Source organism: Phytobacter sp. RSE-02 (assembly GCF_040578655.1).
Taxonomy (GTDB): domain Bacteria; phylum Pseudomonadota; class Gammaproteobacteria; order Enterobacterales; family Enterobacteriaceae; genus Phytobacter; species Phytobacter diazotrophicus.
Map to the genome: position 1 here is coordinate 1 of NZ_JBEULY010000021.1, position 48,295 is coordinate 48,295.

Consider the following 48,295-nt stretch of genomic DNA (forward strand, 5'->3'; position numbering starts at 1 on the left):
AACAAACGGTGTGGCCGTCACGGTTCCCGGCCAGAAGTCGCTGGCAAAAAAAGGGGCTAACTCAGATATCACTTCTCTGAACGGGCTGACAACACCGCTCAGCCAGGGGCAGGGCGGGACGGGATTAGCAAGCCCGTTTGGCACCGTCACCGGGTCGTTTTGCCAGGGCAATGATACGCGCCTGAGCACAATAGACGGGAAGTCGGGCGGTATAGTAAATGGTTCCGTGAAAGCGTCTGCCGTTTCTCCCGCTACAACACCGGCGAACGGGACAGCGACTAACGCGGAGCTAATCGGTTCAAGATTCCGCACTGGTGTCTATGCCGGGATTGATTTTTCGCTGTATGCGCAGGTTGTCCAGGGTAATGGCTCATACGGGATATTGCAACTGGCCTATGGCGGCAGCCCTGCTTACTGGTCATTCGCACAGTCTGGCGTGGCAACCGGCGTTTCATGGACTCCGACATGTGACGAACGACTGAAAGACCTGGACGGCCCCATCCCTGACCCGCTGGGAAAAATGGCTCTTATGCGAGGGCAATCCTGGCACTGGAAAACCAACGGCAGTTACGGAATAGGCCTGACAGCACAGGATGTGCAGCGCGCGTTCCCGGATGCTGTTGTAGAGACTCATGATGTGACACTGCCGGACGGTAGCGTGGTGAAGAATGTATTGTCTCCGGACTCCTACGGCGTGGCAGCAGCGCTGCATCATGAGGCCATTCTGGCGCTAATGGCGCAGATTGATGCATTGACCGCGCGCGTTGCTGAACTGGAGACAAAAAAATCCGAGGTACCAGCGGCAGAATAATCAACGCGTTATTCAGGTGAAAAAACGCCCGCTCGTCGCGGGCAAAAAAATCGGTTCTCGAGGAAATTCGCGACAAAAGTCATCGCAAGAGTGAGACTAACACAATAACGGAACAAAAAAAGCCCGCCAGAATCACATATGGCGGGCCTGGTCAAAAAGTTACCCAAACATCAGAAGAGCGCAATACTACGTGCAGCGGTTAAATCATAATACAGCTTCAATGAGGGCCTGTGGTTTAAATAGTTACTTAAGAAAACAGTCATTCGCCGCTTCCCGTGTATACTGCAAGTAGATTTCAATAAGAATGATTATCATCTTACCTGAATTAGTTAGATATAAAGTGTGCATTTACTGACTGTGGTGCTGTGTCGGTGACAGAAATTGAATGTCATATCATTAATATCTGCAGAGCCTCGTTGCTCTCGGTCATCTCTTGTGCTAACAAATCGTAGACAGGGTGAGAGCGTCGCCAGACGCCATTTTAAGTAAATCAACATGTGAATTAATTCATATGTTCGAAAGAGAATCGTTATGAGTAAGGTCGGTAAACCAGTGTTCGCGGGACTCAGTGAGCAGCAACTTCATACTTTACTGGAATTGATTAGTGATGGTGTGTGGGACTGGAATGCGAATACTGGATACGTCTATCGCAATCCCGGCTGGTACAACATGCTCGGGTATCCATGTCACTCGCTTGCGAATAATGTTCACACTTGGGAAAACGTTATACATCCGGATGACTATTCGCGCGTAATGGCTCACTTTGAAGACTGTCTTAATCAGAAATGTGAGATTTACCAGATTGAATATCGTTGCCGCTGCCAGGATGGTAGTTATATATGGGTAGAGGATAGAGCTCAAATCATTGTTCGTAATGAAGATGGAACAGTGGCGAGAATGCTTGGTGCACATCGTAATATAGATGCAAACAGGCGCTTGACGTCAGAATTAAAAAAGGAAAAACAGACAATTGAAATGATTGTTGATGAGCGTACTTATGCGTTGTCTGAGCTTAATAAGCAATTAAGGCAGCAGGTGTATGAAAATCAGGAAATGGCGGAACGTGATGCATTGACCAAAGCAGCCAATCGATACCGTCTGGAAAAGACACTGCATGAGGAATTTAAAAGAGCACAACGGTTTTTTCATTCCCTTTCTTTAATTGTATTGGATATAGATGATTTTAAATTAATTAATGACGTTTATGGGCATGCTCAAGGCGATAATGTATTAGTAATGATTGTATCTCATATCCGAAACTACCTTCGTCCACACGATTTACTGGCTCGGTGGGGCGGTGACGAGTTCATCATTGTTATGCCTCATACCACCAAGGAAGAGGCTGTTGGTGTCGCAATGAATATCCAGCTAGCACTGGCTCATATTCATATAGAACCTGGTGACATAAAAAAACTGACAATAAGCTATGGAGTGGTTGAGTTAGAAAAAGGGGAAGAGCCAGATGATTTGTTAAAGCGAGGCGATCAGGTACTTTATCAAGCAAAAAGATCTGGTAAGAATACAATACTAACAAAATGACGCTTCTTTCTACTACAACCAGGGAAGACCCATCCATATTCAGTTTCGTCATATGATGACTATGCCCCGCCGAACGATGTTCTTGTCGCGTTCCGTGAAGCCGTTCAGCTTAACCCGAAGGGGTACATGTGTCTGAGGATTGCGGATTTTATCAGTAAATTACGGGCCTACAACCATCACTTAACAGAGCAAGACGTTAACTGGTGGATCGAACTGAACAACCCCAGCTTCGTCGATAAAACGCCAGATTTCAGCGAAAACCGTCTCTGGTTACTTCGCAATATGGGGATTGTCCGCTAGTGCAAACACTTGATGCGATTTGCGGCGTAAACGCCACCACGGGGCTGCTGCCTACAGCAACCGGCTATGCCGTCGTCGAGGCTAATCCTGGCAAACTGGAGCGGGGATGTACTGTCGTTCTGTCTCTGTATGGTCGTCAGCAGTTTGCGAAACTGATGGGGCAGGCGTTTATTACAGAAGACGGGGAAGCGATTGAAGGCGAAGCACTGGAGGCGTGATCGTCATTGGTCGAGTAACGTATTTTGTTAACCGGGCAGGGGAGAATGAACAACGTGATCGTGTTAAATCACCTGAATATAACTTTGTACTACTGTGTTGATTAATTTGGACTACTCCTTTTTATTTCTAAGGAAAATATGTCTTGCTTTCCATGCAGAATACTCTTTTAAAAGCCACCTGGAACTTCTTCCAAATTTAATTGGCGGCGGGAATTCATTCTTTTTTATTAATAAATAGAAATATCTATCAGAAAAGCCTGAATCGTTAGTGATATAAAGCATATCGATCAAAGATTCATCGGTCAGATTTGAGCGCATCTTCTGCATGGTTGTTCATTTTATGGGAGGTTTGTGTAAGGATGGATATAAATTACAAAAATAGCGAGGCAGATTAATGGAAAAGATTACCTTAACCAGAAAAGAGGCTGCAGAGTTGCTTGGAATTTCAACCGGCACTGTCACCCAATGGGTTGCCGAAGGAAGGCTTAAAGCTTATCGAATGAGTGACAAGCCGCAATCACCATACCTCTTCACCCGCGAGGATTGTATGGCCGCTCTTGTTGCTGTTCCAGTTGAGTCACGTACTGCGCGATATATTCCCAAGGTCGACTGGGTGCCTGAACCTACACCTATTCGATTAAAACGTGTTAACAAAGAGCTGGATGAGATATTGAAACCGAGAAAAAGAAAGAAAAACGTGTAGCCAAAAAGTCTCTTAGCTGACTGGTTGAGTGCGCTGGAAGACCTCAAAATGTGAATGAATAGACTATGTGGAGTGCTTACACTTGTGCCAAAGGGTCATCATGGAACATGTGATTGGCTCATCATTAGTTCCATTTCTTTAGCATAATGATTTTATAATTCAGATGGTTACGGTAGATGGAACAATCGGAACAACTGGAACATCACATTCTATGTATATAAGTGCTTTTTAATTGATTTCTGTATTCAGATAACATCTTACATTTATGAGCAAGCTGGGAGAGCTATCCTGTTAAGATAAGAGCTTGGTATGCCTTGAAATCTGGATAAAACAACCCCGAAAGAGTCGGGGTCGTTAGGGGGATACTGTTCAGTCTTTCGAAATAACCAGCCTCATAACTCTACAGAGTATTTTATTATTTCTTGTAAACTCTACTTTTCGCCATTTTTTGCCCTTCAATCCACTTGTCAATTTCTTCAATATTGTAGAAGCATGGACTGTTGTCCCACGGCTCGCCATCAAAAGAGACATGCTTGTACTCACGCCCCTCCATGAAAGAATATTCACGCGCCTTTTTCAGCGTTCCTTTTTTAATACCTTTCAAATCCATCAATTGTTGTTCGCCAACCCACCTTCCAGGATTGATTATTAAATTGATGTTAAGTTCTTTCTTTTCGGTATCCATAGTATTCTCCAGTTTGTTTTTTCATGTATTGAGGCTGGTATATTAGGCAATTGCAAGCTGCCAAATTCGTCACGAAAAAGTGATCTAACATCCGGGTGAAAAACAAAATGGGGGTACATTTGGGGGTATCTATAACTTATGGATCAGTATTTATGATTAAAAATCAATAAATTATAAGTTTATATCGAATCCTGTAGGGTCCATTTTCAAGTAAACTGACGTCAACTGACGTCAACTGACGTCTTTTTTTATGCCTAAAATTCAAGGTATTGGCTGAATTTAGCGCGTCGTTATTCTACCGAGCTCTACTCGTATCAACGTACATCAAGTAGTATTTGTTGGTATATGTGATGGTGGCCCTGGCCCAAAGGGCTCATGAATGCACGTCAGGTCTAAACTGCGGGGCAGGAGATAAAGCCCACAAGTTCGCTGACGAATCAGGGCTCTATCCCATGGCCAATACTCACGTTTAAAAGGACTCGCTTTGTGTGCATAGCACGATTATGCGAGATACTTACTACGGAATGGCTTATTTTATTCGATCAATAATATAATCATTTAATGACTGTGCAATAATCTTTGGCTGACTATCTGGCGATGTTTGATAAATAACACCGTGAGAATCTTGCCAAATGATAATACCATCGACACCTGTATTCTCAACGACGTACATGTTATGAGGTACATGAGTGTTCAATGCCCATTCTTGTTTCGTAACAGGAACAACATTTCGGTGTTCTGATTTAGCTATCCCGGTTAATTCAATACCATCAGCCATAATTGCTCCAAATGTTGATAAGTACAACCGGTACTCCTCAGCAAAGTTGACTCTCAATTGAAGCTCGGCATCTGTTATTTCAGTTTTTGATGCTGCCTTTAATGGTAGTAAGTTAGGTAATGTCTGGATTGTGTTTACGATTGCGTTCATTATTTATTACCTTCTTCTAAAAGGTTATCTGATCGGGATGACCAATGTTCTTTTCTCTCCTGAGACCAGGAGTTTCCCTCACCATGCACCTCTGTTTCAAGGGTATTATCATGCCAAAGGCTTTGATTTTTCTTTCCATTTTCATATTCACCCGTTCGATGCTCTTCTGCCGTTAATTCTACGAGCGGTGAATCCGCTTTCTGACCAAGATGGTGCAATTCAAGTGGCTTCCCCGTCTTACTATCCAGGGGAGCCAGTCCACGAGCGATACGGTCACGGTTAGAAATCCCATCACTATCCGTATAATCAAGGTCAATATTTTCCTTGATAAGGCATATCCGCCCATTAATTGTAACTTCGATCAATCCCGCATTCTTGAGAACTTCGTATTGCTTCATATTCTGGATGTTATCGATGATCACATCTGACCAACCCGTTTCCTCTTTGATAACGGCCTTTTCATCATCAGTTAATCCTTTATTTTCAGCAGAATCAGACTCTCCCTCTGCCTCTCCAGTGTCATGATGAGGCTCGACAAGCGTGAAGCCATGCCGCTCGATCAACGCAGCGCGAGTTGTTCTTTCAATAAATGCGATATCAGGCTTTTCAATCCCACCACTGATATTATATTCCCGTGACTCGGTCAGGTCGTGAATCACAGGGAGATCCTTCCCTTCCGGCAGATGAGGTGGCAAATCTTTATTGTCTTTAAGAATAAACTCGATCCCGCTGTTCATAAGATGCTACTTCCTTTTACCGCTGCCATTATCTCATTCATTGTACCAGAGGTGGTCTGCGTAAAATACTCGCGAATTGAAGCGCTTATATCTGTATCTTGTCTCAGAGAACGCTTAACCAGATACGTGATATTTTGCTTTGCATACGTTGCAATATTCCGGTTATAAAGTTTCAACAAACTTTCTTTTATCCCCTGGAATTTATCAACTGTAGGTAAAGAAAAGGTATCCTGTAATTTTTCGAAAAATGAATCATTTGGCAAAGCATCAGTACAATAAACGCCTCTGACAATCATTGTCAGTAAAACATCTGCAATGTAACCCGATATAACTTGCGAAGGATCCCGACATAGCACAAAAGAAACGCCCCTTTGAACCAGTAGGCTATTTATTTTTTTGAGAGTAAGACTGTACGATGTAAAGCTAATGTTAGCTGATTCGATAAAAAGAGTATTCATGAATGCGAAGACAATGCGTTTGGCTGTATCATCGTTATCAAGGGCAACACGCGCCAGGTTATTATTGATTTTTGAAAAACGACTGCTATTTTTATAGTACAAAGATTCATCGCTAACATAAACATCTAATTCCTGCTCGAACTCTTTCTCATTCTTAACTTTATTTGAAACTTTAATCAAGGTTGGTAATGACATTCCTTCTTTATGACAAAATGCATAGCCAGACTCGAGTGTCCCTAACTGTAATGCGTCATTCTCGGTTATACCGATGGTATTGGCAATTACCTTTTGATCATCCATAGAAACGATACGCTGAACAATTTTTGTCGACGAGTTTTTAATGATATCAGGGGCTAACTTGGTCGGGATCTGTTCAGCTACAATAACCCCTTGTCCATAAGATCGCATCTCTGCGATCATATTTGTAAAATGCTCGACGGCTTTGCCCTTAGGGTTACCAGATGCCTCTGTAGTGCGCTCCGTATCAACGTTCTTCAACAACCGATGTGCTTCTTCAATTACCAGTAGATGTTTTAACTCGGTCTTCTGATTACCGCTGATTTCTTTAGCAATTTGTCTGTATTCGTTTATGAATATAACCAATAAACCTACACTAAATGCTTTATCCGAATCATCAGCCAATCCTTCTAACTCAACAACCACATTTTTTTCAAGTAGTGTCGCAAAATCAAGATATTCATTCGTGTTAAAAGTAAAGCCTTTTGCGCCACCACATAAATTTTCCAAACGTACCTTAATTGCAGTCTTAACATTTCCTGCAACTTCACCATCGTACTTTAATTCCTCTTCTACATAACGCGCTATCTCATCCTTTAATTCTTGCATTGTCGGGAAAAGGTACTTGTGACTCTTAAGTGAGTATTTGTTTCTTGTATATTCAATATTGAAGAAGTCTGTTTCGCGCTGGCTATTCGTTAACATAGGATGGTATCCAAGGGTCAGATTCCAGCCTTTGTTTTCATATACTGTATGTAAGCATTTTTCCAGAATATAAGGCATTGGTCCGTAAAAAGAGAATGACGCATTGAATAGATCCTTTAAATAATCGATATGCGTCTGTGGACTCACTCCTGGTAATATATAAAAAGGATTGATTTGAGGGCAGTTCAGTTCAGGTTTGCCAAGTGTGTATACGGTAGTATCTACAGAAATATTACGATATTCTTTTTTTGCAGACTCAATAACTAAAAAAGGTTTTTTAGCCTCGATCAATATTTTCTTTACAGTAGTGGTTTTTCCGCTGCCAGTTATACCACAGATAAATGTATGCTTATTCAAATCAAGGGAGCTGAGCGCGAAAGGCATATTCTGGATGGGCTTTTTACCATCGGCCACAAAACCAATATTTATCGAATCTGAACCATTAATCGTTCGGAATAGCGGATAGCTTTTTTCAATACGTAATTCAAAATCGGGTACGGTTTCAGTCGGTAATGTACACATGAGCGCCAGCTCAGCTGAATTCATATATGAGCACAACGGATTTCGCTTTTCATGTGCTAAAAAATCAGGAATGCGTAGTACGTCTTCGGAGGATGGACTTAACTCGAATTCACGTAAAGGTAACTTATCCACATCTGGCCTGGACAACTCACCAAGAAGACAGGCTTTAATAATATTTTTTGATGTGTATGAATCAGCTGAGTACGAAATTGCGGTCTGCCATATACCATTATTTTGGCCGATTTTTAACCGTTCTATCGCTTTGTCTGCATAGTTAATAAGTTCCAGGGCAAAGCCATTTTGGATATCTCCAGCGATAGTTCCGCCATTTGTTATAGCTTCTGATACCGAATCGCTATATCCTTCTGAGTGCGTTTTTCCTCCCCCGATCACATTCCCAATCAACGTGCCAAGGCTACCGCCAACCACGGCTCCGATGCCAGTTCCGATCATGGGGATAAAGGATCCCGCTACCGCACCGACAGAGGCACCAGTAGCCGCACCGATTTGACCTGCCGTACTACTTTTTCCATCATTTACATTATCTGTATGTGAATGTGTTATGGAATAATTATTTGACCGTGCGATATTCCGTTTACTCACGGCAAAAGCCTGGTCTCTTATCGAAATAAGTTTAGAGATATCCGCAGAAACGTCGCTCACATTTACCGGCTTTGCAATAAATAGTACCGTATAATCATTACCATTCAAGCTGCGCATAATAGAAGATAAACTAAAGGATTGTTTTTTTTCTTGAATATAAAGCGAGGGAATGCCGGAAAGCACACCAGAAATCATTTGTGGATTCTTCCTTGCAGAGAAGTTAGGTGTATAACTGACCAACTCAATCCCTGAAAGCATTCCTTCTGTTATACGTTTAACACTTTCTACATCACGATTTGAATAAATGCCAAGAACGATATTAGTAATACCGTTGTGACTAACAAGTCCATATCCTACTGTAACATTTATAGAATGTAATGCAGTAAAGAGCTTTTCAATTTTTGAGTTTATTTCCTCAAAAGCATTATCCACTGATTCCGCGGTACAGCTACGGATACGAAAATAGGTCATCCCGTCAAGCTGAAGCGTACTGTGCTTATCCAGCATCTGTTCTATATTTTGGTTTTCAACGAGATATGAAGGATAGATCTGCTGCAAAAATGCTTCGGTTTGTTCACCAATCGTATTCGAATCAATGTCAAAGGTATTGCCATCAAACATATTATCAAGGCCGCGTATCTCATTGTTCATTTTACATTCCCTGGATTGTTTCTTTAATCTGCGCAACACGCATGTTGTAATAATCTTCTACACTATCAAACCAGTTAAGATATTGCTCTTTAGCCTCGTTGAGATATTTATCTACAGCAGAAGAAAAACGTTTTTTGCTTTTTTTGGGTTCAATGAAGAGGTAATCCATCATCGCTGCACCTATCGCAGCAGCAAAAAGCGCACTAACAGGAATAGGAACTAAACTTGATAACTCAAGTCCAGAGGAAACTATGACGCCGAGGCCCAGTACACCACCAAAAATAAGAACGCCACTACCGATTTTAAAAGCATGTATAATTCTGGATGCTTCCTGATAATTGACTGTGGCGGTTGTGGTGAACTGATGTTTATTTGTGATTTCCTTTCGTAAACCCAATGATGAGTATTCATTTTTTCTGGAAATATTATCAGCGAAAAATGGCGTGTTAAACAACGCGCGGTCTAACTCAAATAGCATATCACCAAGCATTAATTCGCTACGCGATGTGGTTTCTGAAATGACGCGCTGATAAATGTTATTTATAGCGTCGTTTAATGAACCCGTTTCATAAACTACTTCTTGTATATCTATCCGAAGATCGTTAAACATTTTATCAATTTTAGGGGCAATCATTTCACTGTACATTTTTAACGATACCTCCCTTTATCTTTTCAGCATCTGATTGCTCACTGGTAACATTTGCAAGTAAAATGGTCAGACCGTTGATTATTTCTTTTATCTGCTCGGCTGTTATTTTTGCTTCAATGATAATATCCAGTTCTTTCTTCTTAGTTCTGGCATTTTCCTTCAGTTCTGAAATATATCTGTCACTCACATTATCAACAAATGCAATAAGATTTTTAATCAAATCGCCCTTTATGTTTTGGAGGCGTGACAGAATGTTCGTTTTAATAAGATTGTAATGTTTCCCTCTGGAGTATATTGATCGCGTATGCGTCTCTTTAAATGTAACTCCCTCTTCATAGGATTGCCTTTCTGTTGCTTTAGATTCTGTTGATGCCTGGATTTCAGCAAAGGTACTTTGTGTGAAATTTGGACGTAGCCCCTCAAAAGAGATCGTATTATTATCACTTAACGAAACGAGTTCTTTATCAAATTCTGTAATAATATTTTCTTGTAATTCTTTCGCTAATATTTTGAACCCATCAATCTTTTTTATTGATTCTCTCTCCAGTTCGCTAAAAGCATCAGAGGAGTGTTCATCAATTAGTGATATTTGCTTTTTAAAGTCGGAAACTGCTTTTTCAGCCGAGCTACGAATTAATCCATCATCACTTCGAAAATGTTGCCTTACTTTATCAACGCCACTACGCATTTTATCTTCAAGAATATCTAACTCTTTTTTAGTTGTGGCTATCTTTATTGACAACTCAGTCGGATCTTCTGCTTTTTGTTGAAATATATCCATTTGAAAATTTAAATCACTATAAAGAGCTCTATAGAGATCACAAATGGAATCCAGCAATGATACCAACAAAATATAATGAGCCTTACGCCCGAAAGTCTCCATGGCATTATAGACTTGCTCGAAGCGAGATTTCTCGGAAAGGACCTTAATAAAATCGTTTTTGTCCCCATTGCCAAAAAGACCACTAACGTCATTGTACGCTTTCACAACAAAATCATCGAGAGTGCCAGCCTGATTTAACCGCCGAAGTTCGGCTTCAATTTCATCAATATTGGCGAGTTTCTTGGCATATAATTCAGCTTTGCTATCGACAAATAGAATATTACTTCGGTCAATATTGTTAAACTGTTGATAAGCTTCACCTTCTAATCTACGAAGATCTTCTGGCGTTACGTTCGTTGTGCGTGTAAGAATGAGAAACAGTGCATTTTTATTTCTCGCCACGCTTGCGTTTTTTATGAATTGATTAAACTGCGTTGATTCCAATGCCTGGCCGGATACTGGCTTTAAAAATATAATTGCATCGGCGTTTTCAATATACTGTGATGTAATTTCAGCAACCCCACCTCGGGCACAAACCCCCGGGCTGTCAATAATTTCTATACCACGCATTTCTTCACCGAAAGGAAAAACGACTTCGATTTTGGTGACAATGGTCTGCCAGCTATTTTTCCTTTCTTCGATGTATTTTTTTATTTTGCGGTTGTAGTCCTGCGCCGGGATGTTATGGATGTTAGCTTCCTGAACCTCTGGTGCGTTCAGAAAATCTTCCATCTCAGCTTTTAAAATATTGATCGAAGCCCCTTTATTTGCTGATCGTATTCCGGACTTAACAATAATTTCACTATTAATTGTAGGGACGGGTATATCCCGATACTCATCATCTAACGCCGCATTTTTTCTTAAAAATTCTCTGGCCTCAGCATCTCCGCGGATCTCCTTTTTGTTGCCATTCGCGTAAGTTGCCCTAACATAAAACTCTTCACCATTTTTGATTTCAATGATAGCACTGGTACATTGTTTTACATCCATGGGAAGAAGTTCAACGCCTAAATAAGCATTGATAAAAGTTGATTTTCCGCTTTTAGACTCACCCGCGATCATCAGGCTGAATCGGTCATTGCGAATTTTTTCTACTTTACTGCGGATATCAGTTAACAGTGGTTCTAAACGCTCCAGGGGACTTGGAACCCCTATGCGTTGAGCATTTTTTGTTATCTCTGCGACCAGATCTTCAACCTTTTGATGGGAACCCAGCACCTCATTTTTTCGCGATTTGTAGTCTGTGATCATTACTTTATCCTTAAGCGATCCAAAATATATTAATATAAAAGTTATTAGCTTGCCTTGATGCTACCAGCCACTAGTGACAGGATATGTCAGTAGTGGCTGAACTATCGAAACTTCTATATCGGCAAATCACAGCCCTTCCTTAAGGAAAATATTACTTATGTCGGGCTTAGATTTCTGAATAGAGCTGACTTTTGCGTCAGAATGAATAAAAACCAGGGAAACATTCGCAGGATGATGTGTTTTCCTGGTGATGGAGCAGAGGCAGTAAAGTGTTATAGAAATATGTGAGGGGCTGACCTGCTACAGTGTTTGGCGACTGGTGCGCCACTATAACTGCTTGCATCACTGTCCTGACACTGGAACCCCATCGTTTCGGTTATCATTGTGTGTTAACCGTTCTGCCGACTGGCAAGACAGGCGCTGTAATTTTGGGGTTCTTTTGTCGGAGAGCAGGCTTGTGGATCTGCTGATGAAAAACGGGTCACCATATTTAATTTACCCATGACGCATAATGGGACAACTTGATAAACAAGTCATATCGATTCGTAACCTACCCACCATGAAGTAATGAGTGATTCCGGATTGCCAACGCCCTTACCAATGGAGCAAAAAATATTGTGGCCCTTCTTGCCGACTCCGGCACTCACCGCGATAAAAGCGCGCTGAAGGAAAAGAGTCGTGGTTAGATAATTGCTGTTACCCTTTAAGACCATACTGATCAGATGATTATTACGTATGTTCGAATCCTGTCGGTTTTCATCCACACAACGATTCGTTAAACCTGATTTGGTATGGCTGTTCCGCTGCTCTTTGTGCAAACGCCTTTTCGGATCCTTTGCGTATTTCCAGCCGCGCATTGATGGCTTCTGCCGTAATAGCGCATCCTGTGTTTTCTAACTCCATCACTGCGTAACCGATAGCTTTCGCCATCTCCTCTTTACTCTGTTCTGTTGCTCGCATAAAACCACCTCAACGATAAGGGAATCCACTTTCTCTGACTATTACACCTTCATGCGCAAGGTTACCAGGTGGTTCGATTTGCTCAGGGTGTTCCATGGGCACTTTTGGTGATTAACTTAATGTATTTATAGAATTATATGATTTATATATGGTGTGGCGGGGAGGCAGATTGCCAGGTTATGGAACAATCAAATTGAGGCAGGTTGCCAGAATCACAAACTGTCCGGGCGCGAGTCATGCCATTTACACATTTCCTTTCCGTAGCGCGGTTACCGACGAGTAAAACTCTTGACTATCCCTTCGCCCTGTTAACAAAAAAGCCGCCCATCGGGGGCGGCCTGGTAACACGCTACATCACTTAGAATGACCAGCGGAGATTGGCGTTCACGGCGTTGACACGGGTGTCGGAACCGATTTGCCCTTTATAACCGACATTCAGCGTCGCTGAGTGCGGCAGTGTAAAGCTGACGCCCACGTCGCCTACCAGCATATCCTTGTCAACCGGGTTACCTTCGCTCGTGAAGCCGTCGCTGCCAGCAAACGCCATACGCGAAGAGGCTTTTCTGTCACCGTAGGCGTGCTGCCAGCCTAACGAGCCGTAAAGGCTGACGTTTTTCGGCAGTTCAGTCACCGCGCGTGCGCCGAGCGTCGAGAAGAAGGTATCAACCGTGTCATTACGCACGCTCAGGGCTGCAGCACCGCCGTTCTCTTTGAAGTCATCCGTGTTCAGACGGATATAGCTCAGGTTAACGAATGGCTCGATATTTTGCTCCGGCTGACCGAAGCGGTAGCCTGCTTCGGTGAAGGCCTGCAGTGAGTTGGCGTCGTAATTGGCACTCAGGCGATCCGAGTAGCCGCTGAAATCAACCTTACGTTCGGCGTCAATTTTATGCCAGGTGTAACCCAGTGAGCCACGCAGGGAGAACGCGTCCTGACGCGCCGCTGCATACAGGCCGAGATGGTAATTATCGATATCCATTGAGGAGCGACGGCTGTCGACATCGTAATTTCCACGGCTGTAACCGAAGAAGCCACCCACTCTTACGTTATGACTGTCCAGCTTACGATCGGCACCCAGCAGGAAGCCCGCAGTGTTACCGTCCAGCTTACCGGTATTACCGTCGCCGTCGGTTTTCACCCAGGAGCCGAATGTCTGTCCCCACACACCATTGTTCTGTGCAGGGGCGGACTGGGCAAATGACATGGCCAGCGGCGGGATCGGCAGCGTGTCATTGTCGAATGAACTCGCCATGCGCTGATTCAACACGTTAAACAACTGAGTGCTGCCCGCGATAAGCGTGGACTGAACGGAAGGGTAAGCTTCGCCCGAGAGCTGATTGAACGCGTCGCGTGCTTCCGGTGCGCTTAACATCAGCAGCGAGTTATAGAGTGCCAGCGATGGGCCGCTTTGTGTGAGGGTCGAGAGCGCGCCTGCGGTATTCCACTGGTTGCTCGTTTGTGCCACTGTCTGGAAGATGCCCGGTTTGCCGCTGCCGGGGTTGCCCGTGCCCGGATTACCCGGATTCTCGCCGCCGGGATTACCCGGATTCTCGCCGCCCGGATTACCCGGATTCTCGCCGCCCGGATTGCCCGGATTCTCACCGCCCGGATTACCCGGATTCTCACCGCCCGGATTGCCCGGATTCTCACCGCCCGGATTGCCCGGATTCTCACCGTTCTCTTTCTGCGTGATGCTCAGATCTACGGCATTCGCGCTCTGATTCAATGCCACATCCAGGAAGGCGGATTTAGAGACTGCAGAGGCGAACTGACCATCAATGCCGCCTGCCGAGTTGAGAATGCGATAGACCTGGCCGGTCTGGTAGCTGGTCTGCGGATCGAGTGCGGTGACCTGCACGGTAGCCTGATTGCTGATGGTGGTTTTACCTTCCACGTTCAGCAGATCGCTGCGCCCGTCACCGGTAATATCGACGTCATAGAACGACTCGCCGATAAAGTTCAGGTAGCGTTTCAGCGTCAGGGTGCCGATGCCGCCATCACCCGGGGAAATATGACCGCCGGAGAGGATCTCCGTTTGCCCGAGGGTGCCGTTGCCGCCAAGGGTGCCGCCCGCTTTAATCGACGCGGCGCTACTGTAGCCAAGGCCGTTGCTGACGTCACTCCCGGCGGTGGCGTTGAGGATTAACGTCCCGCCGTTTTCCGCACTCAGGGTCTGGATATCAAAAATATTGGTTTCAGGCTGCGTGTTGATATCACTGGCAATAATGATTTTGCCGCCACGGGCGAGGACATTCGCTTTGAGCCCTGTCAGGTCGCCGCTGAGTGTCGTTTGCCCCGAGGCGTTGATGACATCACCTTCGCCACTCATGGTATTAGCGAACAGATAATTATCATCGGTGTGATTGAAGTAGACGTAGCTGCCGAACAGCCCACCGCGCAAGACAACTGCCGTCTGGGTATCAATGGTGCCCGCGCCACCGGCTTCGCCCAGCGTGGGTTCGGTAAGGCCGGTGCCGGTATCTATATTGCCGCGGCTACCGATAACCAGCGCTCCGCGGTTGGAACCCGATCCGGTATCACCCAGTACGATCGCGTTACTGCCTGCGGAGATCACCGCCCCATCCACCGCTGACACGACGCCGTTACCGTAATCGCCCACGAGGATATTGCCACCGCTGGTGAAGCGGGAATTATTGCCCGCGACGTATAACTCGGCGGTTTTGCGCGTACCGGAAACACCCTCGACCTCAATGCTGCCGACGTTAACTGCGCCGCCGTTGAGCACGTCGAGATCGCCGTTGAGTGTCAGTAACTGGGTGACGTTCCAACGGGAGTTTTCACCCGTCACTGTGGCTTTTGGGTTCAGCTTGTCCGTTTCATCCGGATCGTAGCCATCGCCGATGCGTGCCTGGAGGTTGGTGGTAAGGGTCGCGCCATCCTCGATTGAAACGGTGGAGCGTGAACCTGCGGCGGTGCCGACGCTCAGATAGTTGCTGGTGACGCGAGAGTTCGCGCCAGTAGCGATAAGGTGGCTGTCATAGCCCCGGGTGGTGCCCACCACAATCTCTTTCGCGCTGGCCAGCGCGCCATTTTCGACCCGTAGCGTGCCGAGGCCAAGGTCCATACTGCCGTGCAGTACAAACTGGTCGTTCAGGGCGTTCAGCTCAGCATCCGGTCCGCTGACCGTCACCGTGCTGTTGAAAATCTGACCGTTATAGAGCCTGCCGATATTGACGTTGTAAGCCGTTATTTTCCCGTTATTGATGAGCAAGTTGCCGCTCTGCGTGCGGCCCACATAGACATCGTCGGTATAGACTAACGACTGCGTGACCTGGGTATCGCCGTCAAAAATCACATCGGCAGCCCGGGTATCCTCGGGCATCAATAACATCAGTGGGGCAGAGAACAGAGCGAGGTAAAGTTTAGAAAGTGAGGTTTTCACTTTTAATTGGTGCGAGAAATTGTCATTCACGTGCTATCTCCAGATTGATTAACGTGATGTCGCGAAGGTCATTGTTTTATAGAGATTAAATTCACTGACTTGTATGACGCTTTATTTCGCGAATTCAGGCGTGCAGGTAAATTATCCGGCGAAGCGAAAACCTATAACTCCCTGGTTATTACGCTGCGGCGGGTGAATATAGAGAACGGCAATAACGTTCTCTGCGACAGATTATTTATGGGTAACAACCGGCGTACAGGTTGGTGCGCTCAGGGTTGGCGCAGAGCCTAAAATTCCCGGCATCATCATGGATGAACAATCAAAAATACGGCCCTTTTCTGTGGTCGCGCGATAGGTAAGTTTTTGCCCGCCCAGCGCATCAGGCTGAGCGCCATTCACCTGGGTAACGGTAATTTCATCGGATGATCCCAGCCCCAGCATTTTTGCTGTTTCCGCCTGTAGCAGTGGAATAGCCTGATCGGTTTTCAACGTTGAACAACCCGCTACCATAATTGTAACGGCAAGTGCGATGAGAGGTTTTTTCATAAATTATCCTTGTAATCAGTCCGTATCGATTGCGCTATGGCAAAACATTTCTCTTTTTTAAGAACTGAAATAAGATATTTCTCTTTTCTGGAATTCAAAACCCTCCTAAAGTAGGGAGTGTTGTTGATATGGAAATTGGCAGAATATCGCCCTTTCCACTCACCAAAAGGAGATACCTTTGGGAAAATATTATGCATTGGTTATTGATGACCACCCTTTGGTCGGCAGCGGAATTGCCAATTTTCTGACGTCCCATTTAGGGTTCAGGTCAGTCATGGTGGTGGCTGATGAGGAGAGCTGTCATCGGCATATTCGCGACAATGGCCCTCCAGACCTGCTGATCATTGATTTCTGGCTTTCATCTTCTACCGCACTGAAATTACTAAAAGAAATTAAGAACAACTTTCCTAAAGTGCGTTTACTGGTGGTAAGCGGCGACGAAAATAATGATATCTGGATGAAGGTACAGAGTGCCGGGGGGCATGGTTTTGTACTGAAAAACGAGGCGCCGGAATTATTTGGCGAGGCAGTTCAAGCGCTTATGAATAATCAGACATGGTTTCCGGAGCCTCATGCTGAGATAAATGGAAAAGACAGTGCTATATTGCAAAAATTTAACTTAACGCCACGTCAGGGAGAGGTTTTACAGATGATGATGCGTGGATTGCCAAATAAAAGAATCGCTTCGCAACTTTCAATATCAGAGCCTACGGTTAAAGAGCACATCAGCAATATTTTAAAAAAACTGGGCGTTAATACGCGTGTGGAAGTCATTACGCTGCTTCATGGCCAGCGGGAAGAGACCTCATGAAATGGATAGCCGATGTGGATAATGGCGCCATTTCATCGCGCGCACAGATCCGTCTGCTCAATAATACTTTTATCCGCCTGGTGTTCAGCTTTACCGCTGTGCCTTTTGTCGGCATTCCATTTGCAATCTGGATATATTGGCTGGGGGGAAACACCGGGCCAACCCTTGTCTGGATCGTTATTTACCTGCTCTGTGCGGGGTTAATCAGAATATGGCACCGACGCTATCAGCGGGAAATCAAAGAAAATAACGCAGATGATGTTCTGCGCCGCTGGCTGCCGAATCTTAATAAGGTCGCCTTCGCTCACGGGATGGGTATTTCTTCGCTTTACCTGATTACCCCGCAGAACCAAAACTTTGATTTTTTCCTGCTGCTGAATATCAGCATCGCTGCGATTGTCGCCGCCAACGCGACGCATTTAACACCGGTCATCAGTACCTTTAAACGCTTTTTTTTCTCTTCATGGGGATTTTTAAATCTCGGCATCATCTGGCGTATGGACGATGTGATGTTGATCGTTCTGATGTTGAACCTGCTGTACGGTTTTGCTATCTACCGTCATGCGTTAACGTCGCATGCCTTTTTTATTCAGCAGGCCAGGCTTGAAGAGGAGAGTGCGCGTCTGGCAGAACAATTTCGCCAGGCAAAAGAGGAGGCTGAGCAAGCGCTGCGCGATAAAAACCAGTTTCTGACCACCGCCAGCCACGATCTGCGCCAGCCCGTGCACGCCATGGGTTTTCTTATTGAGGCGATTATTCATAAAAACAGCAATGACGCGCTGATGCCGCAGTTGCTGGACTTGCAGCAAAGCGTGCGCTCCGTTCAGTTGATGTTCAATTCGCTACTTGATCTGAGCAAGATTGAATCGGGCAATATGATGACCACCACAACCCATGTGGACATCGGTGCGCTGTTGGATTCGGTCATCACGCTGTTTCGCGAAGAGGCAAAAAGCCGGGGACTGAAGCTCCGTACCTGGCGGCCTGCCCGGCGCATCTATGTGATGGGCGACCCGCTGCTGGTGCGCCAGTCGCTGATCAATCTGATCCAGAATGCCCTGCGCTACACGCCGCGAGGGGGCGTGCTGGTGGCGATTCGCCCGCGTGGTGAAGAGTGTCTCCTTGAGGTGTGGGACACCGGGGTGGGCATCGCCGATGACGAAAAAAACAAAATCTTCTCTCCTTATTACCGCCCCGAACTGGCGTGGAAAATTGACAGTGCCGGGCACGGCCTCGGGCTTGCCGTGGTGGCGCGCTGTGCGAAACTAATGAACGTCACTTACGGTATGCAGTCTATAGAGGAGAAAGGTTCCCGCTTCTGGATGCGCTTTCAGCAGCATCATGGAGAGAGTAAAGCGCTCGATCCCACCCCAGCCAGCGACGCCGTCGCACCGGTCAGCCGCCGCGCATCGCTACGGGGAAGCTGCCTTGTGGTGGATGACGATCCGCTGGTCACCTCCGCCTGGGAAAGTCTGATGAGCAGTTGGGGGATCGTTGTGCGCTGCGCCGCCTCCGCCGAAGAGGCTTTTGCCATTGTCGACGGGGGATTTACTCCAAGCGTCGTGCTGTGCGATCAGCGATTGCGCTCGGGTGAAAGCGGTTTTGAGATCCTCAAGGCGCTGCTTGAACGCCTGCCAAAGGTCAGCGGAGCGATGGTCAGCGGCGAGTTCAACTCTCCGGTACTGCGCGACGCAGAAGAGGAGGGGTATCTGGTGCTGCGCAAGCCGCTGGAGCCTGCAACGCTGCATGCTCTGTTAACACAGTGGTCGGCCAGCCAGTAAGCGGCGCGCGATCGGCAAAAACGGAGAGGGGAGACAAGTCTCCGCCGCTTAGAAATAATTTATTCCAGCGTCAGGATAGCAGATATTTAATACTGTAATCTGCCTTGCGCTTTATCTGACAGGGAATGGCTTTCTGGGCGAAGGGGACCTGGAATGACGACGTTAATTACCGGGAACCCTCGTGCACGGGTTCCCGGTGTGTTACGGAGCGATTAGCGGCCCGTATTAAAGAAGGCCACGGTTTGCGTCAGCCGCCGGGTTTGTGCTTCCAGAGCGCTGGCAGCGGCAACGGCATGCTGAACCAGTTGGGAGTTCTGATGCGTCACCGAGTCGATTTGTACGATCGATTCATTCACCTGACTTATCCCGATACTCTGCTCATCGGTCGCCACCGAAATTTGCGACATGATGTCTGAAACACGCTGCACGGCTTCAATCATCTCGTCGATATGGCTTCCGGCGGTTTTGATCTGGGTAGAACCGCTGTTGACTCGCGCTACCGACTCTTCGACCAGCACTTTTATCTCCTGTGCGGCTTGAGAGCTGCGCAGGGACAGATTTCGCACTTCACTGGCCACTACAGCAAACCCTTTTCCTTGCTCACCGGCACGCGCTGCCTCAACGGCTGCGTTCAGCGCAAGAATGTTGGTCTGAAAGGCAATGCTATTGACCACCTCAATAATGTTGGCGATTTTACCGGCGCTTTCAGAAATGCCACTCATGGTGCCGTTCACATTCTGCATCATCACGCCGCTACGCGAAGCGATATCCACCGCACCTCGCGCCAGCTCGCGCGCCTGCCCGGCATTTTCTGCGTTTTGTTTTACGGCGGCGGTAATCTCTTCCATACTGGACGACGTTTTTTCCAGCGACACGGCCTGCTGTTCGGAATGTTCAGCGATCTCCTGGTTTCCGGCGACGATTTCATGGGTGCTAGTGTTAATGACTTCCGCGACGCCCCTGATCTCCGCGATAACCGAGGTCAACTGCTCGCGCATGACTCCCATTTCATGTACCAGACTTTCGTTATCGTTGACTTTCTTGTTCACCGCCTGCGACAGGTCCCCGGAGGCGATCCGCGAGACGACTTCTGCGGCATAACGCGGTTCACCACCGAGCGTTTTCAGCGTGCTGCGATTAATGGAATAGACAAGAATCGAAAGTACAAGGCTGATGACAACGAATTCAATCATATTCTGGTAAAGCGAACTCATAAACGCTTGCTGAATATCATCGACATATAACCCGGTAGTGATTATCCAGCCCCACGGTGTCCACGGAATACTGTAGGCAACTTTAGGTTGCGGCTCTGTTTCACCGGGGCGCGGGAAAATATACTGCGTGAAACCGGCGTTATCGTTTTTGGTTACCGCCACCATATCCCGAAAAATATAAACCCCATTTGCATCGGAAATATCTGGTCCTTTGCCAATGAGCGCGGCATTTATCGGGTGCATGATGACCTGCGCCTGGTTATTCAGAATGGTAAAATAACCGGTTTCACCATAACGCAAATCTTTAATAGTCTGAAGGGCCCGTTGCTGTGCCTCCTCTTGTGAAATCAATCCTTTGTCGGCAAGTGCAGCCTGCGTTTTTACAACGTTAAGGGCTAACTGCGATACATGCATTAACTCCCGTTCTCGCAATGTGAGCTGGTTCTCTTTAATTTTTACAGAGCCGAAAAATAACGTTCCGGCAAGACATAACAGCGCGACGATGAGTGGGATCCACAGTTTCTGGGCAAAGGATAATTTCATAGCATGCTAACCTGTTGTTGTTTTATATGGTTGGTTTAGCGTCGGCAACCCTGGTATCAGACCGCGCTATATCTTTTATCGGGAATTAAAGAAAAGAAATTAATCGATAAAATCGATATAAATATTAAATATGTTCCTTTTTTGTTATAAAGAAATTAACTGCTTGGTAAATAAAGAGTTAATATTAGTAACGCGGTTGACGATTTTTATGTCATGAAGATAAATATGAGGGCGATCACACTAATATTTTTAGTGGGATTAAAGTTATTTAATAACAAGCGAAATAGGGAGTGTCAGGGGAGATGAAATGGTATAAAAAAACCCCAAATCAAATCATTCAGGGTTTTCACAAAAGCCATTAACCTCACAAACGATTAACGGTTTTCTTCAATGTAGCGCGCCAAATCCGCAGGGGTTTTCAGCACGGTGGCGACTTCGGTCGGCGGGATCATGCAGCCGTAAACGTCCTGCACTTCCAGCACCAGATCGACCGCCAGAATTGAGTCGAGAATGTCAGACTCAATCAGTTCATCATGAAAGCCCACTTTACGGGATAACACTTTTTCAAACAGGGCGAGAATTTCTTGTTCCATAATAGTTTCCTGGCTAATTAATTCGTGCGGGCATGGGTGTCCAGCAATTTACGATCGATTTTGCCGTTCGGATTAAGCGGCAATGCATCTTTAATAATAATTTGTGACGGCACCATGTAATGGGGGATCACTTTCGAAAGGGATGTTTTGATCACCTCCGGTGCCAGATCCGTCACGCAGAATGCCGCAATTCGCAGAACACTTCCGCATGATTTCATCAGCGGCAGCACTACCGCTTCACTGATGCCGGACATCGCCAGCAGGCGATTTTCAATCTCGTTGATTTCAATACGATAACCGTTCAGTTTGATCTGGCTATCGTTGCGGCCCTGGCAGTAGATAAGACCGTCTTCATAACCCAGATCGCCGGTTCTGTAACCGCGATATTCTTCACTTTCGCGTCGCAGTAATTTTGCCGCGTTTTCTTGCGGCAGGCCGAGATAACCACGCATCACATTTTTACCCCAGATGATCAACTCGCCATCGGTGGTAATTTCCATGTGGGTGTCCGGCATCATTACGCCAACGGGCAGCAGCGGGTTGTCGTTATTGAGAATTTCATCGGTGATTTCAACCACCGTGGTGGCGATAGTCGCTTCCGTTGGGCCGTAGGAGTTAAGGATTTTGGCCTGCGGGAAACGGCGGCGTAACTGTTTTACCAGCGCTTTATTTAATACTTCGCCAATGAAGATAAAGACATTCAGTTCAGGCAGATAGTCGCTATTAAACTGGGGCGACAGCAGGCGCTGATAGGCAAAAGAGGGGGTGGAAACCCAGACGGAAACATCGTTCGCTTTCAGGCGATCCAGCCAGTTTTCCGCCGCGATATCTTCTTTCGCGTTCAGCACAATGTGCCCGCCAGTAGCCAGATTCGCCAGCAGCGGGATCAATGAGAGATCGAAGCTGAACACCGCGTGGTTCATCAGCACCGGTTTTTCCGGCAAGGAAAAGTCCTGACTTACCCACTTCATAAAATGCCATACGCTTTCACGCCCGATCTGCACCCCTTTCGGTTTTCCGGTGCTGCCGGAGGTGAACATGATGTAGGCGAGATCTGGCTCGGCCAGTACCTGGCCGGTTATGCCGGTCGCGATAAATTTTTTCGCGGCCACATCGTAATAGAAGGGGGCATTGGCGAGCTGGCAAATCTCTTTGAGACGCTCCTGCGGATAGATGCAGTCCACCGGAATGTACGGAATGTTGTGCAACAGGCAGCTATAGAGCGCGACGGCAAATTCCGCCTGCTGATGCCCGTACAACACCACCGGCGTACCGGCAGATTGGTTGCATTGTTGGTAACGTTGCGCCCAGTCAGTAACCGCGACGGAAAGCTGCTGCCAGGTGATGGCTTCATCGCTACCGCTGATCGCCAGTTGCTGAGGGGACGCGGGATCGCGTAATGCCGCACGCAAGAAGTCTTGTAGTTCCAGAAGTTCGGAGTCATTTTTCATAAGGGAGACATTCCACTAAAGATGTAAAGGGAGGCCGCGGCGCTTCCCAGCGTCAAAATTCGTCCCACAAAGACAGAAACCGGATGTTGAAGTCCGTTGCTCAAAGCCGGATGGCGTTTGGCAAACCATTGCAGCATGTTGTGAACAACGGAAATGGCGCCAAACAGCGCGCCGCTAATGACATAGTGTCGTTCGAGTCCATTCCATGCCCCCATACAAAACAGGGTGCAGAAGATGCCAATATTTTGCGCCAGCGTTTTGTTCTGGCGGAAAAAGTTGTGCTTCATCAGATTCATATAAATCGGCATAAAGACCACATCCCTCAGCCATTCAGAGAGGCTGATGTGGAAGCGGCGCCAGAAATCCTGCGGGGTTTTCGCCAGAATCGGCATATTGAAGTTTGCCGGAATGTTCAGGCCAAATAAGCGGCCCGCCCCGATAGCCATGTTGCTGTAACCCGCAAAATCAAAGTAGAGATAGGCGCTGTAGGCAATCGACATCACCACGCCCACTTTCAGGGTAAACGCTTCATGGCTCCACGGCTGAACGACCAGAGTATCGACCAGCATGGCGAACAAGAATTTCTGGATAATCCCGGTAATAATTTGCTCTAAAGCTACTAAAAACTGCTCACGAGTCAGCGTGAAAACCGGCTTATTGATATCCGTCATCCAGGTCCGCCAGCGGTACATCGGGCCGGCCAGGATAATAAACGGCATAAACAGGTAGCAGAAATAGTGCAGAAAATTCTGGCCATCCTTTTTACTGCGGTACAGCAGCACATCGATGGCGCGGAAGGTCATAAAAGAGAGCCCGATCATGCCCCAGTGGTTGTTCAGATGTAATTTCACCAGAAACAGCGGCAGTAACGTTAATGTGACCGCCTGCCAGGTTTTTAACCAACCTTTCTCTTTTAATGTGACAAGAATATAAAAACTGAAGAAGACTGCCGCCGGGACAATATAGTCGCCTTCGAAGATATACCCCCAGCCTAAAGCCGCCAGCACGGAAAAAGCGGATATATATGTCAGCCGGTAACGCAATACGCGGTTAACCAGCGCAAACACCAGCGCTGATGAGAACAAATAGAAGAAAAACATGCCTGAGCTGTACATTATTCGTCCTCAGAACTTTTGATATTCAAAATGCAATTGCAAACTCATGCTGTCATCCACGGAGGTCCACGCGACAATGGTTATCGCCAGCAGGAGATAAAGTAAAAACAGGCGAATGGCGGTTTTCATCATTTAAAGTTCTCCGCGATAAAGCGAACCATAGGAACCCATGCCGTTTCCGATGGGTGCAGGCGGTCCCAGTTCCAGCCGTTTTGATACGGCATCGCATACATATCTAAATAAGGCACCTGATTTTCCGTCAGGATTGCCTGAATTTGTTTATCAACCGGCTGAAACGTATTGGTATTGGTCAGCGCCCATGGGTTAATCGGGTCGACAATCGCAATCACCTGTACATGGCGCTCTTTCAGGAGCTTGATGGTGGCGCGGAAAACCTCGATTTGCTTCGGCACGACAGGCGTGTCATCCCACTGCTCAGGGGTATCCCCGGCCTCATAAATCGCCTTGTCCATCCACATCGTGGCTGCACTTTGCTTGCGCGCTTTATTGAGTTCACGGGCATTCGCCAGCTCTTGATCCCAGTCGGGCATCGTTATGTTGCCAGGCTGTGCGGGCCAGGGTTGCGCGGCAGGCTGCGGCTCAATATTGAGCAGGTCCAGCCAGTCGTTTTTTATCATGGTGCAGAAGTTGGCAAACTGATAGCTCACCTCTTCCCAGATCAGGTCCGGATGCCAGCCATAAATGGCCATTTCACCAAAACTCAAATGGCTGATATCGTCCGCTTCAATATGTTTTAAGTAATTGACCAGCAAAGGACGAGCCTGCTTGTCTTTCATTAATGGATCGAAAATTGAACCCGGAAAATTATCCGCAAAGATCGCCGGAGGAAGCCCATTTGAATAAAAGCTATCCGGTGCAAGGAGCAACACTACTTTACTGTTTGCGTTAAGGCTGTCTTTAAAACGGGAGAACAGTAAAAATTGTGTGACGTCGTCGACATAACTATCGCCATATGCCACTAAAGGTCTGTGCAATTGCTTATTGAAGTAATTATAGACGGCGTAATGTTCATTTTCGGAAGTAGAAACTTCTGACGCCCCGATAAAGAAAATTGCATTCCCTTGTAATGCATGGGAAATGGTGGCTATTTTTTCTGCTTGCTCTTTTGGTGTGCCTTCCATCGATTTAATCAGCGGCTGGAATTTAAGCGGCGGATCAAAGCTCGTCACCACCGGGTGAACGCTCAGGACCAGGATGGCAAGGAGAGCCATCAGGATATGTAGGCAGAGAGTATTTTTGATTTTCATTATCATTATAAAAAAGTAAGACTACATGACATTAACTTGTTTAAAATTTGTTGTTTCTTAGCGTTACAACAAATAGACAACAATTGGGACAATGGGTATTTGGACTTTATTCCAATCTATCTTCTTTGACATTCTATACCAGGTGCATCTGAAAAGATGAGCATTGCTGTGTAACGGTATGTACAGCGTTAGCGTGTTAATAATAAGCACTGCATCCAGGAAGATAAGGGCTTGCCGCGACTGACATTTCCCTTGTTACTGCGAGTGGTAATCAACAACGATAAAAGCGCAGGTATACTTAACTGCAGCCGTCGGCGATGCGATTTTGATTGAGGCGATACACACGATTGCCCGCTTCGGGAGAGAAGCGGACGTATCTGTTCTGTACTATTTCACAGGTACAGGGCGGCAAAGGAGGATACCCTACGTCATCCGACGCGTCTGAGCGATAAGACATCAACACGACGAAAGTAAGATCAGCACGCTCTTATCATTAGAGCAAGCCACTCGCTTTCAAATACGCCCACCACGGGAACCCGACGGTAATATGAATAACAAATGTTAATAATGCGACAATCGTACCCGTTATCCACCAGGATTTTATATGATTATAGCCAGCCGCAAAAATAATTGGCCCTGCCGCGCCGTCATAATGGGTAATGCAGCCACCGGATGCAAATAAATAACGAATTTTCAGGATAGGGTTTGCTCACCAGACCAATGATCGCCGCAAGATAAATACTGGCCAGTACCCATGCCTCTTTTGATAGGCTGTCAGGCGGTGTTGTCATTAATGAAAGGCTGATAATGAAAGCGAGGAATAATAATTTAGCGCTCGCTTTAATTAATTCCTTCCTTTGACAATAGCAGAGGTCTCATTTAAAAATGAGACCTCTGCCAATTCAAAAAAACAGGTAATGAGAAGGCGAAAAACATGCCCGAAAATATTACCGTGCATGTTTTTTAGACGATTACATTGTTACCACGTCAATTCGCTGCGTTTCCGCTACTTGATACTCTGCCAGCGTATGGAAATTTAAGTAACGATAGGTCTCTTCACGGGTGTCATTGATTTTGTCCATATGCCAGTGATACTGCTCAACCGTCGGCATTTTTCCAAGCATGGCCGCGATGGCACTGAGCTCAGCCGACGCCAGGAAGACGTTTGCATCGGTACCAAGGCGGTGCGGGAAGTTGCGGGTGGATGTTGAAACAACGCTGCTCCCTTCCTTGACCCGGGCCTGGTTACCCATGCAGAGAGAACAGCCCGCCGGTTCGATGCGTGCGCCGGAACGGATGAACTTATTAAAATAACCTTCGCTTGAGAGCTGTTGGGCATCCATTTTGGTTGGTGGGGCAATCCACAGGCGGGCAGGGATCTCTTTTGAGTCGGCCAGCAGCTTCCCGGCGGCCCGGAAGTGACCAATGTTTGTCATGCAGGAGCCAATGAACACTTCTTGTACCGGTGTGCGCGCAACCTCAGACAGTAAACGGGCGTCATCCGGGTCATTGGGCGCACAAACGATCGGCTCCGTAATTTCAGCCAGGTCGATGTCAATAATTGCGGCGTACTCGGCATTTTCATCAGCGCTGAGTAATGACGGATTGGCCAGCCATGCTTCGATCTCTGCAATACGCTTTTCAAGGGTCGGCGCGTGCTGATAACCCTGGCTAATCATCCAGCGCAGCAATGTGGCATTGGAACGCAAATATTCGGCAACGTTTTCTTCTTCCAGGCGTAGCACACAGGCAGCCGCTGAGCGCTCTGCGGAGGCATCCGCCAGTTCAAAGGCCTGCTCAGCCTTCAACATGTGTAAACCTTCGATTTCCAGAATGCGACCGGAAAATATATTGCGTTTGTTTTTCTTCTCGGTGGTCAGCAACCCTTGTTTAATGGCGTAGTAAGGGATCGCGTGAACCAAATCGCGCAGGGTGATCCCTTTTTGCATTTCACCCTTAAAGCGGACCAGCACAGATTCCGGCATATCGAGCGGCATAATCCCCGTGGCGGCGGCAAAAGCAACCAGCCCGGAACCGCCCGGAAACGAAATCCCTAAGGGAAAGCGCGTATGTGAATCTGCGCCCGTACCGACGGTGTCCGGGATCAGCATACGGTTCAGCCATGAGTGGATAATTCCATCGCCGGGTTTCAGTGCAACGCCTTTTCTGCTGGTAATGAACTGCGGCAGTGTCTCATGCAAATTAACATCGACGGGTTTGGGATAGGCTGACGTATGGCAAAAAGACTGCATCACCAGATCGGCAGAAAACCCTAAGCATGCAAGGTCCGTCAGCTCATCACGTGTCATCCCGCCGGTGGTATCCTGCGATCCCACGGTGGTGATTTTAGGTTCACAATATTGCCCAGGACGAATACCTTCCACGCCGCACGCTCTGCCCACCATCTTCTGTGCCAGCGTAAACCCGGCTGAGGATGGCGCAGGCGCTTTGGCTTTCCTGAAAATGGACGCTGCCGGCAGGCCTAAAGAGGCCCTGGCTCTTGCCGTTAAGCTGCGGCCAATGATCAACGGGATGCGACCACCCGCCTGGACTTCATCCAGCAAGACGTCTGTTTTCAGTCTGAATGAGGCAATAAGCGTCTGATCGTTATGATGGCGAATCTCCCCTTTGTACGGATAAAGATCAATCAACATTCCTGTCGATAAACCGGAGACATCCACTTCAATGGGTAATGCGCCGGAGTCCTCCAGGGTATTGAAAAAGATCGGCGCAATTTTTCCGCCTAAGACAACGCCCCCGCTGCGTTTATTGGGGACAAAGGGAATATCCGTCCCGATATGCCAGAGGATGGAGTTTGTTGCGGATTTTCGTGAAGAGCCGGTCCCTACCACATCGCCAACGTAAGCAAGAGGATACTGGCGGGCTTTTAGTTCCCGGATCTGGGCGATTGGCCCGTATTGCCCCGGTTGGTCCGGGTTCACGCCTTCGCGGGCGGAACTCAGCATGGAGAGCGCATGCAGGGGAATGTCCGGACGTGACCACGCCTCAGGGGCTGGCGAAAGGTCATCGGTATTGGTTTCGCCGGGCACTTTAAAGACTGTCAGCGTGACTTTTTCCTCAAGCTTCGTGCGTTCGCTAAACCACTCGGCATTCGCCCATGACGCAATAACCGCTTTGGCATGCACATTCCCGTTACGGGCTTTTTGCTCGATATCGTTAAATTTTTCAAAGATAAGAATAGTGTGGCTGAGTTTATTCGCCGCTAACTGAGCCAGTTCACTATCGTCCAGCGAATCAATGAGCGGCTGAATGTTGTAGCCCCCCTGCATGGTTCCAAGAATAGTGATAGCGTCCTGCGGCGTGATACCGAATTCACTTGTTTTTGCTTTGATAATTTTATCAAGGAATTCTGCTTTCACTTTTGCAGCAGCATCAACGCCGGGAGAAACCTGGTTAATTAACAGGTTAATTAACGCCTCTCGATCCTCGCACCGTTTATTTTCAAGGAGGGCAATTAATTCTCTGACTTGTTGCGCGGTTAAGGGTTTAGCGGGTATTCCATTTTTTGCGCGCTCAGCGACATGCTTCTTATATTCTTCAAACATAAAATATCCTGACCTTATCATAAGGAAATTAAAAAATGTGCTATGGTGTTTTTACATCAAATAATCATGTTGCTATTTTTAATAGCCCTTCTCCAAATTCAGATATTCTTTCAAGACCATATTTCCACTCACCAAAACCTGATTCCGAATTAATATGGCCAGCGTCACCCATGTCGATAAGCTCACACCCCCAGCAGTCGGACCAGAATAGCGCGCGGTTGAAGGACATTAGCGGGTCATTACGACTGGCAAAGACAAGGCCCGGCACGTTCAGCTTTGATGCGGTGACGATCTCTTCAAGTTCAAACCAGGAAGGTTCCGCCGGTGCGACCATGACAATTCCGGCAATATTTGACGCCTGACGCTGAGCCTGATACCAAGAGGCAAGGGCACCAAAGCTATGCCCAATTAAAATAACGGGTAATTTGCACGTGGTTAATTCCCTGCGGATCGCGGCACACCAGTTTTCAATATCCGGCTGGATCCAGTTTCGTTGGCTTATTCTTTTCCAGCGAGGTAACTGGCGTGCCCAACAGGTTTGCCAGTGGTACTCGTCGCTATCCCTCAATCCTGGAACCAGAATAGTGGTAAAAACATCATCCAGTGCTAACAGGTGCGATATTGTCATGGTAAATTCCGTCAATCTTTCGTTTTCGCCCTCAGGCTGGAAAACGGGAAAGGAGCCAGGTTACGGCCAGCAGATCGGCGCTTCCTCCCGGACTTAAATTTCGGGCGATAAACGCCTTGTCCATATTAAAAAGAGCCTGCCTGAACCTGTTGCCGGTAAGATGTTTAATACGCAGAAGTCGGGCCGCATACCGCCTGGCATAGCGCAATCCATCAAGGCCGCCTCGCGAGAGGATATTGGTGTCAGGATTATGGGCAATTAAGGAAAGCAAAACCCGCAGCAAAGACTCCTCTGGTGAATAACCCGCCGTTATGGCTTTTTCCCATGCGGGTAAGCCGTAGTGCCTGACCGTCACAAATCCGCTTTCCGCTTCACCACGGGCGCCCGTGAAGCCATGATCCCGAAACAGTTGCTCACCTTTGGTCTTCGCATCGCCATGTTGTTTCAACTCACGGCTCACCATACCGGCGCAGATCAGACTCATTTCACGGCAGAGTGTGCTGCGATCGATCGCTTCGCCTTTGCCTTGCAGACGCCCGGCGGCGGAACAAAGCAGACCAAGCGAAAAGATCCCCCCTTTATGGGTGTTGATGCCCCCCGTCGCGCGAAACATGGCCTGCTCACAGGCAAGCCCGATAGGGCGGATAGCCCGAAGTGTCTGGCCGGGCTCCTGTCTGGCCGTCTGCATCCCTTTGGAGACAAACAACGCAAACCACGGGGCAATGGCCGCGATACTGGACATAAAGAGCTTCATATTCATATCCGTATGCGAACCATTGTTATGGCGGTCTACCAGCCCCGGTTTGGGGGTCAAAATCACTTCGCGGTACATCGCCTCTGCGGCGAGTTCAGCAACGTTAAGCCCCTCAACCAACGGTTCACTTCTGGTGGCAGAAATAGTCATTGATCCTGGCCTCCATGACAGTTTGCAGGGAATGAAGCGAATGGCGCCGCATGCGTGAACAGACATGTGCGGGTTCATCACAGATGAAGCAACGTCTTTTGTTTTCACCTACGGATTTACGGCTTAATAAGCCGTTCTCCGGGCAAAACACATCGATATCCCACAACCTGCCCAGAGGATGGCCCTCCTCAAGAAGGATGGTTGCCTTTTTGACCTGCGATGCAGGTGCATTAACGGACCAGAATGACTCCGGTCCGGTGATAAGCAGGCGAGCGTCGTGCCGGACGATCTCCCAGCCATTAGCGAGAATAAGCCCCGAAAGAGCCGCATTCGCCACCTCCATTACAGCCCTGGAGACCGGCGTGTCTTTGACCTCGCCCGGCCAGACCAGGGTCGTCGAAATGAGCGTCTGTCCCCACTGTGTTAACCAGCGCTGCTGTTGCTCTGCGCGGGCGTCTCTCGAGGCTAATAGCTGCGCTAATGAGACAGGTAAACACGCCGCGTCTGCCATCGCGTTCATTACTCTTTTACCTGCCGGACGACATCAATGACGCTTCCATCACGGTAACGAACAATGCCCACAATTTTGTCGGTAAATTCGATGGCTTTTGGGTGACCGCAGATTTCCAGAGCGCGCTGATGCAACGCCTCAATACTCAGTACAGGCAAACCTGCATCCACCAGCCGCTGATGAATGTCAGGACGTGAAGGGTTTACGGCAATACCATGATCGGTAACCAAAACATCAATGCTTTCGCCCGGCGTCACGCAGGTGGTTACCTGCTTCACCACCGTTGGAATTCGGCTACGGATAAGCGGAGCTACTACCACCGTCAGGTTTGCGGCGGCAGCCACATCACAGTGACCACCGGAGGCACCGCGCATCACGCCATCAGAGCCCGTCAGCACGTTAACGTTGAAATCAGTATCAATTTCAAGGGCGCTTAAAATCACGATGTCGACCTGGTCGCAGCATGCCGCTTTGGATGACGGATTCGCGTAAACGTTGGTGGAAATCTCAACATGGTTTGGGTTTCTGGCTAAAGAAGCGGCGGCGGCGCCGTCAAAACTCTGGGTATCCAGCAATTTGGCGATCAGCCCCTTTTCATGAAGATCCACAATGCTGCCGGTGATACCGCCTAAGGCAAAACTCGCCGTGATGTTTTTATTTTTCATGCGCGATTCTAAAAAGCGCGTACAGGCCGTTGATGCCGCGCCAGAACCGGTCTGAATGGAGAAACCCTGTTCGAAATAACCGGAGTGCTCGACCACATCCGCCGCCGAGCGCGCAATCATCAGCTCACGAGGATTGCTGGTTACACGGGCCGCACCGACACTGATTTTTGCCGGGTCGCCTACGCTGTCAATTTTTACGATGTAATCGACCTGGTCCTGAACAATGCTTGCGGGCATATAAGGGAAGGGCTCGATGGATTCGGTCAGCAGTACCACGCGTTTAGCGTACTGCGCATCGACCATCGCATAGCCGAGTGAGCCACAGCGTGATTTACCGCCGCTCCCACTCGCATTGCCATATTCATCAGCACATGAGACAGCGAGGAAGGCGACATCAATATTAATTTCACCTTTCTGGATGAGATTAACGCGACCGCCGTGCGAATGAATTTCTACCGGTTGCGCCATCAGACCATGCGAAATCGCATCGGCTAATTCCCCGCGCATGCCGGAGGTGTAAATTTTAGAAATAACACCGTTACGAATATGCTGAATTAAGGGGGCGTTACAGGTCATTAATGAACTGGATGCCAGGGTAATATTTTTCAGACCCAATGCAGCGAGTTTATCAACGACAAGGTTGATAACTTTATCGCCTTCACGAAAGGCATGATGAAATGAAATTGTCATCCCATCACGTAATTCGCAGCGGTCTATTATCTCGTCCAGACTGTCACAAAGTTTACGCTGGTGCTTTTGCCCGACATCTGCCAGATAAGGTGTGGTCGCGTTGGCATGGGTAAATGCCACATATTTTTTTGATTGCCCGACCTGTTCTTGTAAAGCTTCGATTAATTTCATCTTTATTATCCCGTCGATTAGTGGCGAATGCCTGATGCTTTTCTTCTCTCAAGAACGACCCTGGCGTGATTGATGATTGGCGCATCGATCATTTTGCCATTCAGAGAAATTACACCCAGCCCGCTACGTTCACCTTCTTCGGCGGCAGCGATGACGCGTTCTGCATAATCAACCTCTTCCTGGGTTGGCGCATAGGCGTTATGCAGCAACTCGATCTGCCGTGGATTAATTAAAGATTTACCGTTGAAGCCCATGCGACGAATTAAATCCACTTCTTTTAAGAAGCCTTCTTCGTCGTTCACATCGCCATAAACAACGTCAAACGCATCGATACCCGCGGCACGCGCCGCATGGAGAACCGCACAACGCGCATAAAACAGTTCAGTACCGTCTCCGCGTTCTGTCTGCATATCCATCACATAGTCAAATGCGGCTAACGCAATGCCCATCAGTCGCTCTGAGGAGCGGGCAATGGCAACAGCATTGATAACGCCAATTGCAGATTCGATAGCCGCCATCACCTGTGTGGAGCCAACCTCACGGCCACAGCTTTCCTCAATGCGCACAATTTCACGTTCAAGCTCATGAATATCTTCTGGTGTATCTGTTTTCGGCAAGCGAATAACATCGACCCCGGCGCGGACCGCCGCCTCAAGATCTTTTAAACCGAATGGGGTGTTTAATGGATTAATGCGTACCACCGTTTCAATATCTTTATACATGGGATGCTGGAGGGCGTTAAAAACCAATATACGAGCGCTGTCTTTCTCCCTTAACGAAACCGCATCTTCAAGGTCAAACATGATTGAATCCGGTTTATAAATAAACGCGGTCGATAACATAGAAGCGCTTGAGCCCGGTAAGAAAAGCATACTGCGGCGTAATTTTTTCATTGTAATTTCTCCCAGTTAATTTCATCGCTACAGGTTCCGCGCAGGATGGCGACTTGCATCCGGGAGCGGATAACACAATCCAGTGCGCCTTTATCATCAACAATGATTTGCCCGTGGGTGACATTGAATGCAGCCAGCGTTTCTTTGACAACCTGGGTAATTTGTTCGCCAAATTGCTTCATCACTTCGCTATTAATAACAATATCCAGCCCGCTGTCAGAAGGGCTAACTTTAACCATGAGGTCGCTCGATTCCAGCGTGCCCGCCAGAGCTGCCTGTATAATTTTCATGTTAGAGTCCTACGCTAATACTCATAAGATTCCCTGCCAGATGTTGTTCCGGCAAGTCAGGGTGATTTGCTTTTAGCCAGTTATATAAGTAAGGCATGGTGCTTTCGGGCACCATATTTCTTGCGACTGACAGTTTGTTCTTATTCAAGAGGGCGCGAACAGCCGATGCTGAGATTGGATAATTATTTTCATCGGTTTTTCTGTCGATTTCATGCACTTTAATGGCGGTGGAGGGAATGACCAATTCGTCTTCAAGCCAGTGGTGCATAGCCTGGTTATACTGGGCTGTAACTTTACAATATGGCTCAGTGCCAACGAAACGATGTGTAATACCCAGTGCGGGCGCAATATAACGTCGGAACATAATTAAATCGATCGCGGAATAGACATCATTCACCATCTGTTTCTCTTTTAAAAAATAGCTGGGAAAAGTGCCGCGAGAAATAATGTATCTGGAACCGGGATGTACCGTTACGTTAGTGAGATGTTTTACCCCGTCACGCACCATTGCAATGCGCTCAGTAAAGGAGAACTGTGATAAGTTTTCTTCCACAACAAATACATGCAGCCAGTCGCACGCACGGGCGGCCTGCTCGATAAGGAATTGGTGCCCTAACGTGAAGGGGTTGGCATTCATAACGATACCGCCAATATTGGCCGCCGGGACGAAAAATTCTGCGCGCAGTTTCTTACAGTAACGGTGGATGCCAACCGGGGTGTTTTCCATTAACGCGGCTTTGCCATCAAGGGTGGCTAAAGGAAAAAAGCCGCAACCACGGAAAGATTTAACGTTATCAGGGCAGGTTAAAAGGAACAGATGATGATCGCCGTTCTGGTTTGCCAGATTTTCCGCTTCGCGAATCAACTGTAATCCCAGCGATGTTCCGCGCCATTCAATATGCACAGCGATACATTTTAATGTATTACCCGCCAGGCCCGCACAGGCAATTAATTCTTTGCCCGCGCGCGCAATGACGAATTGCCCGACATCATCATCTATTCCTAATCCATTACTTTTCAGAAATGCGATAATCTCGTCTTTGAGAACACCGTTGCTAGTTTCAACCGTATCGAATTCTAGCGTTTTTTCGGCATACATCTAAATTTCTCCTGACCTGGTGTTCATCGATACTGAATGACGCGTGTGTTATGACAAGCGAATTAAAGGGCAAATGAATGGGATGGCGACGTCGACTCGACAATGGTATTGGTCAGCCTGCCTAATTTCTCGATAGCGACTTCGACACAATCACCTTCATGCATGAATAAAGGTGGATTGCGTTTTTTACCAACACCACCCGGTGACCCCGTAATAATGACATCGCCAGGGCTAAGCGTCGTGAAGGTGCTGATATAAGCAATGAGATCGGCGACTTTGTGAATCATGCTGGCTGTTGAATCATTCTGCACCAGCATGCCATTCAAATACGTCTGAATGGATAACGCGTGCGGATCGGGGATTTCATCAACGGTCGTCATGTAGGGCCCGAAAGCGCCGGTCTGACGCCAGTTTTTACCGGCAGTAAACCATGCGTGCTGCCAGTCGCGAACCGAACCGTCCATATAACAGCTATAGCCCGCCACATGGCTTAACGCATCGCTACGATTAATATTCTCGCCCGCTTTTCCGATGATGACGGCCAGTTCGCCTTCGTAATCAAATTCCTCAGTAAGATTCGGTTTGATGACCGGTCGTGCGTGGCCCGTCTGCGAATCCGGGAAGCGAATAAATAACGTTGGCGCGTTGTTGGTTTCGGAGAACTCCTTTCTTTTTTCTGCATAATTCATTCCCACGCAAAAAATTTTTCCAGGCTCCTCAATAACCGGTAAGAACGTAATATCTTTATCTGTAATATCCGCCGGGTAGTCAACATATTGCTGGGCGACATCGAGAGCATCCCATTGCAGGAGATCTTTTAATGTTGGATATTGCTGACCAATTTTTTGACCAAGGTCGATAATACCTGCTTCGGTATAAATACCGTAGCTTTTACGACCGTGATGAATGTAACTTGCAAGTTTCATAATGACACCTAATTCTGGCTTTTAAACTTTATTTACTCACGCCAGTTGATGGCGTGAGTGGTATATCGATTGCGATTATTTTGACGTTTCTGCAGGCACCAGATTCGCTTTCGCGCCTGAGGCAAGATGTGTTGCGACAATCATACCCAGCACCAGCAGAGCAATAATAAATGCGGTCATGCCTGCCCAGCCGGTTGAGTGGAAGACGAAACCGTTCAGGAAGCCAATAACAGAGCCGCCCATGTAGTAGAAGAATAAATAGAGGGCGACGGCCTGCCCGCGAGCATGTGTGGCGTTCTTACTTACCCAACTCAGACCGATGGAATGGCAACCGAAGAAGCATGCCGTAAAGATGACGGCACCCATGATAAAGATGATGACGTTAGAGGTTAGCGTCAGCAACATCCCCAAAGACATGATGGCGAACAACACGCGAAGCACATTCATGCTGCCATATTTCGCAGAGAACCGCCCGGCCTGTGGCGCCGTGAAAAAGCTTAACGCAAAGCTGAAAGAGAGCAGCCCGGCGTTGGCAGGGGAAATATGGAACGGCTCGCCCTTAAGGAAGAAAGCCAGATAATTGTAGAGAGAGGTGAAGGTACCAAAAATGATAAAGCTAATAACAAATGCCAGAGCGAGTTTTTTATTTTGAAAATGCGACGCGGCGCCCTTCACAACACGGAATACATTCAGAGTTTCCGTCGGTTTGAAGTTTTTGGAGGCGGGCAGAATAAAGTAAACCAGTAGCGCAACAACAATCAGGCTTGCCGCAAAACCGTAGAAAATCGTGTTTATAGAGATGTGTTCAATCAACTGGCTGGCTACGATACGGCCCGACATTCCACCCATTGAGTTGCCAAACACAAAGTAACCGGTTACCACGCCCGCAACGACCGGGGCCACTTCTTCGCTAATATAAGCCGTTGCCGCAGCGGCAATGCCGCTCAGCGCCAGGCCAATAACAGCACGTAACGCCACCAGCATCGCCCATGACTGGACCAGCGGGCACAGAATGGTGAGTAACCCACCCAGTAATAAGGAGACAATAATCAGGCGCTTACGGCCATAATGATCGGAAAGTGTACCCGTGAATAACAGACCAATGGCAAGCAGGGCGGTTTCTGCGGAAAGAATGATACTGACCTGACTGACCGGGACATCATATTCAACCGCGAGAACAGGTAACAACGGTTGAATGAAAAATAAAGATGCTAATTCAGCCAAACCTGACAGGGCTAAAGCAAAGATGACACGGATGTATTGACTCGCTGTGACATCGCCGGAACCGCCTGAAATATTTTTAACGTTCGTTATAGCCATAATATCCTCGACATTATTTTTCTGGTACAGAGCTTCTTAGCCATTACAGGCTAAAGGTATTAATCGGTAAAAATTCTAAAAGGCTGGCTGATGTTCAGATAACTTCCGCTAAAGCGATTTCCGGAACATAAACACTACCCTCAAACAATTTACGGGTCGTTCTGATTACAGCAGCACGGGTGTTTTCGATTTTATTTCCGTCTTTTAATAATGAGACTGTAATTTTTCCGCTTGGGTGTTCAATATTAACAATATTGGTAAATGCATCTTTCGGTTGGTCACTAATGATTTTCTGGGCAACAGAGCCATCAATGATGGTTGCTGTTGAAATACCAATAGATCCGGTAATAGCCAGTGATTTATGGCAATTATGCGGCATGAAATAGCGAACCTTAATCGTGCCGCCCGCCGTAGGTTTGCTCAGAAGCACAGGTTTGGGAATCACTTTGTCGCTGACATCGCCAAAACCCATGGCCTCGCCAGCCTTGCGACGGATTTTTTCAAGCCGTTGCATGAATGCCAGATCGGCTTCCAGCTCTGCGGGGGATTCACCACCGGTTTTATCCATCTGCTGTGCATCGATTAAGATCATCGGCATCGCCATATCAATGCAGGTGACTTCCACCCCTTCAAAAACATCCGTTGTGTTACCGGTCGGGAGTAATTTACCGGTTTTACAGCCTGCGGAATTGAGAAACGTTAAACCGACCGGCGCTGCCGCACCAGGCACGCCATCAATTTGCGTGTCACCCTCATAGCACACTTTGAAATCAGGGGTTTGCACTTCGGCGTCAACACATGTTCCGGTGTTGAGATTGCGGATGCGAACCGTGGTGACTGGGTTTTTTGCCGCAACCAGCCCTTTTTCAATGGCAAAGGGGCCAACCGCACATAACATATTTCCGCAGTTGGGCGTGGTATCCACACGGCGCTCTTTCACCATGACCTGGGCAAACAGATAGTCAATATCCGCATCCGGGCTCTCTGAACGGCTCACAATCGCCACTTTACTGGTTTGCGGGCTGCCGCCACCGATGCCATCAATTTCCAGCTCATGGCCCGCACCCATCAGCGCCAGCAGAACCGCATCACGTTCCTGAACATCGGTGGGCAAATCGCTTGCCAGAATAACGGGTCCCTTAGAAGTACCGCCGCGCATCAGTACGCAAGGTATGTTGAACATAGGTTTTCTCTTTCCACACATTAAATGATGCAGTAAGCGTCCCATATGCGGATAAATAACTCTAATGTCAAAAAACGAAGGATTAATGCGTTTTACACATTAATAAGCTGTCGGTTACGATGGTTTAATAGCGGGGTAAACGTGGGGGGATAAACATGCAGCATGAATTACAGGGTATTCAAGCTTTTGTTAAGATTGCGGAAATTGGTTGTTTCACAAGGGCGTCACAATTTTTACACATCTCCCAGCCGGCTTTAACAAGGCGAATAAAAAAGCTTGAGGAGAGTTTGGGCACAACGTTATTTGAGCGGTCGACCAGGCGAGTAAAACTGACCGCCGTCGGGCGAGATTTTCTGCCTAAGGCAAAGAATCTCATCGATTTTTATGAAAGCTCTATTCTCAGCATTAAAGAGATGGCAACGCATCAAACGGGGGTTATTACGCTCTCCTGTTTACCTACCGCCGCGTTCTATTTCTTGCCCTCCGTTATTCGTGATTACAATGAACATTACCCGAATATTCGCATCCGCATTCTTGAGCATAGTGCCAGCGACTGCCTCGAAGCCGTGCTTAATGGCGACGCAGATTTCGGCATAAATATGATAAACATCACACATCCCAATATAGAGTTTACCCCTCTGGTGAATGAACCTTTTGTTCTGGCCTGTAAACGCGATCATGAACTCGCCAAAAAATCGCTGGTGATGTGGGAAGATCTTGCCGGGCTCCGGCTTATCAGCGTCCGCAAATCGAGCGGCAACCGGCTTCTGATCGACCAGGCGCTCGAAGGGTTCGACTGGCAGCCGAACTGGTTTTATGAAGTCAGGCATCTCTCTACATCTCTCGGGATGGTGGAAGCGGGTCTGGGGGTTGCGGTTGTCCCCAGCCTGGCAATGCCTACCGATGAGCATCATGTGCTGGTTAGCCGTCCTCTTATCGAACCCGTTATCCGAAGAACGCTTGGCTTAGTGTTAAGAAGAGGGGATTCATTGAGCCCGGCGGCCGAGAAATTTCGCGAGATGTTGATGAAGTTATGGTCGCAGGATAAAACCAGCCCATGGATTGGTAAATTCAGTCATTAAGCGCAAGGGGAGTGGCTGCCGGGCATGGGAGTGTCAGAAACGGGTGTTTGCGAAGAGTAGCGATGCGGTGCTGCTCTTACGCGTCACGGACACCTTCATGTTGTAAAACACTGCGGTGTCCGTGACGTTATTGAGGATTCAGATGTTCGTTCTTATGCCCGGTCTGACTCACTGTGCCCTGGCGGGGATGAGCTTTCTTGCAAAATCTGCGTGGGTGCTTTCTCGCCGTACTGTTGTGCCAGGAAGCGTGAAGTGACTGACCACCTCATTAAGGATTTCGGTTCTGGCATTGAGATTATTGGCAGACGTCGTCACCTGTTGGACAAGTCCGGCATTTTGCTGTGTCACTCTGTCCAGCTCCGCAACCGCATGGTTGAGCTGTGAAATCCCCTTACTTTGTTCATCGGAGGCCAGTGCAATCTCGCCGATAAGCGTATTCACGCTGGCGACATTTCCTTTCACCTCTGTCATTGCCGCACCCGCAGCATCGGTAATCTCTTTGCCCTCATGCACCGAAACGATGGCTGATTTTATCAGGGCCTCGATTTCCCGTGCGGCCGTTGCGCTACGCTGGGCAAGGGAACGCACTTCTGTCGCCACCACAGCAAAACCGCGCCCCTGTTCACCCGCTCGCGCCGCTTCTACTGCTGCGTTAAGCGCAAGGATATTGGTCTGGAAAGCAATGCTATTGATGGTTGAGGTGAACTGGCGAATCTGCTCAGAGCCGTCCGCAATACGGTTCATGGTGCTGGCAAGATTCTCAACCAGTTCGCTGGCTTTTTCCGTCGTTTCTGCGGTCGTCACTGACAAGTCGCGAACCTGGCGGGCGTTATCCGCGTTATGGCTTACCGTTGAGGTTAACTCTTCCATACTCGTCGCCGCCTGCTCCAGAGACGCCGCCTGCCGTGTGGTGCGGTTTGCCAGGTCGCTATTGCCCGCCGCGATCTCACTTGCTTCGCGATGAAGCGCGTCACTGTTTTCGCTTATCGCGGTGACCGTCTTAAGGAGACTGTGCTGCATTTCCCGCACCAGGGGGATCATCTGGCCGACGCAGTTACGTCCAATATCTTTCGGCTCACGGGTAAGGTCACCCTGCGCAATAATCTGGAAGTATGAACGAATATCGCCAACCGGTTTAACCAGATGGATGACCAGATAACAGTCGCAGAAGAGGACCAGGCCGCCGAGCGCAAACAGCGCAATGAGCAACACTATATTCAGTCGCTTATCGTCAGATGAATTCAGCGCATTGTCGAAAACGGCATGCTGTGTCAGGTCTTTAATACGCGCCGTGACTTCTGTTTGCCAGTTAGCGGAGGTGTCCGATAACGCCTGGGACAGCGTTGTCCATTCCGGGCCCGCCGGGATTTCATTTTTAAGCGCCTGTTTTTCAGCGTCTGTGCCATGTTGTAAAACCAGTGTGGCGTGGGCGAGGAAAAGAGCCTGTTGTGTCTGCGCCGCATTCTGCTCGGTGTTCTTGTTCATGTTGTGCGCTGTGTAAGCGGCATAACCGCCTGTGGCGGCGATTAGTGCAAATGCCGTGAGCAGGATGCACAGGACAACGCGGCGGATGGTGAAGTTTTTTAATGAGTTCATAGTCGCGCTCTGTTTTAGAGAGGTGGCATAGGGCGTAAACGGCACGCAATGTAAATCGCTCGATATTTGATAGTGTGCGATTTAAATGGAGTCTAGCAGGAGTGCTGATAAATAAATACAGGGGAGAAAGAAATAATTTTGCAAAGAAACTATATACATTTTGCATCCGATAACCGTGGTGCAAAATGCCCGTTGTTTTTTATAGGAATATGCAAAACGTACAAACTTTAATCGTTTGATCCTTGCTCAACGATAGGCGTTACTGTGGTAACGGAGGCGATCGGCCTCCTCTCGCTTTTCTGTTGGCGATGCCTGTCCTGGGCCAGACATCGCCGCTGCGTTTACTGCTCTATCACCAACACCACTTTCCCGATATGCGCGCTGGCATCCAGCATTCGGTGTGCTTCGCTTGCCTCGGTCAGTGGAAAGGTTTTAAAGACTTGCGGCTTCACCGACCTGGTTTCAATTAACGGCAACACGTTTTCGGTGAGCGCATCAATCAGCTCGGCTTTTTCCGCTGGGGTACGTGAACGCAGCGTGGAGCCCAGATGCGTGAGCCGTTTGCTGAGCATCGGGAACAAATCAACCTCTTTAGCCACGCCGCCAATCACGCCAATTTGCACAATGCGACCGTTCATCGCAGCGGCGGCATAATTACGGGCAACGTAATCACCAGCCACAATGTCGAGAATAATATCCGCGCCATGCCCGTCGGTCTCACGATGAACGGCATCCACAAAATCCTCCTCTTTATAGAGGATGGCGGCATCCGCCCCCAGTTTCAGGCTGGCCTGACGATGCGCTTCTGAGCCAACCGTGGTGATGATTTTTGCGGCGCAAAAGGCTTTTGCCAGCATGGTCGCCGTCGTGCCAATACCGGATGCGCCGCCATGAATCAGGATAATATCGCCAGCTTTAAACTGACCGCGCTGGAACATATTGAGCCAGACCGTCATAAACGTTTCGGGTAACGCGGCAGCTTCGGTCAGGCTAAGTTCAGGCGGTAAGGGCAGGATATTGATTTCATCCGCCACGCAGTATTGCGCATAGCCACCGCCTGGGATCAGCGCGGCCACATGATCGCCCGGCTTAACGCGGTGTACTTTGCTACCGATGGCTACGACCACACCGGAAACCTCCAGTCCGGGGATATCTGATGCGCCAGGCGGTGGTGCATATTGCCCTTTGCGTTGCATCACATCAGGACCGTTGACGCCCGCCGCGGCAATCTGAATCAGCACTTCATTCTCTTTAGGGCGCGGTACCGGGCGCGTTGTTGGTTTCAGCACCTCCGGACCACCGGGCTTTGTAATTTCGATGGCAGTCATGGTGTCGGGGATCACGTTCGTTTGTTCAGACATATTATCTCCTCAGTCCGCGCGTTTTAGCGATGCGACGGCGTTGATGTACTGATTAAAAGATGGGCGCACAGCGCCGTAACGGCAAAGAGTGCCCCGGTCAGCGCCAGCCCGTGCCAGCCGAGTGAAGCTGATGTGGTGGCCGCAACCGCCGTTCCCGTTGCGCCGCCAAGAAAATAGCTGGTCATAAACAGGGTATTAAGGCGGCTACGCGCGGTGGCCGAAAGCGCGGTAATACGACTTTGATTCGCCACCAGGCCCGCACGGTTACCGATATCGATCATCGCCATTGCCACGATGAGTAACCACAGATGTGAAGCGCCGACGCCTACCAGCGCAAAAGCCGCCACTAACAGCAGTGCGCCAGCGAAAAGCATCTTGCCGGAACCCACGCGGTCGACCGCGCGGCCAATCGCCGGGGAAGCCAGCAGACCGGCGATTGCGACGAAACCAAATGCCCCCACGGCGTCCGGGCCAAATTCATACGGCGGGCGCGCCATCAACATAGCGAGCGTAGACCATAATGCGGAGAAGGCGGCAAACATCAGAAATCCCGTAGCGCAGGCGGCGCGAACGGTGGGTTCATCTTTAAACAGTGCCCACAGTGATGACAGCAAGGCGGTATAGGGGAGTGATGTAGCCTGCGCGGTTGACGGAAAGCGGAGGATAATCACCACCATCACCAGTACATCGATGGCGACGGCCAGCAAAAACATCATACGCCAGCCCTCACTGGCACCGACAAAACCACTTAAGGTGCGGGCAAACAGTAAACCTGCTGAGAGGCCGCTCAACAGCGTGCCTACCACCCGTCCGCGTATGGTCGGATCGACCAGACCCGACATGGTGGGGATAATAATTTGTGCGCTCACGGCACTGGCGCCGACGGCAAAGCTGGCAACTTTTAACAGGTTAAAATTGGGTGCGACGCCCACCGCCAGCAGGCTGACCATATTGCATGCCAGCAGCGCGATGATGAGTCGTTTACGATCGACCCGATCGCCGAGTGGAACCAGCAGGAACAGGCCGCTGGCATAACCGAGTTGCGTCAACATGGCAATCTGGCCCGCCTGCGCATCGGAGCGCCCGAAGGTAGCCCCCATGCTGGCGAGTAGCGGCTGGTTGTAATAAAGCGTTGAAACTGCAAAGGCGCAGGCCAGAGCCATCAGAAAAACGGTGGTGGCTGAGAGCGGCGCTGACGATGAAGAAGAGGTAACCATGGTGGCATCAATCCCGTATCAAGAGTTGCCACTACTCTATACGGCACGATGCAGGATGATAACGCCGTTTCAGACGCAACATCTTTGCACATTATGCAAAGATGAGGTTCAGGGTTCCCAGACAGGAGGTGTGCCGATGGCCTGGCAAAGTGCCGCATTAAAGGCGCGGACTTTGGCACCGGGCTGTGGCAGCGCGCGCAGCAGATGAATGCGCGACGGGGCTGCATTCCAGGGTTCGCCGTCGAGCGAAAGACGCGTGAGTGCGCCCGCTTTCACATCCTGGCCGACAATCCAGGTGGGCAGAAAGGCGATGCCCATGTCCGCCAGTGCCGCGCTGCGTAAGGCTTCAAAATCATCGCAGCGAAAGAACACCCCGGCACGTTGCGCTTCGCTGTGCGAAAAATCGGGGATCTCCTTCCATCCCAGCAGGTCGGTGCCGTGCAGTTTATCGAGCAGGCGGTGCGTGACCAGTTCGCCGGCGTTGACCGGCTGGCCTGCACGCGCAAGGTAAGCGGGGCTTGCCACCAGCAGGCGTGTCAGCGGCGTGAGCGTCATGGCGATAAGCGTGCTGTCCGGCAGGTCGCCCATGCGAATCATCACGTCCAGCCGCTCTGTGACCGGATTGTAAAGCCTTTCGGTGAGATCGAGTTCAACGCGCAGCGCCGGGTGTTCCGCTTCCAGCGCAGCGATGACCGGCAGAACGTACCGCTTACCAAAAGAGGGCAGGCACGCGATGCGCAGGGTGCCGGACACGGAAATATCAAATGCTGAGACCTCCGCGTGAACATCAGCCAGCTCATCAAGCAGGCGCAGCGCCCGCTGGTAGAGTTTTTGCCCCGAATCTGTCAGCGTCAGTGAGCGCGTTGAGCGAATAAACAACGCGACACCCAGCTCATGTTCCAGCGCATCAATTTGCCGCACCACGGCAGACGGGGTTTGTGCACGCTTACGCGCAGCAGCGGAAAAGCTGCCGCTGCGCACGACATCGGCGAAGACAGAGAGATACTCGGCAAAATTGGGCGTTATCATCTTTGCGCATTTCGCAAAATTATTCACAATACGCACAACATATCACGCTGCGTGCCGATGTGCTCGTTGCCTTACTGTTCGATGAATGACTGTTGCTCACCCGCGCAGGTTTTTTTGCCTGTTACCCATGCCACCCCCATCGCCACGGCCAGCAGTAAGAGCAACAGAGGGGGAAAACCGCCTGTTCCAGTGTGTTGTAACACGATGCCACCCAGCACGCCGCCGCCAGCAATCGCCAGGTTCCACACCGTTACCAGCATCGACTGCGCGATGTCTGTCGCCGCTTTGGCGCGGATCACCATCGCGGTCTGAAACAGGGTGGCGGCCCCACCAAACGCCAGCCCCCACAGCGTCACCGCGACCCAGACCGTGGAGGCACTGGTCGCATTCAGTTGCAGTAGCAGGGCGGCCAGCATAAACAGACCAACGCTCAGCACGGTGAGTCGGTGCAGGTGGCGGTCAATCAGCACCCCCGTTACCGCGATACTCGCCAGTGAACACAGACCAAACAGTAACAGGACAGCATCCGTTCTTGCCGTTAACCCTGCGGGGGCCAGAAACGGCGAAATATAGGTGTAGAGCAGGTTATGCGCCAGTACGAAACAGAGCACCAGCAGCAGGACGCCGCCCACGCCGGGCAGTTGTGCGACGCGGCGTAGCGATAAGCGCTGTTGTACGGCTGCCGCGCCATGATCCGGGGCGCTCAGACGCAGAACGATGATCAACAGCAACGACATTACGCTAAGCATCGCAAAACAGAGTCGCCAGCCAATCAGGTTACCCACGAAAGTGCCGATGGGCACGCCAATGGAGAGCGCCAGCGGTGTGCCTGCCATGGCAATGGCGATCGCTTTTCCCCTTTTATGGACGGGGGCCATCGAGGCGGCGAACCCCGCCAGCAGCGCCCACAGAATACCGGCTGCGATGCCAGCGATACCGCGCGCAGCGAGCAGCAGCCAATAATCGGTGGCAAACGCGGTGACGGTATTTGCCAGCGTGAACCCGGCGAGCGTCAGCAACAGCAGGCGGCGGCGTCGCCACCCCTGCAGTAACGACATCAGCGGGATGGCGGCGATAAACGAGCCGATGGCATAGACCGTCACGCTTTGCCCGGCCGCCGCGGGCGTGATGGAGAGATCGTCTGCCATGAGCGTCAGCAACCCGGCAGGCAGCGTTTCGGTGACAATAGTGACAAATGCCGCCATCCCCAGCGCCAGCAGCGGCAAAATGGGCAGTCGTTCCGCACCTGTCATGATGCCTCCCGCAGGCCGTGGTAGACCGCATCGCGCAGATCATTCACAAACTGTCCCGACATGCCTTCATACAGCGTATTGCTAAAGGCCACTACGCTGAGTGCCTGCTTCTGGTCGACAAACCAGGCGTGGCCGTAGGCGCCACCCCAGCGCCAGGTGCCGGGGGATTCCGGTGAGGCGGCGAGTTGTGGATCGCGAAGAACGGAAAAGCCCAGTCCAAAGCCCACGCCGGGGGCGTCCGGGAGTTCATGTGGCGCAATCTGATCGCGGCCCATTTCCGCTACCCATTCGGGGGCCAGCAGGGAACCACCACCGCTGCGCAACGTTTCAAGCAGGCGCATCACATCGCCCACGGTGCCGACCATTCCCGCCCCGCCCGACGGGTATGCCTGGCTGTTGTAGACCCGTGACGGGCTGTAGCAGATACCCACGGTGTTCTCAAAAGGGGCTGCAAACTCACCCTCTTGCAGGCGGTGCGGCTCCGGCTGGTCATTCACATAGGCGGTGGCGACCTCTTGTTGTGGGGCTAGCGCGAAGGCGGTGTTGTGCATGGCCAGCGGCCCGGTAACCAGCGTTTTTATCGCCACATCCAGCGGTTGTCCTTGTACCTGCTCAATCACCGCCCCCAGCACATCGATGGCCAGCGAATAACACCACGCGGTTCCCGGCGCATATAGCAGAGGGACCGTGGCGATACGACGGACGTTTTCGTTAAGCGTTACCCCGGAAGCATCCATCCCATCAGAAACCCCCGCGCGGGCGTAGGGGCCGTTCGCATCCTTTTCAAGGAAGCGGTAACCCAGACCGGCGCTGTGGCTCATTAACTGGCGCAGCGTGATGGTGGCCTGGCCGCCATTCGGCAGGGGCGGGGTAAAGTCAGGCAGGTAGCGGGTGATGGCCTCATCAAGATGCAATTTCCCCTGCTGCACCAGCACCATCGCGGCGGTGGTCACGATAGGTTTACTGACCGACGCAAGACGAAAACGGGTATTCAGCGTCATCGGGCGCTGCGTTTCCCGGTCGGCGTAGCCTGCCGCCTGGTGATAAAGCGTTTGCCCACGGTGCGCGACCATGACTTCCACCCCCACCAGGCGGCGCTCATGCAGTGCCTGACGGACAACGCGTTGAATGAAATCGTGCATATATTCTCTCCTCAGTGTTCAACGTTTCCACAGTAGAAGCTTCGCGATTGCGGAAAAAGAGGGGTATATTTCATGACACTGCGGATATAAATGTCCGTAATAGCGGGGGCGTATGGAAAGTCTTAATGGGTTTGTGGTGTTTGTGCAGGTGGCGGAAATGCGCAGCTTTGTGGCCGCCGGGCGTAACCTTGGCGTGTCGGCCTCGGCGGTCGGCAAGAGCATCGCCCGTCTGGAAGATAAGCTCGGTGTACGGTTGTTTCACCGCAGCACGCGCAGTATCACGCTGACGGCAGAAGGGCATTTACTGCTGGAGCGCAGCCGACGCATCCTCGCGGAAATCGAGGCCGCACAGCAGGAACTCACCCAGGCGGCGGAGCACCCGGTCGGACGTTTGCGACTCAGCTTGCCGCTGGTGGGCTCGCTGGTACTACCTGTACTGGGTGATTTTATGCGCCAGTACCCGCAGATCCAGTTGGATCTGGAATTTACTGACCGCATGGTGGATGTGATTGCCGAAGGCTATGACGCCGTGCTGCGCATCGGCCCGCCAGCGGATTCACGGCTTTCTGCCCGCAAATTGGGCCACTTTCGTACCGTGGTCGTGGCATCGCCGGAGTATCTGGCCCGCTGTGGTGAACCGCAAACTCCTGCGGATCTTACACACCATGCCTGCCTGCAATACCGTTTTCCCTCAAGCGGCAAACTGGAGCGCTGGGTGATGCGTGGCAACGAGACGGAAAACGAACTCGCGCTTCCGGCGACCATGGTATGCAATAACATTGAAACCCGCGTCTGTTTCGCGCTACGTGGGCTGGGCATTGCCTGGTTACCTGACTTCGCCATTCGTGAAGCGCTGGAAGAGGGGGCGCTGCGGGAAGTCCTGGCCGATTACGCCAGCCACACCGGCGTGGTACATCTTCTGTGGCCTGCCAGTAAACATCCCTCGCCAAAGCTACGTGTACTGATCGATTTTCTTAGCGCGCGGATCTTCCCTCCAGCAAAGTAAGAAGCGTCATCAAGTCAAAAAGAGCCACAGCCGTGCGCTGAGTACGGTTTGGGGGCTGAGGAATCCCCCACAAAAATGCGAGCACGATCGGTCCCCTCTCCTCTTTGGGGAGAGGGTTAGGGTGAGGGGGGAAATGCGGCTCTGATGGTCATTCCGTTCACCTTATGTTCCTTGCTTTTCTGTCGCGACAGAACCCGTGAACGTGCCAGGGTGGCTCACCGCCACCACCCTGGCGACCCGGGCTCCCGGCCAGGAAAA

The 48,295-nt window shown here is 49.4% G+C and carries 43 protein-coding genes and 1 pseudogene; 9 read left to right on the plus strand and 35 right to left on the minus strand.

Annotation, left to right across the window (positions count from 1 at the left end; all coding sequences use genetic code 11):
* The 4 genes from ABU190_RS24835 to ABU190_RS24850 form a co-directional block, all read left to right on the plus strand.
* Positions 1–811, plus strand: an 811-nt coding sequence (locus ABU190_RS24835; protein ID WP_354692643.1) for a tail fiber domain-containing protein, incomplete at its 5' end; no start/stop codon positions are given.
* Between the two features lie 531 nt (positions 812–1,342).
* Positions 1,343–2,350 carry a diguanylate cyclase gene (locus ABU190_RS24840; protein WP_354692644.1) on the plus strand — a complete coding sequence of 336 codons (1,008 nt, stop codon included), beginning with the start codon at positions 1,343–1,345 and terminating at the stop codon, positions 2,348–2,350.
* 126 nt (positions 2,351–2,476) lie between these two features.
* Positions 2,477–2,650 (plus strand): hypothetical protein, encoded by a 174-nt coding sequence (locus ABU190_RS24845; RefSeq protein WP_354692645.1) that lies wholly within the window; start codon positions 2,477–2,479, stop codon positions 2,648–2,650.
* Entirely contained in the window at positions 2,650–2,868 is a 219-nt protein-coding gene (locus tag ABU190_RS24850) for a hypothetical protein (protein WP_354692646.1), read from the plus strand. Before ABU190_RS24845 ends, ABU190_RS24850 begins: the two co-directional genes overlap by 1 nt.
* A 111-nt stretch (positions 2,869–2,979) precedes the next feature.
* On the opposite strand, the gene ABU190_RS24855 is transcribed toward ABU190_RS24850, so the two are convergent.
* Positions 2,980–3,195, minus strand: coding sequence for an AlpA family transcriptional regulator (locus ABU190_RS24855; protein ID WP_354692647.1), 216 nt, complete (start codon positions 3,193–3,195; stop codon positions 2,980–2,982).
* 67 nt (positions 3,196–3,262) lie between these two features.
* On the opposite strand from ABU190_RS24855, the gene ABU190_RS24860 reads away from it, so the two are divergent.
* Positions 3,263–3,571: an excisionase family DNA-binding protein gene (locus ABU190_RS24860; RefSeq protein ID WP_354692648.1), complete on the plus strand. Its 309-nt coding sequence runs from the start codon at positions 3,263–3,265 to the stop codon at positions 3,569–3,571.
* Between the two features lie 415 nt (positions 3,572–3,986).
* Here the strand turns inward: ABU190_RS24860 and xisR are convergent, their stop codons facing one another.
* The 9 genes from xisR to ABU190_RS24905 form a co-directional block, all read right to left on the minus strand.
* Positions 3,987–4,256: an excisionase family protein gene (gene xisR / locus ABU190_RS24865; RefSeq protein ID WP_354692649.1), complete on the minus strand. Its 270-nt coding sequence runs from the start codon at positions 4,254–4,256 to the stop codon at positions 3,987–3,989.
* Positions 4,257–4,785: 529 nt separating this feature from the next.
* On the minus strand, positions 4,786–5,184 hold the full coding sequence (locus tag ABU190_RS24870) for an SMI1/KNR4 family protein (RefSeq protein WP_354692650.1): 399 nt from the start codon (positions 5,182–5,184) through the stop codon (positions 4,786–4,788).
* On the minus strand, positions 5,184–5,921 hold the full coding sequence (locus tag ABU190_RS24875) for an HNH/ENDO VII family nuclease (protein WP_354692651.1): 738 nt from the start codon (positions 5,919–5,921) through the stop codon (positions 5,184–5,186). Before ABU190_RS24875 ends, ABU190_RS24870 begins: the two co-directional genes overlap by 1 nt.
* Positions 5,918–9,097 carry a hypothetical protein gene (locus ABU190_RS24880; RefSeq protein ID WP_354692652.1) on the minus strand — a complete coding sequence of 1,060 codons (3,180 nt, stop codon included), beginning with the start codon at positions 9,095–9,097 and terminating at the stop codon, positions 5,918–5,920. Before ABU190_RS24880 ends, ABU190_RS24875 begins: the two co-directional genes overlap by 4 nt.
* Before the next feature lies 1 nt (position 9,098).
* A complete protein-coding gene (locus ABU190_RS24885) occupies positions 9,099–9,743 on the minus strand; it encodes a hypothetical protein (RefSeq protein WP_354692653.1) in 645 nt (214 codons plus the stop codon).
* Positions 9,733–11,820 (minus strand): dynamin family protein, encoded by a 2,088-nt coding sequence (locus ABU190_RS24890; RefSeq protein WP_354692654.1) that lies wholly within the window; start codon positions 11,818–11,820, stop codon positions 9,733–9,735. The genes ABU190_RS24885 and ABU190_RS24890 overlap by 11 nt, the downstream gene beginning before the upstream one ends.
* Positions 11,821–12,576: 756 nt before the next feature.
* Entirely contained in the window at positions 12,577–12,780 is a 204-nt protein-coding gene (locus tag ABU190_RS24895; RefSeq protein WP_169039782.1) for a hypothetical protein, read from the minus strand.
* A 358-nt stretch (positions 12,781–13,138) separates the two neighbouring features.
* Entirely contained in the window at positions 13,139–16,213 is a 3,075-nt protein-coding gene (locus ABU190_RS24900) for an autotransporter outer membrane beta-barrel domain-containing protein (RefSeq protein WP_354692655.1), read from the minus strand.
* A 201-nt stretch (positions 16,214–16,414) separates the two neighbouring features.
* Entirely contained in the window at positions 16,415–16,729 is a 315-nt protein-coding gene (locus tag ABU190_RS24905; protein ID WP_041852341.1) for a hypothetical protein, read from the minus strand.
* 178 nt (positions 16,730–16,907) lie between these two features.
* Here ABU190_RS24905 and ABU190_RS24910 point away from each other — a divergent pair, with 178 nt between their 5' ends.
* Both ABU190_RS24910 and ABU190_RS24915 read left to right on the plus strand, forming a co-directional pair.
* Positions 16,908–17,540, plus strand: a complete 633-nt coding sequence (locus ABU190_RS24910) for a response regulator transcription factor (RefSeq protein ID WP_354692656.1) — start codon at positions 16,908–16,910, stop codon at positions 17,538–17,540.
* On the plus strand, positions 17,537–19,321 hold the full coding sequence (locus ABU190_RS24915; protein ID WP_354692657.1) for a hybrid sensor histidine kinase/response regulator: 1,785 nt from the start codon (positions 17,537–17,539) through the stop codon (positions 19,319–19,321). The genes ABU190_RS24910 and ABU190_RS24915 overlap by 4 nt, the downstream gene beginning before the upstream one ends.
* Positions 19,322–19,533: 212 nt before the next feature.
* Here ABU190_RS24915 and ABU190_RS24920 read toward each other — a convergent pair whose 3' ends face one another.
* From ABU190_RS24920 to ABU190_RS25010, 19 genes and pseudogenes are all read right to left on the minus strand, one after another.
* Positions 19,534–21,078: a methyl-accepting chemotaxis protein gene (locus ABU190_RS24920; protein WP_354692658.1), complete on the minus strand. Its 1,545-nt coding sequence runs from the start codon at positions 21,076–21,078 to the stop codon at positions 19,534–19,536.
* Between the two features lie 374 nt (positions 21,079–21,452).
* Positions 21,453–21,671 carry an acyl carrier protein gene (locus tag ABU190_RS24925; protein ID WP_041852336.1) on the minus strand — a complete coding sequence of 73 codons (219 nt, stop codon included), beginning with the start codon at positions 21,669–21,671 and terminating at the stop codon, positions 21,453–21,455.
* 17 nt (positions 21,672–21,688) lie between these two features.
* Positions 21,689–23,122, minus strand: a complete 1,434-nt coding sequence (locus tag ABU190_RS24930) for an AMP-binding protein (RefSeq protein ID WP_354692659.1) — start codon at positions 23,120–23,122, stop codon at positions 21,689–21,691.
* Entirely contained in the window at positions 23,119–24,237 is a 1,119-nt protein-coding gene (locus ABU190_RS24935) for an MBOAT family O-acyltransferase (protein WP_079497896.1), read from the minus strand. Before ABU190_RS24935 ends, ABU190_RS24930 begins: the two co-directional genes overlap by 4 nt.
* A 9-nt stretch (positions 24,238–24,246) precedes the next feature.
* Entirely contained in the window at positions 24,247–24,369 is a 123-nt protein-coding gene (locus ABU190_RS24940) for a hypothetical protein (protein WP_255423173.1), read from the minus strand.
* Positions 24,366–25,505: a D-alanyl-lipoteichoic acid biosynthesis protein DltD gene (locus ABU190_RS24945; protein WP_354692660.1), complete on the minus strand. Its 1,140-nt coding sequence runs from the start codon at positions 25,503–25,505 to the stop codon at positions 24,366–24,368. The genes ABU190_RS24940 and ABU190_RS24945 overlap by 4 nt, the downstream gene beginning before the upstream one ends.
* 493 nt (positions 25,506–25,998) lie before the next feature.
* Positions 25,999–26,187, minus strand: a pseudogene (locus ABU190_RS24950) (anion permease); the annotation flags it as partial.
* Positions 26,153–26,296 carry a hypothetical protein gene (locus tag ABU190_RS24955; protein WP_354692661.1) on the minus strand — a complete coding sequence of 48 codons (144 nt, stop codon included), beginning with the start codon at positions 26,294–26,296 and terminating at the stop codon, positions 26,153–26,155. The gene ABU190_RS24955 and the pseudogene ABU190_RS24950, both read right to left, overlap by 35 nt.
* Before the next feature lie 180 nt (positions 26,297–26,476).
* Entirely contained in the window at positions 26,477–29,071 is a 2,595-nt protein-coding gene (acnB, locus tag ABU190_RS24960) for a bifunctional aconitate hydratase 2/2-methylisocitrate dehydratase (RefSeq protein ID WP_354692662.1), read from the minus strand.
* A 64-nt stretch (positions 29,072–29,135) separates the two neighbouring features.
* Positions 29,136–29,699 (minus strand): alpha/beta hydrolase, encoded by a 564-nt coding sequence (locus tag ABU190_RS24965; RefSeq protein ID WP_354692663.1) that lies wholly within the window; start codon positions 29,697–29,699, stop codon positions 29,136–29,138.
* A 31-nt stretch (positions 29,700–29,730) separates the two neighbouring features.
* Positions 29,731–30,603 (minus strand): triphosphoribosyl-dephospho-CoA synthase CitG, encoded by an 873-nt coding sequence (gene citG, locus ABU190_RS24970; protein ID WP_354692664.1) that lies wholly within the window; start codon positions 30,601–30,603, stop codon positions 29,731–29,733.
* Complete coding sequence (gene citX / locus ABU190_RS24975) at positions 30,578–31,123, minus strand: citrate lyase holo-[acyl-carrier protein] synthase (protein ID WP_354692665.1); 546 nt, start codon at positions 31,121–31,123, stop codon at positions 30,578–30,580. The genes citG and citX overlap by 26 nt, the downstream gene beginning before the upstream one ends.
* Entirely contained in the window at positions 31,123–32,640 is a 1,518-nt protein-coding gene (gene citF / locus ABU190_RS24980; protein ID WP_354692666.1) for a citrate lyase subunit alpha, read from the minus strand. The genes citX and citF overlap by 1 nt, the downstream gene beginning before the upstream one ends.
* A gap of 17 nt (positions 32,641–32,657) precedes the next feature.
* Positions 32,658–33,533 carry a citrate (pro-3S)-lyase subunit beta gene (citE, locus tag ABU190_RS24985; protein WP_041852328.1) on the minus strand — a complete coding sequence of 292 codons (876 nt, stop codon included), beginning with the start codon at positions 33,531–33,533 and terminating at the stop codon, positions 32,658–32,660.
* The gene (gene citD / locus ABU190_RS24990) at positions 33,530–33,823 is read right to left on the minus strand and encodes a citrate lyase acyl carrier protein (RefSeq protein WP_354692667.1); all 294 of its coding nucleotides are present in this window, start codon (positions 33,821–33,823) and stop codon (positions 33,530–33,532) included. The genes citE and citD overlap by 4 nt, the downstream gene beginning before the upstream one ends.
* A gap of 1 nt (position 33,824) precedes the next feature.
* Positions 33,825–34,922 carry a [citrate (pro-3S)-lyase] ligase gene (gene citC / locus ABU190_RS24995; RefSeq protein WP_354692668.1) on the minus strand — a complete coding sequence of 366 codons (1,098 nt, stop codon included), beginning with the start codon at positions 34,920–34,922 and terminating at the stop codon, positions 33,825–33,827.
* 62 nt (positions 34,923–34,984) lie between these two features.
* Positions 34,985–35,848: a fumarylacetoacetate hydrolase family protein gene (locus tag ABU190_RS25000; RefSeq protein ID WP_354692669.1), complete on the minus strand. Its 864-nt coding sequence runs from the start codon at positions 35,846–35,848 to the stop codon at positions 34,985–34,987.
* Between the two features lie 75 nt (positions 35,849–35,923).
* Positions 35,924–37,168, minus strand: a complete 1,245-nt coding sequence (locus tag ABU190_RS25005) for an MFS transporter (protein WP_354692670.1) — start codon at positions 37,166–37,168, stop codon at positions 35,924–35,926.
* Positions 37,169–37,262: 94 nt separating this feature from the next.
* A complete protein-coding gene (locus ABU190_RS25010; protein WP_354692671.1) occupies positions 37,263–38,351 on the minus strand; it encodes a 4-oxalomesaconate tautomerase in 1,089 nt (362 codons plus the stop codon).
* Positions 38,352–38,506: 155 nt separating this feature from the next.
* Here ABU190_RS25010 and ABU190_RS25015 point away from each other — a divergent pair, with 155 nt between their 5' ends.
* Positions 38,507–39,433 (plus strand): LysR family transcriptional regulator, encoded by a 927-nt coding sequence (locus ABU190_RS25015; RefSeq protein WP_354692672.1) that lies wholly within the window; start codon positions 38,507–38,509, stop codon positions 39,431–39,433.
* 168 nt (positions 39,434–39,601) lie between these two features.
* Here ABU190_RS25015 and ABU190_RS25020 read toward each other — a convergent pair whose 3' ends face one another.
* The 6 genes from ABU190_RS25020 to ABU190_RS25045 all read right to left on the minus strand — a co-directional run bounded on the left by ABU190_RS25020 (position 39,602) and on the right by ABU190_RS25045 (position 47,031).
* Positions 39,602–41,029 (minus strand): methyl-accepting chemotaxis protein, encoded by a 1,428-nt coding sequence (locus ABU190_RS25020; RefSeq protein WP_354692673.1) that lies wholly within the window; start codon positions 41,027–41,029, stop codon positions 39,602–39,604.
* Positions 41,030–41,370: 341 nt separating this feature from the next.
* The gene (locus tag ABU190_RS25025) at positions 41,371–42,390 is read right to left on the minus strand and encodes an NAD(P)H-quinone oxidoreductase (protein ID WP_354692674.1); all 1,020 of its coding nucleotides are present in this window, start codon (positions 42,388–42,390) and stop codon (positions 41,371–41,373) included.
* 23 nt (positions 42,391–42,413) lie between these two features.
* Complete coding sequence (locus ABU190_RS25030) at positions 42,414–43,607, minus strand: MFS transporter (protein ID WP_354692675.1); 1,194 nt, start codon at positions 43,605–43,607, stop codon at positions 42,414–42,416.
* A 108-nt stretch (positions 43,608–43,715) separates the two neighbouring features.
* Complete coding sequence (locus ABU190_RS25035) at positions 43,716–44,636, minus strand: LysR family transcriptional regulator (protein ID WP_354692676.1); 921 nt, start codon at positions 44,634–44,636, stop codon at positions 43,716–43,718.
* A 71-nt stretch (positions 44,637–44,707) separates the two neighbouring features.
* Positions 44,708–45,889 carry an MFS transporter gene (locus tag ABU190_RS25040; RefSeq protein ID WP_354692677.1) on the minus strand — a complete coding sequence of 394 codons (1,182 nt, stop codon included), beginning with the start codon at positions 45,887–45,889 and terminating at the stop codon, positions 44,708–44,710.
* Positions 45,886–47,031 (minus strand): serine hydrolase domain-containing protein, encoded by a 1,146-nt coding sequence (locus ABU190_RS25045; RefSeq protein WP_354692678.1) that lies wholly within the window; start codon positions 47,029–47,031, stop codon positions 45,886–45,888. Before ABU190_RS25045 ends, ABU190_RS25040 begins: the two co-directional genes overlap by 4 nt.
* Positions 47,032–47,143: 112 nt before the next feature.
* Here ABU190_RS25045 and ABU190_RS25050 point away from each other — a divergent pair, with 112 nt between their 5' ends.
* Positions 47,144–48,037: a LysR family transcriptional regulator gene (locus tag ABU190_RS25050; protein WP_354692679.1), complete on the plus strand. Its 894-nt coding sequence runs from the start codon at positions 47,144–47,146 to the stop codon at positions 48,035–48,037.
* Positions 48,038–48,295 lie beyond the last annotated feature (258 nt).

Coding starts and splice junctions, on each gene's coding strand:
- ABU190_RS24885 (WP_354692653.1), bottom strand. CDS start 9,743: ATGTACAGTGAAATGATTGCCCCTAAAATTGATAAAATGTTTAACGAT.
- citC (WP_354692668.1), bottom strand. CDS start 34,922: ATGTATGCCGAAAAAACGCTAGAATTCGATACGGTTGAAACTAGCAAC.
- citX (WP_354692665.1), bottom strand. CDS start 31,123: ATGAACGCGATGGCAGACGCGGCGTGTTTACCTGTCTCATTAGCGCAG.
- ABU190_RS24940 (WP_255423173.1), bottom strand. CDS start 24,369: ATGATGAAAACCGCCATTCGCCTGTTTTTACTTTATCTCCTGCTGGCG.
- citG (WP_354692664.1), bottom strand. CDS start 30,603: ATGACTATTTCTGCCACCAGAAGTGAACCGTTGGTTGAGGGGCTTAAC.
- ABU190_RS24915 (WP_354692657.1), top strand. CDS start 17,537: ATGAAATGGATAGCCGATGTGGATAATGGCGCCATTTCATCGCGCGCA.
- ABU190_RS24965 (WP_354692663.1), bottom strand. CDS start 29,699: ATGACAATATCGCACCTGTTAGCACTGGATGATGTTTTTACCACTATT.
- ABU190_RS24955 (WP_354692661.1), bottom strand. CDS start 26,296: ATGACAACACCGCCTGACAGCCTATCAAAAGAGGCATGGGTACTGGCC.
- ABU190_RS25045 (WP_354692678.1), bottom strand. CDS start 47,031: ATGCACGATTTCATTCAACGCGTTGTCCGTCAGGCACTGCATGAGCGC.
- ABU190_RS25035 (WP_354692676.1), bottom strand. CDS start 44,636: ATGATAACGCCCAATTTTGCCGAGTATCTCTCTGTCTTCGCCGATGTC.
- ABU190_RS24880 (WP_354692652.1), bottom strand. CDS start 9,097: ATGAACAATGAGATACGCGGCCTTGATAATATGTTTGATGGCAATACC.
- citD (WP_354692667.1), bottom strand. CDS start 33,823: ATGAAAATTATACAGGCAGCTCTGGCGGGCACGCTGGAATCGAGCGAC.
- ABU190_RS25050 (WP_354692679.1), top strand. CDS start 47,144: ATGGAAAGTCTTAATGGGTTTGTGGTGTTTGTGCAGGTGGCGGAAATG.
- ABU190_RS25005 (WP_354692670.1), bottom strand. CDS start 37,168: ATGGCTATAACGAACGTTAAAAATATTTCAGGCGGTTCCGGCGATGTC.
- ABU190_RS25010 (WP_354692671.1), bottom strand. CDS start 38,351: ATGTTCAACATACCTTGCGTACTGATGCGCGGCGGTACTTCTAAGGGA.
- ABU190_RS25030 (WP_354692675.1), bottom strand. CDS start 43,607: ATGGTTACCTCTTCTTCATCGTCAGCGCCGCTCTCAGCCACCACCGTT.
- ABU190_RS25020 (WP_354692673.1), bottom strand. CDS start 41,029: ATGAACTCATTAAAAAACTTCACCATCCGCCGCGTTGTCCTGTGCATC.
- citE (WP_041852328.1), bottom strand. CDS start 33,533: ATGAAAAAATTACGCCGCAGTATGCTTTTCTTACCGGGCTCAAGCGCT.
- ABU190_RS24930 (WP_354692659.1), bottom strand. CDS start 23,122: ATGAAAAATGACTCCGAACTTCTGGAACTACAAGACTTCTTGCGTGCG.
- acnB (WP_354692662.1), bottom strand. CDS start 29,071: ATGTTTGAAGAATATAAGAAGCATGTCGCTGAGCGCGCAAAAAATGGA.
- ABU190_RS24890 (WP_354692654.1), bottom strand. CDS start 11,820: ATGATCACAGACTACAAATCGCGAAAAAATGAGGTGCTGGGTTCCCAT.
- ABU190_RS24840 (WP_354692644.1), top strand. CDS start 1,343: ATGAGTAAGGTCGGTAAACCAGTGTTCGCGGGACTCAGTGAGCAGCAA.
- ABU190_RS25000 (WP_354692669.1), bottom strand. CDS start 35,848: ATGAAACTTGCAAGTTACATTCATCACGGTCGTAAAAGCTACGGTATT.
- ABU190_RS24905 (WP_041852341.1), bottom strand. CDS start 16,729: ATGAAAAAACCTCTCATCGCACTTGCCGTTACAATTATGGTAGCGGGT.
- ABU190_RS24870 (WP_354692650.1), bottom strand. CDS start 5,184: ATGAACGCAATCGTAAACACAATCCAGACATTACCTAACTTACTACCA.
- ABU190_RS25025 (WP_354692674.1), bottom strand. CDS start 42,390: ATGTCTGAACAAACGAACGTGATCCCCGACACCATGACTGCCATCGAA.
- ABU190_RS24855 (WP_354692647.1), bottom strand. CDS start 3,195: ATGCAGAAGATGCGCTCAAATCTGACCGATGAATCTTTGATCGATATG.
- ABU190_RS24945 (WP_354692660.1), bottom strand. CDS start 25,505: ATGAAAATCAAAAATACTCTCTGCCTACATATCCTGATGGCTCTCCTT.
- xisR (WP_354692649.1), bottom strand. CDS start 4,256: ATGGATACCGAAAAGAAAGAACTTAACATCAATTTAATAATCAATCCT.
- ABU190_RS24935 (WP_079497896.1), bottom strand. CDS start 24,237: ATGTACAGCTCAGGCATGTTTTTCTTCTATTTGTTCTCATCAGCGCTG.
- ABU190_RS25015 (WP_354692672.1), top strand. CDS start 38,507: ATGCAGCATGAATTACAGGGTATTCAAGCTTTTGTTAAGATTGCGGAA.
- ABU190_RS24845 (WP_354692645.1), top strand. CDS start 2,477: ATGTGTCTGAGGATTGCGGATTTTATCAGTAAATTACGGGCCTACAAC.
- ABU190_RS24875 (WP_354692651.1), bottom strand. CDS start 5,921: ATGAACAGCGGGATCGAGTTTATTCTTAAAGACAATAAAGATTTGCCA.
- ABU190_RS24860 (WP_354692648.1), top strand. CDS start 3,263: ATGGAAAAGATTACCTTAACCAGAAAAGAGGCTGCAGAGTTGCTTGGA.
- citF (WP_354692666.1), bottom strand. CDS start 32,640: ATGAAATTAATCGAAGCTTTACAAGAACAGGTCGGGCAATCAAAAAAA.
- ABU190_RS24920 (WP_354692658.1), bottom strand. CDS start 21,078: ATGAAATTATCCTTTGCCCAGAAACTGTGGATCCCACTCATCGTCGCG.
- ABU190_RS25040 (WP_354692677.1), bottom strand. CDS start 45,889: ATGACAGGTGCGGAACGACTGCCCATTTTGCCGCTGCTGGCGCTGGGG.
- ABU190_RS24925 (WP_041852336.1), bottom strand. CDS start 21,671: ATGGAACAAGAAATTCTCGCCCTGTTTGAAAAAGTGTTATCCCGTAAA.
- ABU190_RS24895 (WP_169039782.1), bottom strand. CDS start 12,780: ATGCGAGCAACAGAACAGAGTAAAGAGGAGATGGCGAAAGCTATCGGT.